Below are 57,671 nucleotides of genomic sequence, written 5' to 3' on the forward strand. Positions count from 1 at the left end.
CTGTGCCTGGTGGTCCCCAAAGGATCATAGAGTGAATGTGACCCGCCTCTAGCGCACGGCGCAGTGGCTTACCAGGGCCTAAAATGTGCTGCTGTCCAATATATTGCTCGATCGTTTCCGGTCTCATACGAGCAGCAAGGGGACGAAAATCTTCGTCCCCCGAGAAATCTAATGTGTAATTACTCACTACCAATTAATTCCTTTGGTCATCCACTTCCACACCTTTTGGAATTGTGAATGTGAATCTGTCTGCTTTTGGTTTACCCAGCTTCACGTTGTTAAAGGTGAACAAACCTTTTTGGCCGTCTTGCTCAACCACATTGAAGCCTTTCACCACACCTTTGGCATCAATATTAATCTGGAATTGACCTTGTGTGGAGTCTACTGCAGTAGGAATGAGAGTGAACTGGTCACCTTTTTGAGATATTTTGTAGTTATTCCAATCACTTGCTCGGTTACGCGTTAGCAAAACAAATGGCGTTTGCTCTGTTGCTTGCTCTTGCCAGTAGATGCTCACTTGCTCGATGAATGGGCTGTAGTACCACAATGTCTTACCGTCAGAGACCAATAGGTTCTCATCAGGGAATGTTGTACTCCAACGGAACAGGCTTGGACGGGCAATTTCAACCGTACCTTCTCCTTCCATCACCGTTTCGCCTTCAGGGCTGATAACCTGCTGAGAGAAATCTGCACTAAAGCCATCATTCATAGAAAGGCGTTTGTTTAATTCATCTTTAGGAGACGCTGCGTGTGCAGTAGAGAAGAGGGAAAAGCTTAAAACAAGCGCGGAGAAAAGTTTCGCTGAAAATAGTTTTTTCATTCAGATACCTATTATTAGAACCACTCACCTCAGTTGGACTGAGGTGAGTAACACAAGTTCATTAATCTTTTGGTGGCGCAGGTGCCAGTACTTCACGGTTACCGTTATGACCCGGAGCACTTACGATGCCCTGCGCTTCAAGCTGCTCTACAATACGGGCGGCACGGTTGTAACCTATCTTAAATCGGCGCTGAACACCGGAAACCGAACCTCGACGTGATTGAACCACGTGCTCAACAACTTGATCGAAGAGCGGGTCTACATCTTCATCCGCTTCCATTTGCTCACCTGGCAATAGACTTTCTGGAGTTTGATCTCCACTGATGATCTCTTCAATGTAGTTCGGTTTACCACGCGCTTTCCAGTTGTTTACAACAGCATGAACATCATCATCTGATGCAAATGCACCGTGAACACGAGTTGTATGACTTGACCCCGGCGGTAGATACAACATATCACCCATACCAAGTAGTGATTCTGCGCCGCCTTGATCTAGGATTGTACGAGAGTCCGTTTTAGTCGATACCGTAAACGCAACACGAGTTGGAATGTTCGCTTTAATTAGACCGGTAATAACATCAACCGATGGACGCTGAGTCGCAAGAATTAAGTGAATACCTGCCGCACGCGCTTTTTGCGCCAAGCGAGCAATCAGTTCTTCAACTTTCTTACCTACCACCATCATTAGGTCAGCAAATTCGTCAACAACAACGACGATGTAAGGCAGCTTTTCTAGCAATGGCGGTTCAGTATCCATGCTGTCGCCTTCTTGCCAGAACGGGTCATGAATTGGGTGGCCCGCTTCTGCTGCCATCTTCAATTTTTCGTTGAAGCCCTTCACATTACGTACACCTAATGCCGACATCAATTTGTAACGACGTTCCATCTCGCCCACACACCAACGTAGAGCATTTGATGCGTCTTTCATATCAGTCACAACTTCAGAAAGAAGATGAGGGATACCTTCATAAATAGAAAGCTCTAGCATTTTCGGGTCAATCATGATGAAGCGTACATCTTCTGGGCCTGCTTTATACAGCATGCTCAAAATCATCACGTTCACACCCACCGACTTACCAGAACCTGTTGTACCTGCTACTAACACGTGAGGCATCTTCGCAAGATCGGCCACCACAGCTTCGCCCGCAATGTCTTGGCCTAACACAACCGTTGTTGGTGACGTTGCTTGCTCAAACTGAGGGCTACTGATGACATCAGATAAATAGACCGTCTGACGACTCATGTTTGGCAGTTCCAAACCGATGTAAGGCTTGCCAGGGATTACTTCCACGACACGTACCGCCATCGCAGACAATGCACGCGCTAAGTCAGTTGAAAGACCAGAAATACGACTTACTTTCACCCCCGGCGCCAAATCAAGCTCAAAACGAGTGATCACTGGACCAGGATAAATACCAACCACATCGGCTTTGATTTTGTAGTCAGCGAGTTTGCTCTCTACCAATCGAGCGACCTGCTCTAACGCATCACGGTCGATAAAGTTTTCACGTTTTTCTGGATGATAAAGCAACTCGAGCGTTGGGAGTGGCTCTTCCGGAACTGGCAAGTTTTCTTCTTTCTGTACCAAAAATGGGTTCTGTGTTGCAGCGACTTTGGCTTGCGCATTGGAAACCATATCTTGGAATGCGGTAACGTCTTGGTCGTTGTCTTGGACCTCTTCTACCTCCACTTTTTGAGGTGCAGGTTCAAATGTTGTTGAAGGTGTTGCAACTTGCTGATGAGGCGTTGTTGGCTGTACTTGCTGCGCAGGCTGAGACTCCACTTCGTCTTCATCATCTAACACATCAAAGTCAGAGATAGTAGGCTCAATATGTTGGCTCGATTCTGTTTGCGCCGTGATGCTATCTAATACAGCAGAATCAATTGCTGGCTCTTCATGTACAGGATGCTCAATACTTGGCTGCTGTACTTGCTCTGCTTCAAATTGTTCGTACTCCGCATAATCTGGTTCAACACTGATCGGTTCTTCTGTAGCTGTATGTGGCTCTACATAGGAAGAGTAAGTGTCTGCAAATGATGGGGCTGCCTGTTCTTCAGTTCCCCAGTCATCTGCTTGTTGCGCCGCTGCTTCAAGCTCTTCTATCGTAACATTCAGTTGCTTGGTGCGTTCCAAGAGCGGATCAACGTTATCCGTGTTAACCGTATGGATAGGTTGTATTTGAGGCTCAGGTTCAGAATAAACTGGCGCAGCATTAACCGTAGCCTTGCGTTGTGGTGGCGTCGGTTCTACCATCGCCTGTTCCGCAGGCTTATCAGGTTTAGCTTGCGGCATATAAATAGGATACTCATGCGCTGGCGCCGGCTCTTTCGGTTCATCGACATCGTACGCCGTTAAATGAGGAAGCGGCTCATCATCAATTTCATGGTCTACATTATGTTTAGGCGTAGAGACTTTATCTTCTACAAACTCATCAAGCTGAGGTTCTAAAACTTCCTGCTCTGAACCTCTTGCCTTATTTGCAAGCGCGGCAATTAGTGCTAACGCACGATCACCAAGCCATTCCACGATGTTAAGCCATGAGATGCCAGTGAAGAGCGTAAAGCCCGCTCCCCACAAGAACAGCAGTACCAATGTGGTACCGAGTACATTCAATGTAGGTAAAGCGAGGCTAGACAATACATCCCCGACCACACCTCCGGATGAAAAATACCAAATGTCATCAAAATTAATATCGGCAAGACCGCAACTGGTCATAATAAGGACGACAAGACCGAGCAGCCTTGTACCCCATAGCATGAAATCAATGGGCTCATCTTCTCCTCGTTTACGGCAAATCACCCATGCAGCCGCCGCTAGCAAGAAAGGGATTGGGTAAGCGAGAGAGCCAAATGTGAAGAATAGAGTATCGGCTAGCCAAGCGCCGAAAAGGCCACCAGCATTATCGATATCCCCTCCCCATGCGGTTTGGGACCAAGAAGGATCGGCCGGACTGAAGGTAAATAGTGCAACCGCAAGCAATACCGAGCTAAGAACGCCAACGATAAAGCAGCACTCTTTTAAGCGTTGGAAGCCATTTAGGCGTGAAGACTGGGGCTCTTCACTGGTTTTGATAATGGTTTCGACTTTCTTTGCGTTCTCTTTGAACATAAATCAACTTGAATATGGAAATGAAATAGGAAATTGCAAAACATTCCGAGCGGCATCAAGCCGCTCGGTAAATTGATTTAACCATATCAAGGAGAAAAACCCAATTACTCTCTGGCGAAAGCGGAAGCATATACCGCTTTCTTTGCAAGAAATTAACGAGTTTTGATCACAAGCTGGTTAGATTGTTTCACTTCTTCCATAACAACGTATGTGCGAGTGTCATTTACGCCAGGTAGACGTAGTAACGTATCGCCCAATAGTCGGCGGTAAGCACCCATATCTGATACACGGGTTTTAAGAAGATAGTCAAAGTCACCTGAAACAAGATGACACTCTTGTATGTCGTCTAGCTTTTGAACAGCTGAGTTAAACTGCTCAAACACATCCGGCGCACCACGGTTTAGCGTAATCTCAACGAATACTAATAGTGATGCATCCAGGAACTGCGGATTCAATAATGCAGTATACCCTGTGATATAACCCTGACGCTCTAAGCGACGTACACGCTCCAAACATGGCGTTGGAGAAAGTCCCACACGTTTTGAAAGCTCAACGTTTGAAATACGACCGTCTTTCTGCAGCTCATTAAGAATGTTGCGGTCGATACGGTCTAGTTCCTTGGACGGCTTTTTATAGTTGTCTGCCATTTTTTATTCCACCTTATTACTTCCTTGCAAAAAAATATACTACAACTTTTTAATATTTGGTGCCAAATTTTACAAATCTATAACTATACTAGTTATTAATTCGACAATAACACCCTACTAACAGTTAATACAACCATTATAGAAAGAGGATACAGGATGATCATTGGCGTACCTAAGGAAATCAAGAATCACGAATATCGTGTTGGTATGATCCCAGCTAGCGTGAGAGAACTCATCTCACATGGTCACCAAGTTTTAGTTGAGACCAATGCAGGTGCCGGCATTGGTTTTTCAGACGATGATTACATCGCTGTCGGCGCATCCATTCTCCCTCATGCTGCTGACGTATTTGCGCAAGCAGACATGATTGTAAAAGTAAAAGAACCCCAAGCAGTAGAGAGAGCAATGCTCCGCGAAGGGCAAATTTTATTTACTTATTTACACCTAGCACCAGATTTTCCACAAACTGATGAGCTAATCAAGAGCAAAGCTGTCTGTATAGCCTATGAGACTGTAACAGATAATATGGGTCGTTTGCCACTGTTAGCACCAATGTCAGAAGTGGCAGGTCGGATGTCTATCCAAGCTGGCGCGCAAACGTTGGAAAAATCGCACGGCGGTCGTGGTCTACTCCTAGGCGGCGTACCTGGTGTTGAACCTGCAAAAGTCGTTATCGTTGGTGGTGGCGTTGTTGGTGCAAACGCTGCTCGTATGGCGGTTGGCCTTCGCGCTGACGTCACTATTCTAGACCGTAACGTAGACACACTTCGTAAGCTTGACGAAGAATTCCAAGGTCGCGCAAAAGTGGTTTATTCTACTGAAGACGCTATCGAGAAGCATGTTCTAGAAGCGGACCTTGTTATCGGTGCCGTTCTAATTCCTGGCGCAGCAGCACCTAAACTGGTCACTAAAGAGCACATTGCTAAGATGAAGCCTGGTGCAGCAGTGGTTGACGTGGCAATTGACCAAGGCGGTTGTTTCGAAACTTCACACGCGACAACTCACGCAGATCCAACTTACATCGTTGATGAAGTGGTTCACTACTGTGTAGCAAATATGCCTGGCGCAGTTGCTCGCACTTCAACATTTGCACTCAACAACGCTACACTTCCATACATCGTGAAGTTAGCAAATAAAGGCTACCGCGAAGCACTTCTAGAAGACAAAGGCTTCCTTGAAGGTCTAAACGTTATTCACGGAAAAGTAACGTGTAAAGAAGTAGCAGAAAGCTTTGACTTGGAATACGTTGAACCTACTCAAGCTATCGCTATGTTCAATTAATGACAAAATAAAACATAACTTGTCACGTTTTGTTTACAAAAGCCCACGCATAAGTGGGCTTTTTCATATAGAGCGTTTGGCTATAAAGAATAACTAAATCTTATATGCACAAATTAAAATATTTCTAGGCGTGACCGATTTAGGGCAAAACTCTGACAATCTAACACGGTAACCACGTTCTTCAAGATAAAGCACTTTATCTAATGCGAGCCAGATCTCCAACGGACGTTGAAAAACAAGTTGCACTAAGCTCATTCTCTCCATTTGCCAGAAGCGTTGTTCGCTTAACTTTTCAAAATGAGAGAAATCGATTTCTTGAGGAAGAACAATGCCTTTTGGCTCCGCTGCCCAGCGACAGAACGATTCAAAACCATCACTTAATTGCGACTTACGGATACTCGGCACAGGCTGATACTCTGCCATTCCCAAAGCTTGTCGCGTGATCAAATCAAACCCAAGACGAAACATCATTTCCTGCTGACGATGACGACGCACGCGCTCTCCTCCCGTCACCGTTTGTTGTAATGGGATACGCAGTTCTTGCTTAGACAATGAGAGAGAAGAAGCCCTGCCCGATTCCGACATCGGCTGGTATTGTTCCGACTGAATCAAGTGGTAACAACAAGGTGATATGGTCATCGCAGCAACCCCATTTTCACTGCCGTACTGCATTAGACGAACGTGAAGGTCACCGCATGCATGCAGTGCTACTGCGTGTTGCGTTGGCTTAAACACGGCTTTCGCTTTGCTATCAAACGCGTCGCCTTGAATAAACGTCATCTTCCAATGATGTTCATTGGCTGCTTGTTGCCCCGAATCGCACAGTGCTTGTTGGTATTCAAAGCTGGTTACAGGCTGATCGGTTTGCGTTGTCAGGATTCGCCCCAAGTAACCTTTACCTGAGCACCATTCTAGCCATTCTTCGCCACAGTGTTGTTGAATTGCAGCTTCACCCATCGAGCTAATTTGCTCCAACTTACGTCCCGGAATACCGTTATCTAAACCACGAGCGAGTTCCAAGCCGTTTAACGACAAAAGCTCTAAATGAGTCAGTTCTGCGAGTTGTTCAAGCTCAGGCAAAAACGGACTAAGTGCTTTTAACGCGAGTTCTGGTGCTGCTTTGTATTCTTCGATTTGAGAGGGAGTAAGAGACGCTAGCCATTGGCACAGTCGAGGATGTTGCTCCTGCCAAGGTAATGATGTGTGAATGCTGCTTTTAAAAGGCTCGAATCGCCACAAAGATTGGTTTTCGATTAAGCAGTCATTAATAAATTGAAATTGCGTTTTCATAGCTCCCCCTACAACGAGCGCATTGTAGAGGGAATCGAAACATCAATGAAGTGTTATCTCACCGGAAGCTCGATGTCTTTAAACATCTCTTCGATTTCTGCATTAGACTTCAACGAAATCGCCTGCTCAACCACTGGACGCGTTAAGTGCGGTGCAAAACGCTCCATAAAATCGAACATGTAAGAGCGTAAGAATGTACCACGGCGGAAGCCGATGCTCGTGGTGCTCGCGCCAAACAAATGGCTCGCATCTATTGCAACCAAGTCACCGTCCTGCTCTTCATCCACAGCCATGCTTGCAATCACACCCACACCAATACCCATACGAACGTAAGTTTTAATGACGTCTGCATCAGTTGCCGTGAACACCACTCGCGGGGTTAAACCTTCGCGGTTGAATGCTGTATCCAGCTCTGAACGGCCAGTAAAACCGAACACGTAAGTGACTAATGGGTAAGCGGCAAGATCACTGATCGTTACTTTGTCTTTCTTCGCTAGTGGGTGGTCTTTAGGCACAACTATTGAACGATTCCAGTGATAACAAGGCAGCATGATGGCATCTTGATATAAGTGAAGAGCTTCTGTCGCAATCGCAAAATTCGCTGTGCCTTTAGCTATCGCCTCAGACATTTGTGATGGTGTACCTTGGTGCATGTGTAACGACACTTTTGGATAACGAGAAGTAAAACCTTTGATGACATCTGGCAGTGCATAACGAGCCTGCGTATGTGTCGTGGTGATATTCAGCGTCCCCATTTCTGGATGGGTGTGCTCTCCAGCCACCGCTTTGATACTTTCTACACGAGCGAGAATTTCTTGAGAGATACGTACAATTTCTTCTCCAGCTGGCGTCACTTGCGTTAAGTGCTTACCGCTACGTTCAAAAATCTGAATGCCTAACTCGTCTTCCAGCAACCGAACCTGTTTACTGATACCTGGCTGAGAGGTATATAAGCTTTCCGCCGTTGCAGATACATTCAGATTATGGTTTACAACCTCAACAATATACTTCAGCTGCTGCAGTTTCATCGTAATCCCTTACTTATTCATGAGAGAGTTTATTGGCCACTCAAGCGAGCGATATAATAATTAGTTATAACGCGTTCAAATCGAAATGAACAGCAATTTCTAACTTATACCTCAATCACATACTAATAATCTTCAAGCAAGAAACAATATGCACAAAGTTGAGCCAATAAATGACCGAAGTTCTATGATGTGACTTCTATCAGTAACTAAAACGTGGGAGAGACAAAATAATCAAACAAATAAGGTGCCGAGTAAGATAAGATTCATGTATTCTTTAACGCTAGCCGCAGAAAAGTAAAGCAGACGCAAAGATATGAATATTGGTTTAATAATCGCTTTGGTAGCCATCCTACTGGTGTTAATCCTAGGCTATAACATTATGTTGCAATATAAGGTTAAAGTTGAAACCGCAAAAAGGCAGGAATCAGCGCGATATGTAGCCTTGATAGATGGTACTGAAGAGTTGATTGGTCATGCACACCATATCCCTTTTAGTAAAGAGCTGTTGCTGTGTCTAAACAATCGTATTCTTGACGCGCTAGAGAGCATGCATGAGCTGGACCCGAAGAACAAGCAACTTGCTCAACGTATCGAAAATATGAAGCAGCAGATTACGCAGCTAAAAGAGAATGGTCCTACTGGCGAGAGTACCACTTTCAAGATGCCGAGTAGTGATAAACAAGCTATCGTCATGCTTAAGCTGGTTAAACGACTTCGCGACACTATCCGTAACGAGCACAACAAAGGCCGATTGGATACCCAGACTTACGTCACTGAAAATGCGCGCTTGGAAACGATGCAAATTCGCATCAACATTGAAAATGTCATCAAAAGAGCAAACGACTCTATCGCTCGTGGCCAACCAGGCACCGCGCTTCAACTGCTGCGTAAAGGTATCGATGCTTTGAGCACTAAGAGCGATCCTTATTCTATTCAAGCGAAACAAAAGCTTGAAGAGATGTTGGGTGACTTAGATAAAAAGCGCCAAGATAAAAGCGATGCCGAAATGCAGCAGATTGCTGACAAAGAGCGTGACAATGACATGGAAGCACTCTTCGGCGAGAAGAAAAAGTGGTAACATTCACTTCAGGTCAAGAAAGGCTGCAATTGCAGCCTTTTTTCTATCCGTAAGACAACGGATATGCCCAATAAAAATGTGAAGTACTAAAACTAAAATGATGAATCTAGACGCCTATCAAGATCTTCTTGCTCCCATTAACCAATTTCTGCAATGCAGTACACCTGATGAATGGGTAGAGGAAGCAAAGAAACCAGAGAACCTTCAAACCATTTTGTTAGACCACCTACTGTGCGAACTAAAAGCTGGCCAATCTGCCATGTTTTTAATTCGTAAGTATGCCGTTGACCAATCCAGTTCACATGCTCTACTTGACTGGTTTAAGCCCTACGAAGATTTTGCTTACCGTAACGTAGGCTCATTGGAAACTTTAAAAGGCAAGAGCAATATTTCTAAGTCAATCATGGCTAAGTCCGACTCACCATACAGCCAAGATTTGATCGATAAGATGGTGCTTTTGATAAAAGAGGAGTTACACCACTTTTATCAAGTTTTAGAGATCATGGAAAGTCGTGGAATTGAGTATAAAAATATTCCAGCAAGTCGCTATGCTAAAGGACTGATTTCGCATATGAAGACTCATGAGCCGGAAACGCTGATCGATAAACTCATCATTGGTGCGTACATCGAAGCCCGATCTTGTGAGCGTTTTGCCAAACTAGCACCACATATGGATGACGATATCGCAAAGTTCTACATTTCTTTATTACGTTCAGAAGCACGCCATTACCAGGATTATCTTGTATTAGCGGAGCAAATCGCAGGCAAAGATATCAGCGAGCGCATCGCCTACTTTGGACGTATAGAGGCAGATTTAATTTCTACGCCAGATACAGATTTTAAGTTTCACAGTGGTATTCCAGCCTAGCGAGCATATTCTCCCAAGGTTGAGCATACTCTGAACTTATATAGACAGAGAATAAATAAGCCGGACATTTCGTCCGGCTTATTTATTGTAGCAATGAGGTTAGGAATAAAGCTGAAACACAACAACTAGAGCTGGAATGAACCCATTCGAGTTTTCAAGTTGTGCGCTAGGCTACTAATCTGCTGACAAGCCACAGCCGTTTGTGAAGCTCCCTCAGCCATCTCTGTTGAAGCACTATTAATATGCTCCACACTGCGATTCAGCTCTTCGGATACAGAATTCTGCTCACTGCACGCCGTTGCGATTTGTGTGCTCATTTGCGCTATGTTATCGACAGAATGTTCAATTTCTTTTATCTGGCTATCAGCATCATTAACTTGCTCAACACACTGAGAAATACCCTCCTGACAATCACGGCTTGAATGCCCTATTTTACTGCTGCTCTCTTGTAGCTGATTAACAATTTCCACAATTTGTGAAGTGGAGTCTTGAGTGCGTTGCGCCAGAGAACGAACCTCATCTGCCACAACAGCAAACCCACGTCCTTGTTCACCAGCCCGAGCGGCTTCAATTGCGGCGTTCAGTGCTAACAAGTTTGTTTGCTCGGCAATCCCGCGGATCACATCGACGACCACATTGATATTGTTTGAGCTCGATTCAAGCTCACGTGCCAGTTCATCTGATTCTTGGATCGTATGTGATACACGCTCAATTACTGCGATAGTTTGTTGTAACGTCGCCGTTCCTTGCTTTGCCACTTCCGCAGCCGAATAAGCAGAGGTTGCGCCAACTTCGGTATTTTGTGCCACTTCACTTACAGCAGCTTGCATCTCTGTCATCGCAGAAGCCACCGAGCTAAGTTCAATTTGTTGATTTTGCATACCAGAGGCGGTCTGAGAAGAAATAGCACTCACTTCCTCTACTGCTGCCGTTAGCTGAATCGTTGAGTCATTAATCTCAGAAACCAACGAATGTAAGTTTGTTTGCATACCGACAAGCTCTTTGAGCAGCGTTCCTAACTCGTCTTTGCTCAATTCGCTTTCGTCGATTTGATTATTCAATTGACCCTTGGCGATTTTGGAAGCGAATTCCAATGCTCGATCAACAGGCCCGCAGATGACTCGAGAAAGCAGCATGGCAGACATTACCATGACCAATGCGACGACAAGCGCACCAACAGCAGCGCTGTATTGTGTAAATGCCGCTTCACTTTGTACTTCTTCGCCAATCAAATTCACCAACTCATCGTTCAACGCGAGGGTATCATCCAAGCTGCTCAACGCTTTTGAGTAGGTATCGAAACTTGATAAAATTACATCATTTGCACTTTCAGCATCGCCTTGGCTTAGCAATACGTTGTAAGTCTTCGTTTCTTTGATGTATTGATTCCAAGTTTCTTTAAAAACACTAAAGGATTGCGTTTCACGCTTATTAAGGTCGAGCTTTTCGTATTCTGCAATACCAGCCTGCACATCAGAACGCCATTGGTCGAGGCCTTTTAACCACTCACCAATTTTGGGGTGATTTGCGTTTGGCAATAAAGAGAACTCATCTTTACGCACTTTAGTAATATCAACTTGGATACCTTTCAAAATCGCAACAGAAGGTAAACTTTTATCTGTTAACACTGAGATGTCTTTATTCAGTGTTAACAAACCTTGCACCAACATTACTGACACTAAACCAAACACGGCAAAAACGGTTAAATAACTAACCGATATTTTCTTTACGACACTTAAGTCTTTAATACGCATGCACTTTCTCCCCGCAGCCTTTCCAAACCTCTCACTTAAGTGAAAGCTTAACCTCTAAAACACACTGTTTTTTGCGCTCGATATCATTGAACGCTCTTATATACATCGGCTTGAGAGATCAAATCTTGACCAGTAATTGATAGTTTTATCACATGCTATTTTAGAGATAGGCTCGTATGCTCCTTATTGTGTCTACATCTTTTCATGAGCGCTTCTCGGCGCAGATCCAAGATCTCATCGATGAGCTTTTCTTTCGCGTTTATCCCAAAATGCTGGGCATAATTTTTTACTTTTGCTATCTCATTAGGCTGCAAGCGGTACACCTCTTTCTTTAAACGCGCTTCTGCTTCACTTCTAATCAGACCTTGCTCTTGTAACAATTTAATGATGGTTTCATCGGTTGGATTTACTGCTCTAGCCATGGTGCTCCATCTATCAATTTGAGTTCTAGCCATATGGCTAGATGAATGACGCCGCACAACTTATAGAGCAAAGATGACAGCTTGATTGCAGTGAATGCAATTCGTTGACTGTTGGTATTATTTTCCACCGCTTCAACGGCAACACACTCAATACCTCCACCCTCACCATTGAATAAAGATCACATTCTGATAACAATTTTCAGCACTGGCTTAGATGTCATCCATATTTAACGTGCAAGTAACATTTATAAACAAGAATGATTACTCTAGTTCAAATGATGGAAAAATAAGATGAAATTTTCGCAGTGGAGCCTTTTATTAAGTAGCTTGATAGCGTTACCCAGCATTGCAGATACCGACGTTTACCTAACGAATAACTCTGATAAACCGTTAACTATTCAAGTAAAACATGAAGGTAGTGATTTGCTTCAATACGGAGACGAGTGGCAACAACATGTGCAGGTACTTGGTCCGTGGGAAACTAAATCTGTATTAAGCTTCAACCGCTGGGAGGGCGTGAAATCAAATCAAACTTACCGTTTTGAAACTGTGGTTTCTAGCCCCGAAGGTGAAAGCATAACACTCAATCAAATAATGGAAGGCCATTGGTACAATTCGACCATTGAATACGGCTTATCCGCAGCCGATGTCGAGTTATCTCTCAAAGATGATCGTAACATTCATCGTGCCAACACTAACGCTTTTGGTACGAGAGAAACCGAACTGGCATTTAAGTCAGACAGTACCGCTCGATATGATGATCTTTACTACACCATCACGCCAAGCAAGGTAGCGGAGTCTGTCGACAACGAAGAACAAAACCTTAAGTTGATGACTTATAACATCTGGGCGTTGACGGCTATTGCATCGCACATTGGAGATCGTTACGAACTGATTCCTCAGCATGTAAAAGGTTACGATGTTTTGGCGCTGCAAGAGGTGTTTGCCAGCGGCCGTGAAGCATTCTTACGTGAGTTAGCCAAGGAATATCCTTACCAAACAAAGATGTTAGATAAAGAAGGCGTTAATATTCATGATGGTGGCGTAATCATAGTTAGTCGCTACCCTATCGTGAATGAAGCGCAATATGTCTTTCCCGATTGCTCTGGTACAGACTGCTTTGCCGATAAAGGCGTAAATTATGCGGAAATAATTAAAGGTGGTCAGGCTTACCATGTGTTTGCTACCCATACCGCATCTTTCGATACAGACACCGCCCGTGAGTATCGTCAGCGCCAGTTCAAACAAATCCGCGCACTCGCCCAATCTCTTAACATTCCTTCAAGCGAAACTGTAGTATACAGCGGCGACTTTAACGTCAACAAAAGAAAGTTCCCTGGTGACTACCAACAAATGATCGCTAACTTAAGCGCCATAGAGCCTCAGTACTCTGGTTACACGGAGTCAACCTTTGATCCCCGTATCAATAACTTCGCAGGTGAAGCGTTATCAGGTGGCGAAAACGTGGAATACCTTGACTATGTTATGGTGAGTAGTGAATACGGGGTGAAATCATTCAATGACAACCGTGTAGACGTGCCGCGCACAACCGCAGAGAGTTTATGGAAACACTACAACCTTTCTGACCATTTCCCAGTAAGCGCAACAATCAAGCCATGAAGAAAATCGCTTTGATAATCATGTCCGCCATTATGGCGGGCATGATATTTTTAACTTTCAGTCACGATGTTCAAAAAGAAGAGCTCGCTTCCTCTCCTTCCCCTAAGACAAAAAATCAGAGTGTCTCCAGTACATCACCACAAACAAGCAGCATCGTGCCCGATACGGATACTTCACCACAAACAGCTAAGCTCCCTTCCACAGTTCAAATAACGACTGAGCGATTAACTCAACTCAAAGGCAGGAAACTTGTCGCCGAACTTGAGACGTTTTGGCAAGAGTGTATGTTGAACCGTAGTTGTGAAGAGCAGGTCGCCTTGTTTGAGGCGCATTTATCTTCAGCTCGATTCCAGCTTTTGGCGAACTACCCTCAGCTCAGCAGCCAATGGCAAGAGAGTGTAGGAAATTTGTTATTTGATAAGCAACAATCACTGGCGTCGCGTATTGCACAGCTGAAGAGCGAAGCAAGAAGCATCTGGGGAGAATTGGCTGATGTTGTTTTCGCGGATGAGTTCGCGCTGTACGATTTCAACTTAGAAGCCCAAAAGCTGGACACTCAAAGCCCAGATAACTTTTTGCGAACTTTCGAACAACTCACCATTGACTGGCAAGAACATGCAGATGCTATCGGGCTAACAAGCGACCAGGAAAAATATGAGCGTGCGGTCACCCTGATTCCTAATAGTATGAGCCTACCAGATCGCTTGGCGATCATCGCAGAGCTTGAACGAACTTACTTAACGAAAGAAGAAAGTAAAAACATTCATGCTCGTCAGCAGCAAATTACAGAGCAAAAAAAACAAGTCAAAGATTACCAACAAGCATTACAACAACTTGAGTCCAAGCTAAGAACGCAAAGAGCTTCTAGCCATTCAAATTTGTCAGAACCGGAATGGCAAAGCTATTACCAACAAGAAGTCGCGGATTTTCGTCGTGAATTTTTTTCTTCTTAACAATGCGCTTTGACTGACTGGGAACTTAAAAAGGCACGTTGCTAACCAGCCGTCGTGCCTTATGTTCAACTCTCTACTTTTAATTCAGAACAAATTTAAACCAAATACATCTTTCACATCAAATAGCACTTTTTCGGTTTTCTCGCGAGAACGCTCACTACCTTGTTTTAAAATATCAATCAGCTGCGCTTTATCATTCAAATACATAGCGCGCTTCTCTCGAATAGGGCGAAGCATCTCTTGTAAGCATTCTTCTAACACTTTCTTGGTCAAACCATCACCTAACCCACCTCGTCGATAATGGTCTTTTAGCTGTTCGACATAATTTTTATCAGGATGAAAAGCATCGAGGTAGATGAATACAATATTCCCTTCGACTTGGCCAGGATCATCAATTTTCAGATGATTGGGATCGGTATACATAGATTTCACTGCCGCGGAAATCTCCTTTTCGGAGGCCCCTAAGTTGATTGCGTTCCCCATGCTTTTAGACATCTTATTTTTACCGTCAGTACTCGGCAAACGAGGTGCACCGCTAAGTAATGGACGGCATTCTCTAAGAACCTCTTTTCCACCCAGATGGTTTATTTTTCTCACGATTTCATTAGTTTGCTCTAACATCGGCAGTTGGTCATCACCCACTGGTACTAGCGTCGCATGAAACCCCGTAATATCAGCAGCTTGAGAAATTGGATACGTTAAAAAGCCTGCGGGAATAGAGCGTTCAAAGCCTTTACTTTGAATCTCATTTTTAACCGTGGGGTTTCGCTCTAATCGTGCGATAGAAACAAGATTACTGTAATACATTGTCAACTCGGCTAACGCTGGAATTTGAGACTGCAACGTGATCGTAGTTTGAGCGGGGTTGATACCAACAGCCAAATAATCTGCAACGACATTGAGAATATTAGAGGATACCTTTGATGGATTATGCGCGTTATCCGTCAACCCTTGCATGTCCGCGACCAAGATCGTTTGCTCGTGCTCCGTTTGCAATTTGACTCGTTGTTGCAATGAACCAATATAGTGCCCTAGGTGTAATGGACCTGTTGCTCGATCTCCGGTAAGTATAATTTCACGCTGAGATGTATTTTTATGGCTATTCATATTTGTCTCCAAGTATTTAATAGATCGCTACTGGAGATAAAAAGATCAAACACTCTTAGCTACCATCCAGCAGCTTAAGAATGTAAGTATTCCGCGCCGCTCTATTTAGAGCGCCACCAAGAGAAGGTTGTTAATGAAGGGCGAACGTGTATTTTCATGTTTTTTAAACTAACAGCACACACCGCAGAACTCAATCTGTTTTGTACTGAATTAGTGTGAGTGTTCCAACAGCCAATTAAGAGGATTACATTGGTAAAGACATCGCAATGACCAAAACCGCACCAAATACCGAACCAGAGACAAACGCACACAGTACAGTTTTGTTGTGTTTCCTTTTCATTGATGAACTCCTATCCATAACTACGATGACCAGCCCTCACATCTAATACGCATGTGGATGCATCACGACAACGAGTTAACCAACATATCGCTCGTAGGACCAGTACCGCTTTGTTAAATTGGGACCTCGTCCATAACTTGGAGTGTAAATGACTCCGGAACCTACAACAGAAGAAAATTTCATTACGTTACTGTCCTACCCTCCGGGTTTGTGGCTTAATAGGCAGCAGGAACACTTTTTTCTTTTGCTGCGGATACTTACATGGAAGCTGTTTTACATCAGTTGCAATTCTCTTTGTCGATAACCGGACCTATCTGTTTGATGTTGGTACTTGGCGTTCTTTTTAAGCGCTTTGGTCTAATCAACGATAATTTTATCGAAGTAGGCTCTAAGCTGGTGTTTCAAGTTACCTTGCCTGCGATGTTATTTGTCAGCATTGTGGCTTCAGAACACGACTTTTCCGCGGCAAGTGGATTCGTCAATTTCGGCGTCATCGCTAGTATTTCGTTTTTCATTTTCACCTACCTTTCCGTCAAACTTCTGTTCAAAGCATCGCCTGACCAAGGCGTTCTCATCCAAGGTGGGTTCCGAGCAAATACAGGTATTATTGGTATCGCTTACGTTGCCAATGCGTATGGTTCTCAAGGTGTGGCGCTAGCAGCGCTCTATGTCGCGGTCACCACATTTATTTATAACGTCCAAGCGGTAATTTGCTTATCGCCCAAGGGGGCAACGTCTGCCTCGCAAGCAGCAAAGATGATGGGCCGAACACTGACTAGGAATCCGCTCATAATCTCCATTGTTCTAGGAATGGCTTTTTATTTACTCGCTATTCCAGTACCGAATGTGGTTATTGACGCAGGAGACTACTTGTCCAAAATGACATTGCCTTTGGCGCTGTTGTGTACGGGTGGCTCACTTGACTTTAGCTTGATGAGAAAAGAGAAAGGTCCATCTTGGTTTGCGAGCAGTTACAAGCTCATCGTAGCGCCAGTCATCATCACCATGGGAGCTTACTTAGTAGGATTTCGAGGAATTGAGCTAGGTATTCTTTTCTTTATGAACGCCTCTCCAGTCGCTGCTGCCAGCTATGTCATGGCGCGTTCCATGGGAGGCAATGCCACGTTAGCTGCAAATATCATCGCACTCACTACGGTGCTTTCTACCGTGACCTGTACGTTGGGCATCCTATTTCTTAAGTTCTACAACTTAATATAATTGGCCAGCGATAAAATAAAGACGCTAGACGGCATTGATGTAAGTTACTGGTCGTGATTCGCAAAAGTGAGCTTTCTTACCAGACGAAAAAATTCAGTCGCTTCAGATTCCGACAAACAAGAAAAAAACTCTTTCTGTAAATTCGTCATGATTTGATGAACTTGCTTTAAAGCATTTGCCCCCTCTTTTGTCATGCTTAGCATTTTAAGGCGCTGATTCGATTTACTTTTAGAAACTTGAACAAACCCTCTCTTTTCCAGATTGTCCACCATCCGCTTTGCTACACTTCGCTCAGTTCGAACCGCATCAGCTAACGCTTGCTGGCTCATAGGTTGAAATTCTTCTAAAGCGGCCAGTGCACTTGCCATTTCTAGTGTCATCAAATTTTGCCGAGAGAGCTCGGCTTGGGCACGATTGCGGTACATGCGCTGCATCACACCGCAGACAAACATAGGGCTTTGATCCAAAACGGAAATTGGGGAAATTTTCTGATCTTTCATCGTCGTTTTTCTTCTTTAGGCTTTCATTCGGTCGAAAAGGCTGTGCTGATACTGCACACAACACGCCGTCTTTCAGGCTCGCGTCATAGACGGTAACCACCAAGTGAAAACATAAAATAAAGAGCGCCGAAGCGCCCTTTAATCGTGTTTATTATCACTAGTATAACTCAGTTAAAACAACCAAGTCCTACTCGCTTTGCTGACTGGGTTTAGTGCTGGTCTCAGACAACTCTGCCTCCGACTCTTTTCTCGCACGTCGATCAAACAATCGCTCAACCACTACAAAGAAGATTGGGACGAAGAATATACCCAATATCGTGGCACTGATCATGCCACCAAGTACGCCGGTACCCACTGCGTTTTGACCTGCCGATCCCACACCTGAGCTGATAGCAAGTGGTACCACACCCAAACCAAAAGCAAGCGATGTCATGATAATTGGGCGCAGACGAACGCGAACAGCATGTAAGGTTGCTTCGATAAGCCCAGCGCCTTTCTCATAGTAGTCCTTTGCAAACTCAACAATCAGAATGGCGTTTTTGGTTGCCAAGCCGACCGTCGTTAATAAGCTCACCTGGAAGAACACATCGTTATCCATACTGCGCGTCATTACCGCAAGCACAGCACCAAGCACACCAAGAGGAACAACTAACACCACGGCGAAAGGTACTGACCAACTTTCATACAAAGCGGCAAGAACTAAGAATACGACGAGGATAGATAGCGCATATAGCATTGGCGCTTGGTTTCCGGAAAGGCGCTCTTCATACGAAATACCATTCCAGTTCACCGTGAAGCCTTCCGGTAGCTTTTCTACCATTGCTTCAATTTCTTCCATGGCTTCACCAGTACTTACACCAGGAGCTGCACCGCCTTGAATATTCATTGCTGGCAAACCATCAAAGCGCTGCAAAAGAGGAGACCCATAGGTCCACTCGCCACTCGCAAAAGCAGAGAAAGGCACCATCTCTCCTTTAGCGTTGCGTACGTACCATGAATCGAAGTCTTTTGGCTGCATGCGGTATTCCGCATCACTTTGCACCATCACTTTCTTCACACGACCGCGGTCAATATAATCGTTAATGTAAGCCCCGCCCCATGCAGCTGACAGGATTTGGTTTACGTCATTGATACTGACATCCAAAGCACGAAGTTTGACGTGGTCAATGTTAACTTTGTACATTGGCGCATCTGCCTGACCGTTTGGACGAACACCGACAAGTTTCGGGTTTTGTGCTGCCATGCCCAGAAGTTGCCCTTGAGCCGCAACTAATGCATCGTGCCCTTTATTCAACGAGTCTTGGAGATAGAAATCGAAACCTGTCGAGTTACCTAGCTCTTGAATCGCTGGAGGGGCGAACGCAAACACCAAAGCTTCTTTAATGGTAGAGAAGTACCCCATCGCTCGACCAGTAATGGAAGCGGCATCGGCGCCAGGCGCTTCACGCTCAGACCAATCTTTCAGACCGATAAATGCCATCCCCATGTTTTGGCCTTGGCCTGCGAAACTAAATCCAGCAACGGAGAAGACAGACTTTACATTGTCTTTTTCGTCTACTAGGTAAAAGTCACGCATTTTCTCAAGTGTTTTTTCCGTCTGTTCTTGTGTTGAGTTAGGCGGCAAAATAGCCATTGAGAATACTGTGCCTTGGTCTTCATCTGGCAAAAATGACGTTGGAAGGTTCATAAATAACCAGCCAGCACCTGCACTCATTGCCAAAAATACAACCAACATGCGACCTGTGCGTTTTAGAAGTTTGGCAACGCCGGTTTCATAGCCTGCTGTCATCGCATCAAACTTGCGGTTAAACCATCCAAAGAAGCCTTTCTTCTCTAGAAGCTCAGCATCGCCTTTTTTCAGCAACGTAGCACACAATGCTGGAGTCAGAATTATCGCAACCAAAACGGAAAGCGTCATAGCCGCCACAATAGTTATTGAAAACTGACGGTAAATAACCCCTGTAGAGCCAGACATAAACGCCATAGGGACGAATACCGCAGAAAGCGTCAAACCGACACCAATCAGGGCACCAGTAATCTGTCCCATCGATTTTTTGGTCGCTTCTTTGGGCTCCAACCCATCTTCATGCATCACACGCTCGACGTTTTCCACCACAACGATGGCATCATCCACCAGCAAACCGATAGCCAGAACCATCGCGAACATGGTTAACGTGTTTACGCTAAATCCAGTCGCGTACAAAATAGCGAAGGTTCCGAGCAATACGACAGGCACTGCGATCGTTGGAATGATCGTCGCACGGAAGTTCTGCAAGAACAGGTACATGATTAAGAACACAAGAAGAATGGCTTCTAATAGCGTTTTAACCACTTCTTGAATCGAGGCTTTGACGAATGGCGTTGTTTCAAATGGGTAAGCAATCTGCAACCCTTCTGGGAACGTTGCACTCAGTTGCTCTAAGCGCTCTTTTACCGCATTGGCGGTCTCAAGCGCGTTTGCGCCAGTACCTAATGAAATACCTAACCCCGATGCTGGGAAGCCATTATATTGGCCTCGAATATCATAACTTTCTGCACCACGCTCAACGCGAGCTACATCTTTCAAATAAACATTCGAACCACTGGCGTCGGACTTAAGAATGATGTCTTGGAACTCTTCTACACTGCTCAAACGACTTGCAGAAGAAATCGTAGCATTCAACAACTGACCTTCCTGCGCAGGTGCCGCACCAAGTTGACCTGAAGAAACTTGCGCGTTCTGTTCACTGATTGCATTTGCTACGTCGATCGCGGTCAAGTTGAACTGCGTAAGCTTAAATGGATCTAGCCAAACTCGCATCGCATACTGCGCACCAAACGCCTGCACTTGTCCTACGCCAGTTACACGACTTATCGGGTCTTGAATATTCGTTACAACAAAGTCGCCGATATCGTTTTCTGTAAAGTCAGGATCTTCAGAATAAACTGCGACAACCATGAGAAATGCCGTATTGGATTTATTGACGACAATACCTTGGTTTTGTACCTCCATCGGCAATGAAGTCAATGCCAATTGCAGTTTGTTCTGCACCTGTACTTGCGCGATATCAGGATCAGCTTCGCTATCAAACGTCAGGGTAATTGTCGCATTACCAAATGCATCACTGCTCGATGATAGGTAGCGAAGGTAATCTAATCCTGTCATGTTTTGCTCGATAACCTGCGTTACCGAGTCTTCAACGGTTTTTGCTGATGCACCTGGATAGCGAGCACTGATGGTGATCGTCGTCGGTGAAATCGTTGGGTATTGCGAGACGGGTAAATTGAATAATGACATTACCCCCGCCAACATCGTTAGAATCGCGAGAACCCAAGCAAATACCGGACGATCGATAAAAAATCGTGCCATGATTACTCCTGTTCACCGTTTTGGATAGTTACCGAACTGCCTGGCCCTACCTTTTGTAAACCGGCGGTAATGACTTTATCACCCGCGTTCAAACCATCAATAATGCGCCATTGGCTATTGATCGCTTCGGCAGTCTTCACTGGTTTCGCTTCCACTTTGTTCTCGCCATTAACCGTCATCACTGTCGCTTTACCTGTCGCATCACGAGATACCGTATTTTGTGGTATTAGAATCGCATCAGGGTCGACACCAGTAATGACCGTCGCACGAACAAACATTCCAGGTAGCAACAAACCGTCAGGGTTTGGGAATTCGGCACGAAGCGTCACGCTGCCCGTACTTTCGTTCACATTGACCTCAGTAAATTTCATTGTGCCTTTGTGTTCGTAAGTGCTGCCATCTTCAAGCATCAATGTAACTTGCGCAGAGTCATCTTCTTGCATATGGCCTTGGGAGAGTGATGCTTTCAAACGCAGCAGTTGCGCGGATGATTGCACAATATCAACATTGATAGGGTCAAGCTGCTGAATGGTCGCTAATTTGGCAGCTTGGTTAGCCGTAACCAACGCACCCGCTGTCACACTCGATTTACCGATCACCCCGCTAATCGGAGCTTTGACTTGCGTATAATCTAAGTTGATTTTTGCTGTGTTGATCTTGGCTTTTGCGACTAGGACCTGCGCTTTCGCTTCTTTGTATGCCGCTTCTGCTTCATCCAAGTCTTGTTGGCTGATGGATTTTTTGGTGATCAAGGTTCTGTAACGCTTCACCGTGGCATAGGTCGACTCTGCCGCAGCTTGCGCACGGATTAATTCCGCTTCAGCGCTCAGCAAATCCGCCTGAAATGACGAATCATCAATTTGATATAGCGACTGTCCTTGTTCAACAAATCCACCTTCAACAAAATTTCGTTCCGAAATAATGCCAGTAACTTGCGGACGAACTTCTGCTTCTTTGAATGCTCGGCTACGACCCGGCAGCTCTACTGTCAATGCTTGGCGCGTTGGCTGCACTGTTAACACTTCTACTTCGGTTGCGGGCGCAGGACCACCACCTTGGCTCGATCCTTCTTCGCTAGGTTGACATCCAACCACAAAAAGACTCGACGCAATCAGCAGAGATAGCGTGGTTTTACGTCTCATGAATTTTTCTCTCTTATCTACCGACAAGCCTTCAAGATTCCTTATTAAAAGCTTCTAGAATGACTTAATAATGACTAACGGATGTATATCCAGAACAAATTAATTAGGATGATAAATACCCAGTGTTGTACATACAACAAAATTTACAGTTCTATACGCTTACGAAAAACGTTTATGGTAAAGGTGTTATGAAGTTCTCAAATTTGAAGATTTTGGGTTGGAAATCACATTTTCCTGTGTGCAATTGCAATGGTTAAAAAGCAGCAAAAGTGATGATAAAAGCATCATCACGCTGTACAGAGTTTGTTACCGCTGTCTAGGGTTATTTGCCCACTCTGGTATACGAACTAAAGTGAGAAAGGAATGTAAATATAGTCGAAATTTCACAAGTCAGGTTCGCCACTTATCTAAAAAATAACCCGCTAAGAAGCGGGTTATTTCGTCAGTGAGATTGCTGTTCTCAAGCTTATACTTTGAACTGACTGACCTGATGATCTAAACGTTGAGTTTGCTCTGACAACATGGCTAAAGAAGCTTGCGCTTGGTTTACGATTTCCACAATTGAAGTGCTACTGTCTGCAATGCCTTGTACGTTGCTATTTACTTCGTCACTTACTGTACTTTGCTGGCTCGCAGCCGTTGCAATGTGTGTATTCATCTCGTTCATACGTGAAATCGCGTTCAAGATTTCAGAAAGGGATTCACTCGCTCGGCCAGCGGACTTGATCGTTTCATCACTGCTATTTTGGCTACCGCGCATCACTTCTACAGCTTGTCCTGCACCAGATTGTAGCTTTTCAATCATGGTTTGGATTTCTCCCGTACTCTGTTGCGTACGACTGGCTAAAGAACGAACCTCGTCCGCTACCACAGCAAAGCCTCGCCCTTGCTCTCCAGCGCGAGCCGCTTCAATGGCTGCGTTAAGCGCTAATAAGTTTGTTTGCTCGGCAATACCACGAATTACATCCAGTACGGACGCAATGTTACTCACATCATGATCCAATGTGTTAATGACGTGGCTTGCGCTTTCGATTTCACTTGCGAGGCTACGAATTGAGCTAACCGTTTGATCCAAAATAACATTGGTATTGGTAAGTTCATCATTCGCTGTTTGGCTCGCAACCGCAGCTTCGTTAGCGCTATCGCTTACATTTCTGCTGGTGACTTGCATTTCATGCACTGCCGCCGCTACCGCCTCGCTATCTTTTTGCTGAGAAACGGTCGAATTCGCGATGGTCGTGGTCAACGAGCTAAGATTTGCCATTTCGTTACGTAAGGTATTTGAGCTTTCAATTACCTGAGCGACTGTCATTTGAATTTTGGACACAAACTGGTTAAATGCGTCTGCTAAATTGCCAATTTCGTCTTGTGTTTTTACATCGATTCGCTGACTTAGATCACCTTCACCGGACGCAATTTCTGTCATCGCATTTTTAATATCATTGATAGGCTTCACAACCGTTTGTAACAACAAAAAAGCCATCGCGATAGCGGCAAAAATAACAATCACAATGCCAGCCTCAAGAATGAGTTCTGCTCTTGTTGCAGCCGCTGATATCTCGTCCTTCAATTGGTTTTGCTTTTCTTCTATTGCATCTTTTACAACGTTAAGCTGCGCTCTAACCTCGATAAATTGGTCTTCAAAGGTATGTTTGTGCTCATTATAGTAACCACGCCATTGAGATTGAGGTAAACGTAGCATCGCTTCATAACTTACTAACCATTTTTCACCCAAAGAGACAAGCGTTCGAACTTCATTACCATGTGTAGAAGGCATCACACCGGCTTGTGATAGCTCAATCATTTGTTCCATACGTGGCAGTGCTTTGTAGGCGTTGTCTTTGTATTCACCGATGTGATGATCAATATCGTTTTGAGTATCAGAAAGTGCAACACCTTGGATTGCAGATGTTGCTTGGTAAAGATCGCGATAAGCATCCTCAATCGTTAATAAGTTCGGCACGATCTGTTCGTTGAGTGTCTCACTCAATTCAGATTGCTTCCAACTTGTCATAACGTTTAATACAGAGCTCACAATAAACAATCCAATAATCAATGACAGCGGAATCACTATCTTCTGCTTGATCGTTAAGTTCTGGAACATGAATAGACTCTCTTTATTTATGGTATACAAACTGCCGAAAATTATATCAAACAAATAGAGTATACTATTAGGTAAAATAGACTATTCAACATGAAATCTAATGACTTTTTGACAAGGGTTCTAATTTCAACAATTAGTTGATTTTATAGAAAATTTAACAAATAGATCTTTTCAAAATATGCAAATTAAAATGCTCTTTCAAAACGAAAAATATGTAACAGAAAGTGAATTAAAAGGGACTACATTTTGAAGAATAGATCGAATCAATGATTTACTGAGAACACATACAAAACACAGTTCTTGGATTGAGCACAACCGCGGAATATGCAAAGGTCCGAACATTTCTGCTAAAGCTCAAAAAAACCATTGTTTATCTGACGTATTTAGGGTTACTCCGTGAGGATATTAGTCGTGATGTTGGCAGACAGGATGCTTACAAGTTTTCGAAGTTAACCAGTAGCACAGTGAACGATTCAGATTTTCTTGAGCGCCAAGGCAATAAAAAAGTTTGCTATTTTGCTTTCAAGAGACGCATTCAAGAAAATAATGCAACCTAGCCACAAAGTCTTGCTACATCTTCAGAAAAGAATGATGTTGCTAAACAAATCTGGTGCAGCATACACATAGAAGCTAAACTCGTTTAAGGAACTTTTTCATATCAATATGAGAAAACATAGATTTCTCAAAGTTACACAGACCATTCAACGATTAAACTAATGTTAGCGTACCGATACGTCCGAAAACTCCATGCATGAACCATTTAAAAGAGCCAAAATGTTCCAACCCAACTTCGCCTCAGTGGAGTGGCGAGTCGTTTCGCTCGCTCTCCTACTCTCTCTACCTCATACTGCTCATGCGGATCCACTAGATAAGGAAATTAGCAACCTTCTTCAACAACGTTTTTCTATCGCGGTGTTGCTGTCCGATACTGACGCAATTGCGTTTGGTATTGGCGACTTTGATCCGAATGCATTATTTGATACCGCCAACCCAGAGTTCGGGACTGACGAGTCAATCAATGAACGTCGAAGCAAATCCGTATATGTTCTCCCTTACACGACTAACTTTGACATAGAGGGCAGCGAGGATTTACATGAGCTGTCGTTTAAGGCATTTACGATACAAACAGAGAATGATCTCAAACTATTCGGCACAAGTAAGGATCTTCTCAAGGAAAGGACATACGGTGCATCGATTGGTTATGGGTATCGATACAAAGCAAGTGAAAACGTCACCCTTAGCACCAGAACGACGACTCACCTTATGCGTTATGAAAACTCATTCTCTACCGATAATAAACTTTCCTCCATCATTGGAAGAATCCTAGACGGCCGTGCCGTTAACGTTTCAGCATGGGCGGCAATAGTTCAACCATCCATCAAAGCCAAATACACGTCTCCCACAAGTTGGGGGAAATGGCATGCCAGTTCGACATTGAATTCATTCATTGGGCACAGCTGGGGAAGCGCAAATAACGGCAATATAGGCAACCCTAAAGGTTGGTACCTATCTAATGAAATCACCGGTTACTACAATATTTATCACGGTGAGCAAGCTTTATTTACTGGGATTAAAAGAGTCGACCTTTCGCATGATTTAAGCGACGAACTTGGAAGTCCGCATTACTACGAAGCTTCTATAGGATGGCTATTTTATGCACCAAAGCCCTTTGATTGGTTGGACAATTTCGGCATAGGCGTTAACTTCAACTACGGCTCGACTCTCAGAGGTGGCAGCATTCAACTTTACTACAACAAACAATAAAGCCGTCAGTACAGGAACCTGTTGGTAGCATATATAACAAGAAGAACTAGAAGACACAAAAGGAATGGCAGAGTTAGCGTCTTCGCAAACTTTTTCATGAGACTTGGGTTATCAAACACCACACCTTCCGCTTCTCTTACCCTTCGCTCTTCGTCAAAATGCCATTTAATGGCTAAGTAGGCTCCTATCCCTAATACAATAAGCTTAAAAGCTCCAGCAAAGTAAGGAAAGAAATTAGCCCAACTGTCGTTCATTATCCATCTCCATCAAATTCAATATCAGCTTTGCGGTGGCAGAATCCAAGATTCATGTAGAATGCCCCCCTCAAAGTCAGACTCTCTGGCTAGCGTCAGTCTACTGCTCGAGATAGCTGTCCACAACTCTCTTTACCATATCGGCATTTATTAATTATTTAATAAATAACAAGAAAGACACTAGCACACTTGCTGAAAAGTAAGTGTCAGTTTGGATTGAAACTCATCAGGAATCGAAAATGGTCCGCAGTCGACTTGCTGATCTAGTGAAAGCCGAATTACCTAGCTTTAAATCGTTCGCTAGTATAAAAATGTAGCCTATCGCACTTCTGGTCGAGTCCTAACAAACTTATGATGCATATGTCATTAGCGGTGCAATTTTAAGTTTATCAATTAGCTAAAGTTTCCCACCTTAACTGTCAGTAAGCTTGCTGTGTTTGAGATGATCTCGACATGACTAGTGTATAAATAGTATGGAGGTTCAAAGTGAAGGCAAGGCAAATTTCCTTACTAAAAATATTGTTTCTGTAATTTTATTTCAGGATTATCGAAACCATCATAAGGATAATTCGAACTAATCTTAATCCATGCTCCTTCAGTTACATTTGCTTTCTTTTACTCACTTCTCGCGACTATTAGTGGCATTTTGAGACAATTTCCTACACTCCTTTCTTTGTCTTAGTTGATATAAATCATGGTTAGAAGAAAACAGAATCACCTGTATTTCTCGATACATGAATCCAAACTGCCCGACTTTTCGTAACTAAATTACAGATAGACACGATTTTTAGTATGGCACGTTTTTGAGGAACCAAGATGTTAGATACCCTCATGCTGTCGCGGATCCAGTTCGCGGCCAATATCAGCTTTCACATTCTCTTCCCGACCATCACCATTGCGTTGGCATGGATGTTGGTGTTTTTCAAGTGGCGATATAACCGCACACAAGCCCCCGTATGGCTCGATGTTTATTACTTCTGGGTCAAGATATTCGCTCTCACTTTCGCCTTGGGTGTGGTATCCGGCATTACGATGAGTTTCCAGTTTGGTACCAACTGGCCAGGCTTTATGGAACGAGTCGGAAACGTAGCTGGACCATTGCTCGGATACGAAGTGATGACCGCCTTCTTTATGGAAGCCACCTTCCTGGGTGTAATGCTTTTTGGACGAGGACGAGTACCGGAATGGGTTCATACTCTCGCCACCGTTCTGGTTGCTGTTGGGACAAGTATGTCCGCATTTTGGATTCTGGTGCTTAACAGCTGGATGCACACACCAAGTGGCTATGAAGTGATTGACGGCATTGTTCATGTGACCAGTTGGAAAGAAGTCATTTTCAATCCTTCTTTACCGTACCGTCTTCTACACACGCTATTAGCATCGGCGCTGACTGCCAGCTTCTTGATTGCAGGTATCTCGGCTTATCAAATAATGAAAAAGCCAGATCATCGCTCAGCCAAACTTGGCCTAAAAGTCGCGTTGTTCGCGGCGGCTGGGTTCATCCCGGTACAAATCTTTGTCGGTGACCTTCACGGGTTAAACACGCTTGAACATCAACCTGCAAAAATTGCAGCGATGGAAGGTGTGTGGGAGACCGAGCAAGGCGCACCTCTTCTACTATTTGCGATGCCAAATGAAGAAACTCGCAGCAATGATTTTGAAGTGGGCATCCCTAAGTTGGCGAGTTTGATTCTTACGCATGACTTAGACGGGGAAATCCAGGGACTTAACGAGTTTGCGCCTGACCACCCGCCAGTGAAGCCCTTGTTCTTTGGTTTCCGCGTGATGGTTGGTGTAGGTGTCCTTATGCTGCTGGTTAGCTGGTATGGCGCGGTGAAGCTAGCACGCAAAAAAGCGCTACCTAAACCTTACCTGTACACAGTATTAGCCATGACGTTCTCTGGTTGGATAGCCACACTGGCGGGTTGGTATGTTACTGAGATTGGTCGACAACCTTGGTTGGTCAGCGGTGTATTGCGAACATCCGAAGCCGTCACCACGGTTACGAGCAGTAGCGTGATGACTTCGCTCATTATGTACTTAGCCATTTATGCTGCATTGCTGGTTGCGTACATCCATACCCTATTCTATTTGGCGCGCAAAGACGTTGCTGCCCATGAAGTCCCACTGACACAACAAGAGGCCTAATCATGCTCGACTATCTACCAGAAATTTATCTTCTGCTGCTTGGATTCTCAGTCTTTATGTATGCCGTGCTCGACGGCTACGACCTTGGTGTCGGTATCCTATTGCCAAGTGATAATGAAGCGCAACGTGATCGAATGATAGCGTCTATCGGCCCTTTCTGGGATGCGAATGAAACGTGGTTGGTGTTGGCCGTCGGTATTTTGTTGATTGCCTTTCCTACTGCTCATAGCTTGATCTTGACGGAGCTTTATATGCCTACTGCCATAATGCTTATCGCACTGATCATGCGTGGCGTAGCGTTCGACTTCCGAGCCAAAGCCAACTCGGATCATAAACCTCATTGGGATTGGTGCTTCCGAATTGGCTCACTAATCACCGCACTAACTCAGGGTTACATGGTGGGTCGTTACATCATGGGATTTGAACAATCAACCGAAGCATTTGGCTTTGCTTGGTTAAGCGCACTTTGTGTAGCGGCGGCGTACGTTTACATCGGTGGCGCATGGTTAGTACTAAAAACGGAAGGTGATTTGCAAATACGCTCGGCCCGTTGGTCTCGCCGTGCTGGTTGGTTAGCGGCCTTAGGAATTTTGGTGGTTAGCGTTGTAAACCCGATTGTAAATCAACAAGTTGCCTTGCGTTGGTTCAGCTTCCCAGAAATCTTGTTGCTTGCCCCAGTTCCGTTAATTGTATTGGCAACCATCTTCCTAGTTGATCGCTATTTGCGTCAGGTTCCAATGGTGAATGATCTGGGTGTGCGCTGGCCTTTCTTTGGTGTCACTGTCATTTTCGCGTTGAGCTTTCTCGGGCTTGCGTATAGCTTCTTCCCAGAAGTTGTGCCGGGATTAATGACCGCACAAGAAGCCGCCTCCTCGCCTGCGACGTTAATAATCGTGGGCTACGGTGTGATGATTGTTATGCCGGTGATATTGCTTTACACCTTTGTGGTATACCGGATCTTCAAAGGCAAAGCGACAGAACTTAGCTACAAGTAGGAAAGGGAATTCCTCAACAAAGCGCCGCTGCTCATGCGGCGTTTTTTTTGCAGTACTCAACGACTAAAGTATCTACCCAAGGCGACTGAGTGGGAACGCTGAGAGAATGTAGCGGCAGCCAGTAGTTTGTTCCTAACTAGAACGAGATAACCGTTTCTCAACTATAGCGATACAGGCACAAAAACAGAAAGAATATTTGATGTTACAGAAGGTAGACCGCCACTTTAAAACGCTTTGAGTATTTTTTGCGCTCAATGAGGTGCAAGTATACTTATGCTTTTTATGACTTGTGAACACTCAATTGCATGTTATGTTGCTGTTGAAATCGTACATGAAATAAGGACAAGAACATGAAGATAAGATGCAAAACGACGCAAAGCATTGAAAAATTTAACCCTGATGACCTCAATCCAAACACAGATCTCTTTGGTATGATTGCTGTTGTATTCGTGTTCATGGCTGTTTTGCTTAGCATCTAGTAGTGCTACGTTCATTCTTATGGCCGTATTCATACCTCATGTGATATGGGTGCTAAATTCTAGATTAAAGCGGATAGGCTAACCCGCACCAATCAGATTATGGCTGCCTCTGTATAGCATCTTCAATTTTGGCGTTGTATCGAGGTGAGATGTGAATAGTTGGCTTGTAGATAGAATGGCGCTTGCACCTTGAGCACTCTTGTGTACTTTCAATGACGCATTACTTTAGTGTAGATACGAAAAAAGGCCTGATAAATCAGACCTTTTAGAATGTGGCGGTGAGTGAGAGATTCGAACTCTCGATTGCAAGCTGCCAAGTATAAATCTTTTAATATCAATGATTTAAATATAATACATCTTTATGTTTTGTACCAGTTCTTTGTACTTCAAGGCAGCTCCAAAAACACTATGCAACATATTGAGCGGTAAACACTAAAATGGCACTATAGTCAGGTTCTCTGATCACGAGGTACTGTCTTTAATGAATAAGATTATTGCCTATGCCGATGAAAGCGGCATTACCAAAGGGTGCCCTTGCTACACAATTGGTATACTTACTATCCCTCAAAACTTTTTAAATGAGTTCAATACTCATATGGACAAGCTAATAGCAAGTAGTGGAATAAGGGGAGAATTGAAGTGGCAAAAGATACGGAAGAGTGCAGGAAAACTAAACTTATGTATAGATATTGCCAAGCTAGTTCTATCTGCACCCTGCTCATTTCATTGCATTGTAGTTAGAAAAGACCTTTATAGAAAATGGCATCAAAATGAAGAAGAGGCTTTTTTCACTACTTATGATTTTTTATTAGCCAACTCCCTAAAAAACAGAAAAAGTTTAGCCACTGTAAGAATGGATCAAAAAAGTACCTCTTACGCTAAGCAAGATGAAGTCGTTAAAATTATTAGTAACCACCTAATCAAAAAGCAAACCGGCACAACAGTAATAGAAGAGCTGAGTATGGAAGATTCCAAGCAGCACTTGGCGCTACAAGCTGTTGATATACTTACTGGAGCTGTAAATACTGGGCATTGGCTTTACATAGACAGTAACGCACAAATAGACCTTGCAAAGAAAATTGCCTGTAAAAGAATAGCTATGACACTTGGATGGGAAAAGCTTGTCCATGACACTATGCCAAACGACGAGTTCAACATTTGGCACTTTCCACAAGAATACAGAAACACTCCTTCAACACAAAAAGTAGCAATAGACCTTGATGTCCCCTCAGTTTCTCGTGAGCAATTTGAGCGGTGGACTGAGTTATATGGTTAGGAATACACGTTTTACCAGCTTTACAACACATTACGTACACCCTTAGCATAAATATCAATACACAAAACCAAGTAGGTCACCACCAAAGTATCAATTACTTATTGAGACAAAGTGTGTGCATACTGGAGCAACACTTAATGCCAAGAATAGAACCAACAAAAGAACAACTTAACGAGCACTTAATTACCCCACTAAAGAACTTCCAGTCCATAGATACTGAAGCTAGACGGGGTTTCATTTCAGAACTGTCAAAATCCATGGTTAAAACAGTATTCAGGGATAGTCCATTAGAAGACCTACACGCAGGTTTTTCAATTGATGAAGCAGAAACAGAGCAAGATGTCTCTAAGATAACTGACGATGAAATGAAGCATCTAATGATTTACACAACCAATCGTTTAGCAAAACTATTAGAAGACATCCTGAACGACCCTGAAAGCCTATACTTATTCCTTCTCAGTTACACCAACGAAAAATCCTTAAGCAATAAGAGTAAGGAAGAGCAGAGACAATTAGTTGACAAGGTTTTGAGATATGGAATAAAGCTAGCTCCTAGCTACTGGAACGACCCAGACTGGGAACTTATAGACGCGAAGAGACAAGAAGAAAACAAAAGAATACAAGAAATCATGACCATTGCGGATAACATGTCTCAAAAAGGATAGAGGTATTCTTAACAAACCGAAACAAATACCGCACCCATTAGGTATACCCAAACGACTACGGTCAAACCTTGATCAAACAGTACCCAATAGGGTTGAATTTGAATTGTGACCACAATAAAATTTCTAACATCTTAGAGTTAAACGGGTACACCTAATGGCACACATAGCTTATCTACGTGTTTCGACCACAAACCAAAATACAGACCGTCAACTTACAGATTCTGGTATCACCTTTGATAAGAGCTTTACAGATAAATGCAGTGGTGGCTCAACTAAACGACCAGCATTAGAAGCTCTTAAAGACTACGTTCGAGAAGGAGATACAATCCACGTTCATAGCATCGACCGCCTAGCGCGTAATTTGGTTGATTTAAAGCAGCTAATAAACGACTGGACTAACCAAGGTGTTAGCGTGAGATTCCACAAGGAAAACCTAAGCTTTAATGCTGGTGGAAGCGATCATATGTCTGAGCTCATGCTGAACATGCTAGGAGCTGTAGCTCAATTCGAGTTAGCAATGATTCAGGAAAGACGTCAGGAAGGCATTGAGAAAGCTAAAGCAGCAGGGAAATATAAAGGTAGACCAACTAACACAACTAACCACCAGCGTATCGCTGAGCTACGTTCACAAGGAATGTCTTTAAGGAAAATAGCAGCTCAAGTAGGAGTCTCTCTTTCAACAGTACAAAGAGCTCTATCAACAAACCTCAAGTAAGTAAAAATCAAAAAACCAAGCGCACATATTGTGTAAAAATAGCTGGGCAGTGCAATCGTGATGGATTCGCATTACCCCGAACCCTCCCCCCTCCTAGGGTTCTAATCAAACCAAAAAGAGAAACATTAATAATCAGTCATAGACCTACAGGTACATAACACACTATGAATCAATTCATGGCAGATAGCAGATTTGCGTATTTAGACCCTCGAACTCTCATACTCGATCCCGCGATGCAAGCCCGTGACGTTGAACTCATAAAAGACAAACGAGTACGTTCAGCGCAAGAGATTAAGCAAGAGAGTCAAAGCAAGGAGATTCTTGAAGACCTTCGTAATGGACAGCCTATAAGGCAGCCTATCACTGTTTTTGTGGTTGATGATAAGTATTACGTAGTGGATGGTTTCCACCGCACTGGAGCTTGTTTGAAGTACCTTGAAGAAAACCCCGATGCTGAATTGATGATTAACTCGTTGATCATAGAAAACCGTACTTACGCTGAGGCATTCTCAGCAGCCCAAGATGTCAATCAAGCGCATGGGGTTGGAGTTACTAAAGATGAAGTAATGCAAGCTCAGTTTCGCAAGCTAATTGTTAACCGAGAGTTTGACCTAAGCGTCTCTCAAGTATGTGAGCTTGTTGGATGTAGTCGTGGTCAGGCTGCACACATTGCTAACGGCTTAAAAGCTTGTAAAGAAGCATTAGGGACTGACATCGAGATGAACGACTTAGAGAGCTTTGTTGAAGGCCTCCAGTTTGGCTTGGAGTCACGTTATTACCTACCCCAAAGCTGCTGGGACTCTAAGGGGTTTCCGAAGATTAGACGCCTCTCAGATGCTTTTAAGGGCAAAGATAATATATCTGACAAAGATGATGAGCAGTGGGAGCAAAAGCAAATTAAAGACGTCTCAAATAGCATCAGCCGCCTCATTGAGTTCTTTGGAGAGGATATCTTCAGGGAAGGTTTAAGAAAGGTCACTAGGGGATCTCAATTAGGTATCTCGATATCTCAACGGAGTAAGTGGCTGGAACAAGCTGGGACTATCGAAGGGAGTATTCAAGATAAAAATAGTGGAAATAAAGCCCCTAACGTAACCGAAAACTACGACTTTTAGAAATAACATCGCGAGCTCGTAAGCCTTATACCACAAGGCCTACGGGCTATTTAAGACCAAAGTGTACACGTGTGAACAGTGGGGAGACTTTAGGTGTGCACAACAGTGTAAATACATTAACTAAAAGCTACCAAAGACGTGGGACAGCCAACCTAGGCAAACAGTCTATTGCTTTCTTCTTAGCCTTCATATCAACCGTACCGTATGCTGCACCGATATTAGCCGGAGCGTGACCAGTGATAGCATCACTAACAGAATCAACCACTCCTAGACCACGCAAAACTGTTCTCAAAGAGTGCCTAAACGAGTGTGATGGCTGCTTGGTTATGCCTACCGTCTTGACCTGTTTACTCCACCACTTACCAATAGCACCAGACCTTTTACCGTGTTTGTTTGGCTTGTGCTCAGGGAATAGAAACTCTCCACAGGACGCCACATAATCCAAAAAGCCTAAATCAATGAGGTGCTCATGAATCGGTACTTGTCGAACAGACTTAACGTTTTTTACGTTCTGCTCTTCACCCTCACGAACATAAATAAAGTGAATATCTTCGTCTGATCGTTGTATATCTGAACTTCTGAGTTGAACCATTTCTTCAATCCGAGAACCCGTATACCTGCATAGAAGAGGCACCCAATAACAAGCCATGCCATAAGGCTTACTAGCAGTGACATCAGTGAATATATCTAGCTTAAATAACTGATTGATCTCACTAGGAGTAAAACCTTTAGCTTCCGCTACCGCAGACTTATTCTGTACTTTAGGAAGTGTTACGCCTTTGTACGGGTTGACGTCTATCAGACCAAGCTCAACAGCATAGCCAAATACAGGAGAAGTCTTTCTGAGAATAGTCTTAACGGTTGAAGGAGATATTGTCTCAAGCCCTTTTGTTTTAACAAGCTCAAGCTGCTCAGGTACTGATTTGTTTCTAATCTCTTTAGCTTTAGACTTAGGCAATTGTAACAGGGTATCTTTGTATTTTGAGATATGACCTCTCGTTACATCAGCAACATCTAGATCCCCTATTATCTCTATAAGACGCTCTATCTGAGACTCAACCTCTGCCAAGGATTGAGAAGCTTTGCCATTAATAGATGCAGACTCAAGGTAACGCTTCAATAGGCTCGAAATGGAGTTCTGAGATGGTTTCAAAGCCCTAGACGGTATCTTATCAGGCTTAGACACTGAAAGGGACTCACTAGCGATTGGAGTGGTCACTGGCTCATACCCAAAGTCTCGCTTGTGACGAGCCAAACAGAGAGACTCAACTCGACGGGCGTAATCGTAAAAAGCGTAAACCAAACGTCTATATGAAGCGCTTGTCTCACATACAACTAAACCTTCTATGTTTAGCTGTTCTTCAATGAAATCTTTCAAGCCTTCCAAAAGCTCTTGATATTCCTCTTCAGTAGCTTTTGACGCATCTAGACCACTAAACTCAAATGTGTCAGATAAGCCGAATACGTGGAGACGCTTATCGCCCTCAACGCCATACCATTCATATCGAAGATAGCAATCATAGTTACCATTACCATCAACCTCATCTTTGACACGCAGATACCAACGCTCGGCAATGATCGCGCAATCACGGACATTAAGCTCAATATCAGATGAATTAGATAGCTTTAAATTAGCGAAGTCGATTTGCTTGAGCGCATCATCAAGATGCTGAGGAAATCGCTGCTTTGCTTCAGAAAGGTTTTTCGTTTGAAGAGATTTCTTGAAGACTGTCTTACCGATTATAGGAACCAGCTTTTTTGGGACAGCCATTCTAAAGTAGTAAACACCAGTCTGAGGATGCTTATAAGGACTTGCCATGATGTTCGACATTGTACCTACTCTTTGTACCAGTAGGCAGCTTACATTAAAGCACCAAACCCCTGTATTATAAGAAGTTCTTACACTACAAGGGCTTATAGAATGTGGCGGTGAGTGAGAGATTCGAACTCTCGATACGTTGCCGTATACACACTTTCCAGGCGTGCTCCTTCAGCCACTCGGACAACTCACCGAATCAAATTTTGGTTAGCATCATTGGCTAACGAGGCGCTAATTTAATGATTATGTGCCTGATGGTCAAGGCTAAACATAAAAAAAAGCGCCCTTTTCGAATCGATTGCTCACTAAGTAACTAAATTGAGCAAAACTGGGGCATTTACATGCTTTGAGAATAACCGGGAACACGGAACCAACGGCGGCACATGTCCAAGAAGTACCCATACAACACACCCATGCCACAAGAAATAACAGCGTTACTTGCCACTGCGGTCACAATTTGATCTGTAGACGCGCCAACTGCGAATAAAATACCCGCATAAACTGGAGATTGAAATAGTACATAAGCGACCAGATCAGAGATGTTCTTCATAAAGGAAGACGGTGACACCTTACTACCTTGATGCAGCACCCAATCACGAAAAACCCCATACGGCCAAGCAATGGCGATATTCACTGGAATCGATAGCGTACGCGATGCTAGAGATTGCTCAAATGTCATCCCTGAAATCAAAATCTCGACAATCATCCCTGTGATAAAGCAAAAAACAACCATAGCAAAGGTATCCGCTGCGGCGTGACGAATACAAAATGGTCCACGAGACTTCATTTACAAAACCCTTAAAATCAAACACTGCAATTAATAAAAATAATAAAACTATTAACCACTAAAAAGACATCAAGCCAGTTAATGATGCAATTAGAACACACACAAACTAGCTTATGGTTCTGTATTTAAAATTAAGTTGTAAATTTATAACCAACTTTTAAAGTAAAAGTAGTTTTTTTCACCAATGGCGAGTAAAAACGCCTAAAATCACGTAAAAATGGTACAAAAACACGGATTTCACTTACATAAAAAGGGGTTACGATAATTATTTTGACGTAAAGTTAGAACAAAACTCGGACTGTAAACAGTCACTCCTATAGCTTATGCTACCAAGCTGCGAAAATTCAGAGTATTACCAATATAGTCACAGTAGAAGGTCTTGCTGTTTTACTCGTAAAAGTAAAACTGCAAGCCTGTTCATTGCGGGTTAGAAGAGTTTGTGACGAAGCTGGATGACGTATGAATAGTAAGAACAATTCACAGTTGCGCCATATTGATTCAGTTATGGTGAGGCCAGCAAAATCGTTAATGTATCGATATCATCTTGGTCTGGGGATTGCTGACGCTTTAAGTTACTTCTTATCCGTTCAGCGACTGAAGAAACGTCGTCACTGAGTTCAAGGGGAGCCTCCGCAATGATCGCTGAAATAGCCTCAAGTGCTTCATTAAGATGTCCATTATCTAGAGCGACATAGAAGTTGAGTAACCACTTTTCAGCATTAAAGCTATCTGCTGCATTTCCATCAAAGTCCGATTGGTACTGATATAACTGTGTCGCATGAAGATACAGTGCATCATTTAATTCAGACTCCACTATTGGTTTCGCTATTATGTGGTCTGCTCCTACATTAATCATACGTTCTTGTGTTTCTTTGAACACATCCGCTGTACAGCCAAAAATCAGTACCGACTTAGCAGGTGAACTCATTGCTCGAATGGCTGATATGGCCCCAACGCCATCTAGAACAGGCATATGATTATCCATCAGTATCAAATCAAATGGTTTGATCGCAACCTCATCGACTGCAAGCTGACCATTTTCGACACTTGTGCACTCAAAGCCCTTGGCTCGGAGGAAAGTTTCCATAATGATCGCATTTGTTCGGTTGTCTTCAACAATGAGTGCTTTCAACCCTTTACAGTTCAATTTATGTGTATTGATTGACTCTACTTTACCTGGCTTGCAAGGTGTAAGGGCAATTTCGACAGTAAAAGTCGTTCCAGCGTCCTCCTGACTCTCTACAACCACTTGCCCACCCATATGTTCCGCGATTTCTTTGACTATTGCTAAACCAAGCCCTGTACCACCAAACCGCCTAGTCGTTGATGACTCCGCTTGCTCAAAAGGACGAAAAATGCGTTTTTGTGCCTCTTTTGAAATACCAATTCCTGTATCTTTTACCTTTAGTATCAGCTTGGTGCCTGCCTTACTCGATTTCTCGGCTAGCTCTACCTCTACGATGCCACGATCGGTGAACTTAACAGCGTTATTGAGTAGATTGAACAGTACTTGACGCAAACGGGCTTTGTCATTGTTGTACCAACGACCCGTTGGTAAATGCGAGACGACTCTAAAGCGAAGACCTTTTTCTGCACATAGAGTTTGATAAACACTCTTGATACTGCCGATAATCGACTCAATTGGGAAAGGCTTATTTTCAAACTCAACATGCCCTTGTTCAATTTTTGAGTAATCTAAAATCTCATTGAGTAATGTCATCATGTGATCACCTGAATCATAAAGTGTTCTCAGGTGCTTACGCTGCTCATCGGTAAGTGGTGTTTTTAACAGTATCTGGGCAGTTCCTAGTACACCGTTCATTGGTGTGCGAATCTCGTGGGACAATGTGGCTAAGAATGCCGTTTTAGCGTTTGTCGAAGCCTGAGCTTTTATTCTCTCCTGCTCTAAATAGATCGTCTTTTCATTGAACTTCTCGATAAGCTGTCCGATTTCGTCATCGCTATCGTAGTCAATATCTATGATCCCACCAGTTTTCGAGTCATCAATCTTAGCGGCAATGCGAACAATTGGTTCAACAATATAGCGATTCAGTAAGTAGTAACCGACCAAGACACACAAGAGCAAAAATGGAATGATCCTCCCCTCAACGCTCATCACTTGTTCAAACACTTGATCGGCGACTTTAGCTTTTGCGTTGACAACTTCCATGCGCCAATCGAACTCTCCGAAATCAAGCTCGCTGACATAAATTTCGTCCGTCAGTTGAAAGTTGTGCTCAATAATCACGTTTGAGTCAGCATCGCGAACCACTACCCCCAAAGAATGCTGGTTCGTGTGCTCTCGAATAAACTGAAAAAGTGCATCAAGTGATAGGTCTACCGTTACAACTCCAGCGAATCGACCGTTTTGGTAGTACGGAGAAGACGCGGTAATCATCTGGACCTGAGTAAAGGTATCGATGTAAACCGTAGACCAACTAACAGAACCTACCGGAGCATCGGCGGCAGCGACATACCAGGGTTCATTATCATAACCGCCAGATTCGGGGTTATTGTAGGAGTGAATTTGGTCAATACCACTATCACTGTTTTTATTGAAGAATAGACTTTTATATCTCCATTGTTCTGCTTTGAGTTCGGGTTTAGGCCATACGCCACCACTAACAAGCATCTTGTCACTCAATTGAAGTATATGTGGAATTATTGTGTTGAGAGATTGAATATTTTCAGTCCCTTGGGCTAGCCCTACTAAGCTGCTCAATACACCTGTAGAACTGAGGAGGGGCTCTTTTATCTCAAGAGCCAGGAGTTGGGTACGTAACTCTAGGTTTTGCTCTAGCTTTTGTCTAACCGGTGGCTCAACAACCAAATAGGCGACAGAACCGATAGTGGCGATAAAGAAGCACAGGTAAAGTGTTAGGGCGAGAATGCTTTTTTTTCTAAGTGATGAGCGAATTTCCATAGATGTGTGAATCATTCCCTAATATCGATTTATCACTAATTGATTGGTAAGATGAGCGCAATCAACCAGCCCATTAACAAATGGTATTCTATTTTGAAACTACAAGACATCCTTTCTCTCCCAGAACTTGACGGTAAACTACTAAACCTAGCAAAAACTCAAGGCTTTGTAACAGCGATGGCTGCAGCGCCAAACGTATTAATGCCTCAAGAGTGGTTGCCATTCTTATGGGGTGGAGAAGAAACAGCGCCATTTACTGACGGTGAGCAACTAGAGCAATACATTGACGAGATTGTACAAATGTGGAACCAAACTCGTCCCGCTCTCCTAGAAGGCACTTGGCAGTGGCCTGCAGGGTGCGCGCTAGATGAGCAAGACATTGTAACAAGTCAGGCTCGCGATTTCTGTGAAGGTGTATTACAAGGCTGGCAACTTGCGCGTGATGACTGGGAAACGTTGATGCCTGAGGATAGCGAAGATAATGCCCTACTCGGTGGTGTTTTACTTTCTCTTACTATGCTTTACGACCCAGAAACGACCATTGAAACATTGGCCGAACAAGGTATGGAAGGCTTAGAGCAGTTTGAGGAAATCTTCAATGCAATGCCAGTGATGTTATGCGGTCTTACCCAGCGCGGTGTTGCATTAGCTGAAGAACAATAGACGCAACGCTGTCGACCATCAAGATTGAACGGCTGAATAGACAAAAAGCTCTCCAAATGGAGAGCTTTTTTGATCATGTTAAAATTACATGTGGAATATACCGCGCCATATCTTGAGTCACTAAGCTACTGTCTTCCCTAATCGAAATACCGGCAGCTCTATCATTGACCAACCAACTGCCAATTAACGTATGGTTTTGCCCAAACTTAGGTAGTGGATGGTATTGCTGGACGATATTGAATTGAGATTCATAAGGCCCTGACGTTTTAACAAAACGTTTTCCATCGATGACGATCTCGATGTTCGCGCCCTCTCGAGAAAATAGTGGCTTGATGACATAATCTCTCATAGTGTTCGCTTTTGAATCGTTAGCAAAATAAGCGAGCAAAAGGTTCGGGTGGTTAGGAAAGCGCTCCCACAATAACGGTAAAAGTGCTTTATTGGATAGAATCGACTTCCACATCGGTTCTAACCAGTTTACGTTCGCAGTCGCTAAGTACTTCGCATATTCCTCTTCAAACATAAACTCCCAAGGGTAAAGCTTAAACATCCAACGAATCGCTCTGTCGTCAGCATCCACAAACAGACCATCTTCCGTCACTCCAATATCTTCGACATGCACGAATGCCGTTGCTAACCCTGCCTCTCGCGCGCAATCCTCTAAATACTGGACAGTCCCTTTATCTTCTTCAGTGTACTTGCAGCAGCTAAAGTGAAGTGTTTGTCCTGGTTGGTATTTTGCTATTTCGGCAAAGCGCTCGATCAAAAAGTCTTGAAGAATATTGAATTGATCCGCGCTCTGGTGAACTCGACCTTTATTTACAACATCTTCTAGCCACACCCACTGCCAAAAGCCAGTTTCAAACAAGCTGGTTGGCGTATCCGCATTGTTTTCCAGTAATTTTGCTGGCGAGGTCCCGTTGTACGCGAAATCCAGCCGCGAATAAAGCGAAGGTTCGCTTCGTCTCCATGAAGAAGCGACCTGCTCCCACATAGATTCAGGGATCGCACATTGCGTCAGCAACCGCTCACTCCGAACGACTTCATCCACAATAGCCAGGCACATCTGATGCAGCTCTTCAGTGGGCGCTTCTATATCGCGCTCAATTTGCTCCAGCGTGAATTGATAGTAAGCACTCTCATCCCAATACGGTTGGTCATACATGGTATGGAAACCAAAACCAAACTGGCGTGCTAATTCACGCCAGTTTTCGCGCTCTTGTATTTCTCGTCGAAACATAGTGCTTTTTAACCGCCTCGACTGACCGACACCGCTTTACCAAACCCGCCTCGAGACATCGCCCTGCCAATGGTGCCGCCACCACGTTTGTTAAGGCTATTCGTCGCGACTTTGGTCGGCTGATTTCGGTAGGAGCCAAAGAATTGTCCTGCTCCATTATAGAATTTGGATTTATAACGGTACATCGGCTCTGAGTAATAGCTCTTGTTATAACCTTTCAACCCGCTTAATGAGCGACTGTAAAAAAAACCGCCAAAGTTAGGTACATAAGCTCGGGAACTGGAACTGTAGTAACAATCATCCTCGTAGAAATCATTCTCGCATTCGAACTCGCTGCGGTAGCGAGGGGCATTTTGTTCGGCACGAGCTAAAGCTTCTTGGTATGCAATGTCACACTGTTCACTAAACTCAGGCGAGTTAGATTTACACTCATCGGCATCAGAAAAAATGTACCCTTCTGTTTTTGACTCGTACGTAGCAAAGAAGAAAATACCACCAAAGGCAGCAAAGGGAAGAATTTTCCCAAGCTTTAAGCTTTTGTCCATGGAAGAACGTTTAACGTTAGAACTCCGCTTCATCGTTCCTCCTAGTAAGTCATGCAAGCGGCATTCAATACGCCGACCGAAACAGAAACTGCTGCTAATACGATACCGGCTGGCAGTTCATCTTTTTCGATACGCTCTGCCACTTTCGGAAGTAAAATAAAGCGTACAATTGCAAATGCGATAATTTGAGCAAGCATTGCGACAACGCCCCAAACCATAAAATCGACGATATTGACTGAGTTTTTTGCCGCCCCCGAAATCGCGAGACAGTAACCAAGGAAAGCCCCACTTAGCGCAATCGCTGCTGCTGTATTTTGTTTTTCTTTAATCAGATGCCACTCATCGTATGGCGTCAACTTGACGTAGATGAACTTAAACGCCAATACAAAAATAATAGAAACAGAGAAATAGAGTAAAAAGTTTGGGAAGCCTGCTAACAGGCCGGCAATCATGTGCATTATTGTTCCTTGTTCATTTCTTTCCAGGCAAAATCTTCAATACGTTCATCTGCAATGTAAAACAGCTTGGTACTCGCGGGTACTTCAGCATCTAAATCTGGGTTGAGTTGAATACCATCGCCAATATCAAAAGCAATCAGCGTGGCATGATGGCGTCTTTTGAGAAAAACGAAGAGATTCTCAATAGTGGTGGCAGACTGCCCCTCAGGATAAATAACTGAGTATTGCGTCATACCTCGTGTTGAAGCCAAAAGCTCCTGATGAAGCGCACTTGAGCCCGGGTCAACCGCCGCTTTTGCCAACATTTCTGCGCCAACAGCAGGTATGCATTCCGCTTTCGGGCAATGCTGACTTAGAAGTCGGCCTAGCGCTTCATCTTTAAAGTAAGCGACCAAATGAGCGGAAGGGTTTACAGATGCGCAGTATAGAGCGGCTGACAAGGTAATGTCGTCCGAGAGATTATCCACAATAATGCAAGCGGCTTCGGCAATATTGGCGTTTTTCATCTCTTGCGAATCGGTATAACTGGTCACTTTGATAAAACTGATTTCGCCAGGTAACGGGTTCTCTATTTCTGAACGGCTGCATAAAACAATCGGGCGCTTTCCCTCTTCTTCATGTTGTAACATGCGAATAAGGTGCATCGTTCTCGATCCATTCCAGCCCAACAATACAATATGGTTTTCCACTCTTACTCTCCGTTTTCCTAAAATACCCGCTCGCCAATAGTCCATCGCTGCTCCAGCGACACGCCCCAATAATGCGGCGAATAAGCTCAAACCGCCGGGGATTACAAATAGTACGACAACCCATTTACCCATATCTGTTACTGGAGAATGGTCGCCATAACCCACCGTACTCGCCGTAACCATGAGGTAATAGATAAAGTTAGCGAAACTGTCTGTTAATGCTGTTTCACCAGCGAGAACCAGCAGCCACCATGAAAGGCTCACATATAAGCCACTAAAGATGAGAAGGCTTCGGTTGCTCAATTTAAAAAGGTGGGAACTAAGCCACTTTTTAACTACTAACCACACCGCCATAAATTTATGACCTCGATATTCATTGATTGCATCAATAGTAACTCATTGATAGTAAGACACAAAAAAACCAGCCATATTCGGCTGGTTTTTGAGATTTACTTTCAGTTACGCCTACTTTTTAAGCATTACCTTTCACTTGCATATTTAGCTGCTCAGCAAAATCTAGCATGCGGTTAAGCGGTATAAGGGATTTAACACGCAGTTCTTCGTTAACAAAAATCTCGTGCTCTTCACCACCTTCACTAAGCGCTTTCTCAATTGCTTTCAAACCGTTCATTGCCATCCAAGGACAGTGTGCACAGCTGCGACATGTTGCGCCTGCACCTGCGGTTGGCGCTTCGATAAGTTCTTTCTCTGGCACAAGTTGCTGCATTTTAAAGAAAATACCTTTATCTGTCGCAACGATCATTTGTTTGTGAGGAAGCTCTTTCGCTGCTTTGATCAGTTGACTAGTTGATCCAACAGCATCGGCAAGTTCTACGACGCTTGCTGGTGACTCAGGGTGAACCAAAATAGCCGCATCTGGATACACGCTCTTCATTTTTCGTAGCGCATCAGCAGAGAACTCATCATGAACCACACACTCACCCTGCCAAAGCAGCATATCTGCGCCAGTTTTGTTAGCGATGTACGATCCTAGGTGACGGTCTGGTCCCCAAATAATTGGCTTATCTTCAGCGTCTAAGTGTTCCACGATTTCAAGCGCAATACTCGATGTAACGACCCAGTCGGCACGGGCTTTAACCGCTGCTGAGGTGTTTGCGTAAACTACAACCGTATGATCAGGGTGAGCATCACAAAACTCGCTGAACTTATCCGCTGGACAGCCAAGGTCGAGCGAACATTCCGCTTCCAACGTTGGCATTAGAATGCGCTTTTCTGGTGTCAGAATTTTGGCCGACTCGCCCATAAAGCGAACACCACCAATAATCAATGTACTTGCAGGGTGACGATTACCAAACTTCGCCATTTCCAACGAGTCACCAACAAACCCGCCAGTGTCTTCTGCTAGGGCTTGAATCTCAGGGTCGGTATAGTAGTGCGCGATAAGTACCGCATCTTTTTCTTTGAGTAACTTTTTAATACGCTCAATGTAAGATGCTTTTTCTTCTTCGCTTAATGGAACTGGTTTCGGTGGGAATGGGTAAACAGTGTCGATTTTATCTAATATATGGCTCATTGCTCTTGCTCTACGCAACTTCCTTTAATCCGAGTATTGTAACCTCGTTAATTTTCAAAAACCAACTTGTCGCGGGGATTTCTAGCGGTCTAGCCGTATATCTTTGTTACAGGTAGCATTTCCGAGTAGCGAAATTCGGTGCAACATAAGGTCAGAGGCTCTGCATCATTGCTATCAACTTAGCCGTTCTGCACCAACAGAAAATGGAAAAGAAAAAGGAAGCCGAGGCTTCCTTTTCAAAACATAACGTCTTACAGCTTAGAGCTGGCAAGTTTTGCAGATGCACTACCTGGGTATTCATCAACCACTTGTTGGTAGTACTTTTTCGCTTGAGCTGCATTGTTATTACGCTCAGCGATTTCGCCTAACTTAAGCAACGCATCGGCTCGCTTGTTGGAGTCTTTATAAGACACAACAGCGGCAAAACTTTTCACTGCATCCTCATCCTGCTTTTTAGCGAAGTACAACTGACCTAACCAGTAGTGAGAATTCGCTGAATATGTAGAATCAGGATAATCTTTCTGGAACTGCTGGAACGCTGTAATTGCGCCAGTGTAATCACGCTTTTTGAGAATGAGGTCAACTGCATTCTGATATGCCGTTTGCTCATCAACATTTGGAGTGTACTGGCCACCTGTTTTCACAGGTTGTGCTTCTTGTGCAGGTGTGGATTTTATCTCTCCACGAACACGATCCAGCTCGACAAACAACTCTCGTTGACGTTGCAACATTTGCTTCATTTCGTAGCTATTTCGCTCTAATTGACCACGTAATTCACTGATCTCTTGTGACATTTGGTCAATTTGCTGTTGCATTTGGAGCTGAACGCGATTGCGGTTTTGTAGCAAGCGCTCTAGACGCTCTACTTCCGTTTCAGATGAACGGCTCTTAGAGACGGATGATGTGCTGTTGAGATCGGATACTGGAGCTGGTGCAGCGAACGCAAAGTTCGCTGCACTTGCCAGTAACGTAAGCGCAACAGCGCGCTTAGTGTTACTGAACATGAGGATTACCTCGAATTAGTATACTAGAACCGCGCGACGGTTCTTAGCGTAAACTTCATCTGATTGACCTAGAAGAAGTGGCTTCTCTTCACCGTAGCTAACGATTGAGATTTGGTCAGCTTGAACACCTAGTGCTTGTAGGTAGTTCGCTACTGCTTGTGCACGACGCTCACCTAGAGCGATGTTGTACTCAGGAGTACCACGCTCATCAGCGTGACCTTCGATAGTTACGTTAAGTGCTGGGTTCTTGCTTAGGTAAGAAGCGTGAGCCGCTAGCATCTCTTCGTAATCTGCTGCAATTGTTGAGTTGTCAAAAGCAAAGTAGATTGTTTGAGTTTCACGTAGCGCTTGCTCTTTTAGCTCTTGCTCTGTCAACTGACCGCTTTGATCAATTGGCGTAGCTACTGTTGTTTCCACTGCGCCATTGTTGTTTGTTGCTGCACCAGTGTTAGAAGCAGCGTCGTCGCTTGAACTACACGCTGTAACAGCCATTACAGGAAGCGCGATTAGTAGCCCTTTTAGAACCTTGTTCAGTTGCATCTTATTTTCCTTTATTAATCAAACTTATTACTACAAAAACGGTGACCATGCAGGCGCTCGAACACGCCCATTTGTTGCCGGTAATCTAGCTTTGAATCGACCATCAATTGACACCATCGATAGTACGTTTTTCTTGTTGTAAATCGAGCTATACACAACCATGCCACCGTTTGGGGCAATACTAGGAGACTCATCAAGCAAGGTCTTAGTTAAGACTTGAAGAGCACCAGTTTCCAAATCTTGTTTCGCCAAATTAAATCCTGCGTTGCTGCGGTTCACCATAACTAGGAATCGCCCATCAGGAGTAATCTGACCACCCAAATTTTGGCTGCCTTGCCAAGTCAAACGGTCAATAGAACCGCTGCCCAAATTTACTTGATAAATCTGTGGTTTACCACCCCTATCCGATGTGAAAATCAACGATTTTCCATCCGGATGCCAGAACGGTTCCGTATTATTTGATCTGCCACGCGTAATTTGCGTCAGCTTACGAGTGTTAAGGTCAAACGTATAAACATGAAGCGAGCCTGTTTTAGAAAGAACAATCGCTAACTTATTGCCATCTGGCGAAAATCTTGGCGCACCATTGTGACGTGGGTATGAAGTAATTTTCTCACGTTCACCGGTGTAGATGTTCATGATGAAGATTTCTGCTTGGCCATTTTGGAAGCTAACATATGCAAGCTTTTTACCATCGGGTGACCACGCTGGTGACATTAATGGTTGCTTAGAGCGTAAAACCAGACGCTCATTGTAGCCATCGTAATCAGCGACTCGAAGTTGGTAAGGGAAACGGTCTTTATCGTTCACTACCACATATGCGATACGAGTCATGAAAGCGCCACGGTCGCCAGTTAACTGCTCATACACCAAATCAGAGATACGGTGAGCGTACTCACGCATACGAGGCCCTTGAACAGTGGCTACTTTATTGAACAGCACATGATCTTTTGACAGGACTAATTCACCGTCACTACCAAGCGCCTTACTCTTCCCACCTGTTAACTGACCACGCACAATATCAACAAGTTGATAGTTGATAACGTAGTCACCTTGGTCGTTTTGCTTGATTGAACCAGTCAATAGCGCATCCACACCTAAATTGGTCCAAGCATCAAAATTAACTTCTGATTCACTGAACGGTGTTTGTGGCATTTTGCTCGTTGGAACTGGGCTGAATTTACCACTACGTTGTAAATCCGAGGCGATAACAGCAGAAACATCCGTTGGAAGCGCTTGTGTGCCCTCCCACTTAAACGGAACAACAGCAATTGGTCGTGCTGAATCAATACCATCGGTAATGACCAACTCTAATGCGGCATTCGCCACATTTGTCATACTGCTAAACAGTACAAACATTCCTAGTAAAAGGCGTCTAATCACGTCTTATTCCTTATTCTAGTATTCAACGGTTAAGTTGATATCTCTAACTTTATCAATAACATCTCTATCTTTAGGCATCGGAAAGTTGCCAACTTGGGCTACTGCACTTTTGGCTGCACTACAAAGACGAGAGTCACCGTTTAACACAGTAACATTACTCACAATACCATCAGTCCCAGTTGGAACTAGCTTCACATTAAGCCTACACGACTTTCCCACAAGATAATCGTCCTTAATGATACGACTCTCTATCAATTGTTTGTAAATTGCACCATAGCGGTCAACTTCAGATTGCACATGTTGATTTTTCGCTTGCTGATTCTGTTCTGACTCACTCTCGAGACCCGCAAAAATATCATCTAACGCGGCTTCTTGAGCTTTACGCTCACGCTCGGCACGCTCAGCTGCTTCTCTCGCTTTACGCTCTCGCTCCGCTGCCTCTTTTGCCGCTTTCTCTTTTGCAATGCGCTCTTGTTCAGCTTTTTCAGCAGCTTCACGCTCACGACGTGCTTTTTCTTCCGCTTCTTTTGCTGCTTTTTCACGAGCTAAACGTTCTTGCTCAGCTTTTGCTATAGCCGCTTCTTTTGCTAAACGCTCCTGCTCAGCTTTACGCACGGCTTCTTCTTTTGCCTTGCGCTCTTTTTCTAGCTTAGCAGCTCGCTCTTTTTCTTTGCGAACACGTTCTTCTTCCTGCTTGCGCTCTTGCTCTTTTTTCTTACGTGCAGCTTCTGCTTCTCGTGCCGCTTGAGCATCTTTCGCTTGCTGCTCTTTCAACTTGCGAATTTGCTCTTCTTCAGCTTTGCGGTTTTTTTCTAGCTGCTCTGCTTCGCGTCTCAGTTTATCAAGACGCTCTTGTTCTTTTTTCGCTGCCTTTTCGCGTTGCTGGCGAATTTCTTTCGCTTGTTGCTGCACAAGTTTTGGATCGATGACAACAGCTTGAACCATTTGCCCTGTAGGCTCTGGTTTAGACATGTTGAAGTCCGTCCCCCAAAGCAGGGCTGCAACTAGAATTGCATGCAAACCAACCGATATTGCTATCGGTTTGGCGTATTGGTTGGGTTTCTTCTTGTGATCTTTCATAGATAATTGATGTCTATTCCCTGATATCGGTCATTAGACCTACCTTAGGGATACCAGCTCGACTTAGTTCATCTAGCAATAGAACAACATCGGCATATGGTGTTGCCGCGTCGCCACCTACCGCAACTGGTGAATCCGGCTTAACCTCTCGCTCCGCTTTCACTCGCACAATAACATCTTGCAACGACAAACCTCGCTGAACTTCTTCATCATTTACGCTTAGGCCTAAATTACCCTCGCTATCAATTTCGATGATAATAAAGCTACTGTCAGTCTCGCCAGCAAGGTCTTGCATAGATTCTGCGGTCGATGTTTTCGGAAGATCAACGTCGACGCCTTGAGTCACAAATGGAGCGGTCGCCATAAAAATGATCAACAGTACGAGCATTACGTCGATATACGGAACAACGTTGATCTCCGCTGTCATTTTTCGCTTTTTAGGTTGATAACCCGCCATGCTTTATTCCTTATCCGCGCTGTCTCGGCCAGCCATCGCTTGACGATGAAGGATGCTGTGGAATTCTTCAGAAAATGTTGCGTAAGTGTGCTCTAGTTTACTCACTTTATTGCTTAGGCGGTTGTACGCCATTACTGCCGGAATAGCCGCAAATAGCCCCATCGCTGTCGCGATAAGTGCCTCGGCGATACCCGGTGCAACCATAGACAACGTAGCTTGCTTTACTTCACCCAGCGCAATAAAGGCGTGCATGATGCCCCAAACGGTACCAAATAGGCCGATATAAGGGCTTATAGAACCGACTGTTGCCAAAAACGGTAAGCTTGTTTCTAGCTCATCTACTTCACGAGAAACAGCAACGCGCATTGCGCGGCCAGTGCCTTCCATGATGTAAGCTGGTGAATTTGCGTTGCTCTTACGTAGGCGAGCAAACTCTGTAAAACCTGCGTAGAAGATTTCTTCTGTGCCTTCAATTTCGTCTTTACGCGCTTTTACTTTTTGGTAAAGCTGAGAAAGATCAGTACCCGACCAAAATTTGTCTTCAAACTGCTCTGCATTTTTTGATGCTTGAGAAAGCACTTTGCTGCGCTTGATGATCATTGCCCATGACACAATTGACATTCCAAGCAACGTCAGCATCACAAGCTTTACCAACAGACTGGCCTGAAGAAAGAGATCTAAAATGGAAATATCAGCAGTCACTATTTGTTAGCTCCGAATTTATAAAGGTTGGAATAGCTATTGGTTTCATTTTCTTATTATCGATACATGCTACCTTAACCGAGGCCTTGCACAATATCTTGCCTTGATCATTGACCAACTCTTGACAGAATTGCAGAGAAGCACGTTTTATTTCTGACACTCGGGTTACGACTGTCAGATGCTCGTCCAGCCTAGCCCCTTGGTTGAAATCGATATCCATGTGTCGGACAACAAAGCCGATATTTTGTTCCAGTAACACATGTTGAGAAATGCCTTTAGCACGTAACATCTCTGTCCGTGCGCGCTCAAAGAATTTTAGATAATTAGAATGATATACAACACCGCCCGCATCAGTGTCTTCATAGTACACGGTGATCGGCCAGTGAAAGAGATTTGATGTGCCTTGCAAGGGAGTACCAATATATTCAATTCTTTAAAGTAATTACTATAACTGAAGCGACAGCAATTGGTACCGAGCTAAGGAAATATTTTTGAAATTTGTAGAAAAAATAAAAGCTAGGCGAGATACCTAGCTTTTATTCGATGATTTAGTAACCGACTTTATTACAGCATATTTCAGCCTAAATGAAATAAAGTGCCGTTAGATAAATTAAGATAGCTAACGAGAAATAAGGACTAAACAAAACTTGCCAGTACCAGTTTCTTGGCTTGAAGCCCACCCCATACACCATGCTTGAACATACAGACCAAATCAGTGCTGGTGCGATGATTGAGTTAAAACCACCAATTGCTTGATGGTAAGCTTCAGGGTCCCACATCACCAATCCTACGTGCATAAAGCCAAGGATGAGAGATAAGACTCGTAGCAGAGTCTTATCCATTGGTGCGTGAAGTTTCGCTACCTTATCAGCGAGGTTACTCACTGTCTTTATCCATCATTTCTGAGTGCTCTAGCCAAAGAGCGTTGATGATACCGAATGCACAAGCAAGTAGTACACCTAGAATCCATGCGAAATACCACATAGTAAATGCTCCTTAGTAAAGTGAGTTTTTGTTGTCTTCAATGTACTGGTCATCAAGGCGACCAAACATCTTGTAGTAAGTCCAAGATGTGTAGCCAAGGATGATTGGCACCATAACAAACGCAACGCCTGTCATTAGGTTCAGAGTCAGCTCAGATGACGTTGCATCCCACATTGTTAAGCTGTGGCTTGGCATTAAGTCTGAAGGCATGATGAATGGGAACATCGCAAAACCTGCAGTAAAGATAACACCAGCAACACCCAAGCTTGAAGTAATGAACGAAATCGCACATTTTTCAAGACGAGATGCCAATACAGCGAGAAGCGGCATTGCAACACCTAATACAGGAGCAGCCCATAGTAGTGGGTAGTTTTCAAAGTTCTTCATCCACGCACCAGCTTCACGGATAACCTCTTTGTTTAGAGGGTTAGAAGCAGCGTTAGTGTCGATACCGCCAACAATGACGTAACCATCGATATTTTGGATCCAGAAACCAGCCGCTACAAACGCAGCAACCGTCAGTAAACCAGCCAACTGAGCAACGTTGCGCGCACGCACATGCACTTCGCCTGTTGTTTTCATTTGTAGCCAAGTAGAACCTTGCATCAAAATCATGAACAAGCTTACTAGACCACACAACAGTGCAAATGGGTTTAGTAGACCAAAGAATGAGCCATGGTATGTTGGCATCAAGAACTCACTCAATTGGAATGGTACACCTTGTAGAAGGTTGCCAAACGCTACACCAAAGATGATTGGCGGAACAAAACCACTGATTGAGATACAGATATCCCAGGTATTGCGCCATTTTGGATCTTCGATTTTAGAGCGGTAGTCTAGGCCCAGAGGACGAAGCCATAGCGCTGCTAGTGTCAAAATCATCGCTAAGTAGAAGCCTGAAAATGACGTTGCGTAAACCAAAGGCCAAGCTGCGAACAGTGCACCACCAGCAGTGATAAGCCAAACTTGGTTACCATCCCAGTGAGGAGCAATTGAGTTAATCATGACACGGCGTTGCGTGTCGTTTTTACCGATGATAGGTACAAGCGCGCCTACACCCATATCGAAGCCGTCTGTTACTGCAAAACCAACTAGTAGAACACCGATTAGTACCCACCAGATGAGTCGCAAGATTTCGTAATCAAACATCTTGTTATCTCCTTACCTTACGCTTCTACTTGGCGACTAACTTTGTCTTCAACAGAGTCAGCATTTTGCTCGAAGTGGTAGCGACCCGTTTTCAGGCTACTTGGGCCTTTACGAGCGAATTTCAACATTAGGTAAACTTCTGCAATCAGGAATACCGTGTATAGCGCCAGAATTGCGAAGAGTGAAGTCCAGATTTCACCTGCAGTTAGTGCAGAAGCTGCAACATGCACTGGTAAAATTTCACCTACAGCCCAAGGTTGACGGCCGTACTCAGCGACGAACCAACCCGCTTCAATTGCAATCCAAGGTAGTGGAATGCTAAATAGTGCAGCTTTTAGAATCCATTGTTTCTGTTCAATCTTCTGACGACACGTTTGGATAAACGCCGCACCAAAGACAAACAACATGATGAAGCCACAAGCAACCATGATACGGAATGACCAGAATAGCGGCCATACTGTTGGGATTGAGTCGTCCGCAGCAGCTTGGATTTGCTCTTCTGTTGCATCAACAACATTGTCTGTGTAGCGTTTTAGAAGTAGACCGTAACCTAGGTCACCTTTCACTTCATCAAACGCAGTCATGTTTTCTTCTGACTTGTCGCCCGCACGAAGCTTCTCTAGAAGTTCATAAGCGTACATGCCGTCACGAATACGATCGACGTGTTCATCACGTAAATCACGAAGACCTGTTACTTGCTCATCAAAAGAGCGTGTCGCGATAATACCCATTACGTAAGGGATCTTAATTGCGTAATCGGTATGCATCGTTTCCTGGTTAGGAACACCAAATAACGTAAATGCGGCAGGTGCAGGTTCAGTGTGCCACTCTGCTTCAATTGCAGCGAGTTTCACTTTTTGAACTTCACCAAGCTCGTAGCCAGATTCGTCACCAAGAACGATGGTAGATAAGATAGCTGCAATACCGAAAGAAGCAGCAATAGCAAACGAACGACGAGCAAACGCAATGTCACGACCTTTTAATAGGTAGTATGAACTGATGCCTAGAATAAACATTGCGCCACAAGTGTAACCAGAAGCAACCGTATGCACGAACTTAACCTGAGCAACTGGGTTTAGTACAACCTCAGAGAAGCTCACCATTTCCATTCGCATGGTTTCGAAGTTGAAATCTGCGCCTACTGGGTTTTGCATCCAGCCGTTTGCGATAAGAATCCAAAGAGCAGAGAAGTTAGAGCCTAGTGCCACAAGCCAGGTAACCGCTAAGTGTTGGCGTTTAGATAGACGATCCCACCCGAAGAAGAATAGACCAACAAAAGTTGACTCCAGGAAGAATGCGACAAGTGCTTCGATCGCTAGCGGTGCACCGAAGATATCACCTACATAGTGGGAGTAGTAAGACCAGTTCGTACCAAACTGGAACTCCATGGTAAGGCCTGTCGCCACACCAAGTGCAAAGTTAATACCGAATAGCTTACCCCAGAACTTGGTCATGTCCTTATAGATTTGCTTGTTCGTCATTACGTACATCGATTCCATAATGGCCAGAAGGAAGGCCATACCAAGGGTCAATGGTACGAATAGGAAGTGATACATCGCTGTCAGTGCAAACTGCAACCGCGATAGATCAACTACGTCAATCATGGTAACTCCTATGTGTCGGCTGAATGACACTCTCTACATATTGCAATCCATATTCAGGTGTTATTTACACTTGAAAAATGTTGAATTATCACAACTCATTGTTGCAAAAATGTGCTTCATTGGTTAGTTAATTGTTAAGCATCAGCTAATATAGCTGGGGCTAATATTACTTGTAAAAACAGATTGTTTCAAAAGGTTTATAGCCGTAACGCGCTTTGATATACATCAATGTTTATGCGCGGAATTTGCACAAAAATCCATCACATTGATCTAGATCAACCAGTATTGGATACGGATGTTAAGAGAGAGTAATCAGGAGAGAAATTAACCAGTTGCAAGCAAACATCGAGTTAACAATCAATGCTTTTTACTTACTAAACCAGTATGAGAAAAAATTCAAAAAATGTGAGTTTGGTCAACTTTAATGAGGCGCTGGGCAACAAAGGCCCAGCGAGGGAATCTTATTTTTCAATTCCGAAATGCAAATACGCACGATCTGTCGCGATTCTTCCACGCGGAGTGCGTTGTAAATAACCTTGCTGAATAAGATAAGGCTCAAGAACGTCTTCAATAGTGTCCTTTTCTTCACCTATCGCCGCTGCCATGTTGTCGAGCCCGACCGGACCACCACCAAATTTTTCCATAATCGCGAGTAGTAGCTTACGGTCCATGTAATCGAAGCCTTCGGCGTCCACATCAAGCATATTCAACGCCTTATCGGCAACATCGGCACAAATGTGACCATTGCCTTTTACTTCCGCATAATCACGAACACGGCGTAGCAAACGGTTAGCAATACGTGGTGTGCCACGCGCACGTCTTGCCACTTCCAATGCACCTTCAGGTTCCATTGATAAACCTAAACAATCCGCGCTTCGCTGCACGATATCTTGGAGGTCTTTTATCTTATAAAACTCAAGGCGCTGAGTAATACCAAAGCGGTCGCGCAATGGTGACGTTAAAGAGCCCGCTCGGGTCGTCGCACCAATTAACGTAAACGGTGGTAAATCGATCTTAATAGAACGAGCGGCCGGACCTTCACCGATCATAATATCCAGTTGATAATCTTCCATCGCCGGATACAGCACCTCTTCAACCATCGGACTCAAGCGGTGAATCTCATCGATGAACAACACATCGTTTTCTTCAAGGTTGGTTAACAGCGCGGCCAAATCGCCTGCTTTCTCAAGTACAGGGCCTGAAGTAGTGCGAATGTTCACTTCCATTTCATTGGCAACGATATTCGCAAGTGTGGTTTTACCCAAACCTGGGGGACCAAAAATCAAAAGGTGATCAAGTGCTTCGCTACGTAACTGAGCAGCTTTAATGAAGATCTCCATTTGGTCACGGACATGGTCCTGACCTTGGTAATCCGCTAATTTTTTTGGCCGAATAGCACGATCAATGACATCTTCATCACGAAAGGCAGGGTTTTCTGGCGCGATTAAACGATCGGCTTCAATCATCTTTTTACCTTGAAAAATGGTTACCTGAGAGAATAATGCCGCTCGTTTAACAGCAAGTGGCATATTTCTATATCTCGTCATCCTGTACAGCGACGAAGGAGCGTGATACAGGATCTTCTATCCGAGCGATTTATGGTCAAATTGTTTCATCAACCGCTCAGCGTGCTGCTATTAGATTCCCAGTCTCGCCAGGCTCGCTGAAATGACACAAAAAAACATCGTTAAGCGATTGGCATTAACCTTAGAGAATGAGTTATCTTGAACAAATGTTCACTGTGCAACCAGCGTTACACCATTGATTTTAGAGCTTCACGGATCATTTGCTCACTGCTCATGTCCGGTTTAGCGATCTGAGATACCACTTTCGACGCTTGAGTCGGCTTGTAACCTAGAGCTAGAAGCGCACTGATTGCCTCTTCTTCCGCGTTGTTGGATGTCGCACTAGAATCCGCAGGAGCAGCATCCGTAAATGGTGTAAATAGATCGCCTGCGCCCCACCCTTTCAAGCGGTCTTTCATTTCAACAACCAATCGCTCTGCGGTTTTCTTGCCAACGCCTGGAAGCTTAACCAGCGTAGAAACGTCTTCATGTTCCACACAAGTAACAAATTGCGTTGCTGTCATACCAGAGAGAATACCAAGACCGAGTTTAGGACCAACGCCATTGGCTTTGATCACTTCACGGAAAAGTGCTCGTTCTTTTACCGTGTTGAAACCATATAGCAATTGCGCATCTTCACGGACAACAAAGTGAGTATAAATAATGGCTTCTTCGCCAACATTTGGCAGTTCGTAAAAACAGCTCATTGGCATCTGGACTTCATAGCCAATGCCATTAACTTCAATTAATACTTCAGGTGGTTGCTTTTCAATCAGTATGCCACGAAGACGTCCAATCACTATAAATACTCTTTGGAAATGAATTTGCGACAGGATAATAAAGAACTGGATAGACATCCAGTTAATTTTATCGATAGCGCCCTTTTCTGGCACTGGTTGCTTTGCCCGCTAAGGCAACGAGAGTCTTGTTAGTATTGGCATGACAAATCGCCACACCTAAAGCATCGGCCGCATCCGCTTGAGGCTTGGCGGGCAATTTAAGCATCTGCTGAACCATATGCTGAACTTGCGCTTTGTCCGCGCCACCAGTGCCTACGACAGCTTGCTTAATAAGACGAGCCGCGTATTCAAATACCGGCAACTCCGCATTCACCGCAGCAACAATTGCACTGCCACGAGCTTGGCCAAGTTTTAGCGCTGAATCCGCGTTTTTGGCCATAAACACTTGCTCGATCGCGAAAACGTCCGGTTGAAACTGGGTAATGATTTCCGTGACGCCTGCATAAATCTGTTTAAGCCGACCCGGAAGTTCTTTTTCTGAAGTACGAATGCAGCCACTACCAAGGTATTGCAAGTGGCGTCCATTTTGACGAATGACCCCATAGCCGGTAATGCGCGAACCTGGGTCAATGCCCAAAATAATTGACATGAATGTTCCTAAAAATGAGGCCTAATTCGGCCTCAGTCTTTTTATTATTACTTGCTAACTTCGGAGCAAATACCGCTCCCGACACCTTGAGTTTAATCTAGCGTAGCCGCAACGTCGTCAGAGATATCACCATTGTGATAAACCTCTTGAACGTCGTCCAGATCTTCCAAAGCGTCAATCAAACGAAGTAGTTTTGGCGCAGTATCCGCGTCCAAATCTGCTTTCGTAGATGGGATCAGCGACACCTCCGCGTTCTCTGCCTCAAACCCTGCGGCATCAAGAGCATCTTTTACGAGTCCAAAATCGCCTGGGGCCGTGTAGACATCAATCGAGCCATCTTCTGCCGTTTCAATGTCATCAGCACCACTTTCTAATGCTACTTCCATTACCGCATCCTCATCTAAACCTGGGCCATATGAAATCACGCCTTTCTTGTCGAAAAGATAGTTGACGCTACCATCCGTCCCCAGATTACCGCCTGACTTTGAGAATGCATGGCGCACGCCAGATACCGTACGATTTCGGTTATCCGTCATACATTCGACCATGACCGCCGTACCACCTGGACCATAACCTTCATAGATCACGGTTTCCATGTTGTCGTCGCCTTCACCACCAGCACCTCGGCTGACAGCGCGGTTGACAGTGTCACGTGTCATGTTGTTAGACAGTGCTTTATCAATTGCTGCTCGCAAACGTGGGTTATTTTCTGGCTCACCGCCCCCCTCTTTTGCCGCAACAACGATTTCACGAATTAATTTAGTAAAGATTTTGCCGCGCTTCGCATCTTGCGCTGCTTTACGGTGACGAATATTCGCCCATTTACTATGACCAGCCATAATTCACCTTTTAATGTATTTTGACGCTTAATAACAAAAACATGTTCTAAAAAGCGTTGCTTGGGAAATTGCTTTGGAAGTTTCTTGGGTTTATTTAAACAAAAACTCCCGCAGTTGCGGGAGTTTTCTTCAAATGTTGTGCTCTTATTCTGCGTCTTTTTCTTTCGCTGCAGTTACTGCGATTGCTAGTTCTTCTAGCGCTGCTGGGTTCGCAATACTTGGTGCGTCTGTTAGTAGACACGCCGCTGCTGTTGTTTTAGGGAACGCGATAACATC

Annotated in this window: 53 protein-coding genes and 1 tRNA gene (2 of these 54 running past the window's edge); 15 read left to right on the plus strand and 39 right to left on the minus strand. The window is 44.1% G+C overall.

Annotated features, from left to right (window positions below):
* The 4 genes from R7P74_RS02590 to lrp form a co-directional block, all read right to left on the minus strand.
* On the minus strand, nucleotides 1-193 hold the 5' end (the start) of the coding sequence (locus R7P74_RS02590; RefSeq protein ID WP_242531367.1) for a replication-associated recombination protein A. The gene continues 1,163 nt to the left of window position 1, outside the view; 193 of the gene's 1,356 nt are visible here — the first part of the coding sequence; the start codon lies at nucleotides 191-193; the stop codon falls past the left edge of the window.
* Nucleotides 194-820, minus strand: coding sequence for an outer membrane lipoprotein chaperone LolA (gene lolA, locus R7P74_RS02595; protein WP_005388103.1), 627 nt, complete (start codon nucleotides 818-820; stop codon nucleotides 194-196).
* Between the two features lie 61 nt (nucleotides 821-881).
* Nucleotides 882-3,929, minus strand: coding sequence for a DNA translocase FtsK 4TM domain-containing protein (locus R7P74_RS02600; protein WP_054575123.1), 3,048 nt, complete (start codon nucleotides 3,927-3,929; stop codon nucleotides 882-884).
* Between the two features lie 152 nt (nucleotides 3,930-4,081).
* Nucleotides 4,082-4,576, minus strand: coding sequence for a leucine-responsive transcriptional regulator Lrp (gene lrp / locus R7P74_RS02605; protein ID WP_005378234.1), 495 nt, complete (start codon nucleotides 4,574-4,576; stop codon nucleotides 4,082-4,084).
* Nucleotides 4,577-4,732: 156 nt separating this feature from the next.
* Here lrp and ald point away from each other — a divergent pair, with 156 nt between their 5' ends.
* Nucleotides 4,733-5,857: an alanine dehydrogenase gene (gene ald / locus R7P74_RS02610; protein ID WP_005378241.1), complete on the plus strand. Its 1,125-nt coding sequence runs from the start codon at nucleotides 4,733-4,735 to the stop codon at nucleotides 5,855-5,857.
* Nucleotides 5,858-5,950: 93 nt separating this feature from the next.
* Here ald and R7P74_RS02615 read toward each other — a convergent pair whose 3' ends face one another.
* Together R7P74_RS02615 and cysB are read right to left on the minus strand one after the other, a co-directional pair.
* Entirely contained in the window at nucleotides 5,951-7,147 is a 1,197-nt protein-coding gene (locus R7P74_RS02615; protein WP_318122655.1) for a methyltransferase, read from the minus strand.
* A gap of 53 nt (nucleotides 7,148-7,200) precedes the next feature.
* The gene (gene cysB / locus R7P74_RS02620) at nucleotides 7,201-8,175 is read right to left on the minus strand and encodes an HTH-type transcriptional regulator CysB (protein ID WP_005388967.1); all 975 of its coding nucleotides are present in this window, start codon (nucleotides 8,173-8,175) and stop codon (nucleotides 7,201-7,203) included.
* Between the two features lie 313 nt (nucleotides 8,176-8,488).
* Between cysB and R7P74_RS02625 the strand changes: the two genes are divergently transcribed.
* Nucleotides 8,489-9,253: a hypothetical protein gene (locus R7P74_RS02625; protein WP_005378247.1), complete on the plus strand. Its 765-nt coding sequence runs from the start codon at nucleotides 8,489-8,491 to the stop codon at nucleotides 9,251-9,253.
* Between the two features lie 97 nt (nucleotides 9,254-9,350).
* Nucleotides 9,351-10,121, plus strand: a complete 771-nt coding sequence (gene miaE / locus R7P74_RS02630) for a tRNA isopentenyl-2-thiomethyl-A-37 hydroxylase MiaE (RefSeq protein ID WP_005388968.1) — start codon at nucleotides 9,351-9,353, stop codon at nucleotides 10,119-10,121.
* A gap of 125 nt (nucleotides 10,122-10,246) precedes the next feature.
* Here the strand turns inward: miaE and R7P74_RS02635 are convergent, their stop codons facing one another.
* Both R7P74_RS02635 and R7P74_RS02640 read right to left on the minus strand, forming a co-directional pair.
* Entirely contained in the window at nucleotides 10,247-11,875 is a 1,629-nt protein-coding gene (locus R7P74_RS02635; protein WP_033905071.1) for a methyl-accepting chemotaxis protein, read from the minus strand.
* 155 nt (nucleotides 11,876-12,030) lie between these two features.
* Nucleotides 12,031-12,297, minus strand: coding sequence for a hypothetical protein (locus R7P74_RS02640; RefSeq protein ID WP_025766895.1), 267 nt, complete (start codon nucleotides 12,295-12,297; stop codon nucleotides 12,031-12,033).
* A gap of 291 nt (nucleotides 12,298-12,588) precedes the next feature.
* Here R7P74_RS02640 and R7P74_RS02645 point away from each other — a divergent pair, with 291 nt between their 5' ends.
* Both R7P74_RS02645 and R7P74_RS02650 read left to right on the plus strand, forming a co-directional pair.
* The gene (locus R7P74_RS02645) at nucleotides 12,589-13,917 is read left to right on the plus strand and encodes a sphingomyelin phosphodiesterase (protein ID WP_318122657.1); all 1,329 of its coding nucleotides are present in this window, start codon (nucleotides 12,589-12,591) and stop codon (nucleotides 13,915-13,917) included.
* Nucleotides 13,914-14,870: an ATP-dependent dsDNA exonuclease gene (locus tag R7P74_RS02650; protein WP_167415115.1), complete on the plus strand. Its 957-nt coding sequence runs from the start codon at nucleotides 13,914-13,916 to the stop codon at nucleotides 14,868-14,870. The genes R7P74_RS02645 and R7P74_RS02650 overlap by 4 nt, the downstream gene beginning before the upstream one ends.
* Nucleotides 14,871-14,954: 84 nt before the next feature.
* On the opposite strand, the gene trpS is transcribed toward R7P74_RS02650, so the two are convergent.
* Nucleotides 14,955-15,977 carry a tryptophan--tRNA ligase gene (gene trpS / locus R7P74_RS02655; RefSeq protein ID WP_318122660.1) on the minus strand — a complete coding sequence of 341 codons (1,023 nt, stop codon included), beginning with the start codon at nucleotides 15,975-15,977 and terminating at the stop codon, nucleotides 14,955-14,957.
* Between the two features lie 601 nt (nucleotides 15,978-16,578).
* On the opposite strand from trpS, the gene R7P74_RS02660 reads away from it, so the two are divergent.
* Nucleotides 16,579-17,535: an AEC family transporter gene (locus R7P74_RS02660; protein ID WP_005388415.1), complete on the plus strand. Its 957-nt coding sequence runs from the start codon at nucleotides 16,579-16,581 to the stop codon at nucleotides 17,533-17,535.
* Nucleotides 17,536-17,579: 44 nt separating this feature from the next.
* Here the strand turns inward: R7P74_RS02660 and R7P74_RS02665 are convergent, their stop codons facing one another.
* The 4 genes from R7P74_RS02665 to R7P74_RS02680 all read right to left on the minus strand — a co-directional run bounded on the left by R7P74_RS02665 (nucleotide 17,580) and on the right by R7P74_RS02680 (nucleotide 24,630).
* A complete protein-coding gene (locus R7P74_RS02665) occupies nucleotides 17,580-18,035 on the minus strand; it encodes a MarR family winged helix-turn-helix transcriptional regulator (protein WP_115385858.1) in 456 nt (151 codons plus the stop codon).
* 187 nt (nucleotides 18,036-18,222) lie between these two features.
* Nucleotides 18,223-21,384 (minus strand): efflux RND transporter permease subunit, encoded by a 3,162-nt coding sequence (locus tag R7P74_RS02670; RefSeq protein ID WP_054577971.1) that lies wholly within the window; start codon nucleotides 21,382-21,384, stop codon nucleotides 18,223-18,225.
* Nucleotides 21,385-21,386: 2 nt separating this feature from the next.
* Nucleotides 21,387-22,526 carry an efflux RND transporter periplasmic adaptor subunit gene (locus tag R7P74_RS02675; protein WP_053349487.1) on the minus strand — a complete coding sequence of 380 codons (1,140 nt, stop codon included), beginning with the start codon at nucleotides 22,524-22,526 and terminating at the stop codon, nucleotides 21,387-21,389.
* Nucleotides 22,527-22,992: 466 nt separating this feature from the next.
* Nucleotides 22,993-24,630, minus strand: coding sequence for a methyl-accepting chemotaxis protein (locus R7P74_RS02680; RefSeq protein WP_262641014.1), 1,638 nt, complete (start codon nucleotides 24,628-24,630; stop codon nucleotides 22,993-22,995).
* A 774-nt stretch (nucleotides 24,631-25,404) separates the two neighbouring features.
* On the opposite strand from R7P74_RS02680, the gene R7P74_RS02685 reads away from it, so the two are divergent.
* Nucleotides 25,405-26,394: a Solitary outer membrane autotransporter beta-barrel domain gene (locus tag R7P74_RS02685; protein WP_262634205.1), complete on the plus strand. Its 990-nt coding sequence runs from the start codon at nucleotides 25,405-25,407 to the stop codon at nucleotides 26,392-26,394.
* A gap of 5 nt (nucleotides 26,395-26,399) precedes the next feature.
* Here the strand turns inward: R7P74_RS02685 and R7P74_RS02690 are convergent, their stop codons facing one another.
* Nucleotides 26,400-26,648 (minus strand): hypothetical protein, encoded by a 249-nt coding sequence (locus R7P74_RS02690; RefSeq protein ID WP_033905060.1) that lies wholly within the window; start codon nucleotides 26,646-26,648, stop codon nucleotides 26,400-26,402.
* Nucleotides 26,649-27,464: 816 nt separating this feature from the next.
* Between R7P74_RS02690 and R7P74_RS02695 the strand changes: the two genes are divergently transcribed.
* The 7 genes from R7P74_RS02695 to R7P74_RS02725 all read left to right on the plus strand — a co-directional run bounded on the left by R7P74_RS02695 (nucleotide 27,465) and on the right by R7P74_RS02725 (nucleotide 34,041).
* Nucleotides 27,465-28,796: a cytochrome ubiquinol oxidase subunit I gene (locus tag R7P74_RS02695; protein ID WP_215810634.1), complete on the plus strand. Its 1,332-nt coding sequence runs from the start codon at nucleotides 27,465-27,467 to the stop codon at nucleotides 28,794-28,796.
* 2 nt (nucleotides 28,797-28,798) lie between these two features.
* Entirely contained in the window at nucleotides 28,799-29,791 is a 993-nt protein-coding gene (locus R7P74_RS02700; RefSeq protein WP_053307466.1) for a cytochrome d ubiquinol oxidase subunit II, read from the plus strand.
* A 350-nt stretch (nucleotides 29,792-30,141) separates the two neighbouring features.
* Nucleotides 30,142-30,270: a hypothetical protein gene (locus R7P74_RS02705; RefSeq protein WP_017635045.1), complete on the plus strand. Its 129-nt coding sequence runs from the start codon at nucleotides 30,142-30,144 to the stop codon at nucleotides 30,268-30,270.
* Nucleotides 30,271-30,751: 481 nt separating this feature from the next.
* Nucleotides 30,752-31,546, plus strand: a complete 795-nt coding sequence (locus R7P74_RS02710) for a DUF3800 domain-containing protein (RefSeq protein ID WP_140317414.1) — start codon at nucleotides 30,752-30,754, stop codon at nucleotides 31,544-31,546.
* Nucleotides 31,547-31,683: 137 nt separating this feature from the next.
* Nucleotides 31,684-32,211, plus strand: coding sequence for a hypothetical protein (locus R7P74_RS02715; protein WP_140317415.1), 528 nt, complete (start codon nucleotides 31,684-31,686; stop codon nucleotides 32,209-32,211).
* A 154-nt stretch (nucleotides 32,212-32,365) separates the two neighbouring features.
* Nucleotides 32,366-32,926 (plus strand): recombinase family protein, encoded by a 561-nt coding sequence (locus R7P74_RS02720; RefSeq protein ID WP_025789109.1) that lies wholly within the window; start codon nucleotides 32,366-32,368, stop codon nucleotides 32,924-32,926.
* Between the two features lie 176 nt (nucleotides 32,927-33,102).
* Complete coding sequence (locus R7P74_RS02725; protein WP_224723833.1) at nucleotides 33,103-34,041, plus strand: hypothetical protein; 939 nt, start codon at nucleotides 33,103-33,105, stop codon at nucleotides 34,039-34,041.
* A gap of 127 nt (nucleotides 34,042-34,168) precedes the next feature.
* Here the strand turns inward: R7P74_RS02725 and R7P74_RS02730 are convergent, their stop codons facing one another.
* From R7P74_RS02730 to R7P74_RS02745, 4 genes are all read right to left on the minus strand, one after another.
* Complete coding sequence (locus R7P74_RS02730) at nucleotides 34,169-35,872, minus strand: site-specific integrase (protein WP_025789108.1); 1,704 nt, start codon at nucleotides 35,870-35,872, stop codon at nucleotides 34,169-34,171.
* A gap of 93 nt (nucleotides 35,873-35,965) precedes the next feature.
* A tRNA-Ser gene (locus R7P74_RS02735) sits at nucleotides 35,966-36,053 on the minus strand.
* A gap of 144 nt (nucleotides 36,054-36,197) precedes the next feature.
* Nucleotides 36,198-36,647: an L-alanine exporter AlaE gene (locus R7P74_RS02740; protein WP_005378276.1), complete on the minus strand. Its 450-nt coding sequence runs from the start codon at nucleotides 36,645-36,647 to the stop codon at nucleotides 36,198-36,200.
* Between the two features lie 502 nt (nucleotides 36,648-37,149).
* On the minus strand, nucleotides 37,150-39,570 hold the full coding sequence (locus R7P74_RS02745; protein WP_033905057.1) for a hybrid sensor histidine kinase/response regulator: 2,421 nt from the start codon (nucleotides 39,568-39,570) through the stop codon (nucleotides 37,150-37,152).
* A 51-nt stretch (nucleotides 39,571-39,621) separates the two neighbouring features.
* Between R7P74_RS02745 and R7P74_RS02750 the strand changes: the two genes are divergently transcribed.
* Entirely contained in the window at nucleotides 39,622-40,233 is a 612-nt protein-coding gene (locus tag R7P74_RS02750; RefSeq protein WP_005378278.1) for a YecA/YgfB family protein, read from the plus strand.
* A gap of 73 nt (nucleotides 40,234-40,306) precedes the next feature.
* Here the strand turns inward: R7P74_RS02750 and R7P74_RS02755 are convergent, their stop codons facing one another.
* The 21 genes from R7P74_RS02755 to aspS all read right to left on the minus strand — a co-directional run.
* Nucleotides 40,307-41,473 (minus strand): glutathionylspermidine synthase family protein, encoded by a 1,167-nt coding sequence (locus tag R7P74_RS02755; RefSeq protein WP_318122667.1) that lies wholly within the window; start codon nucleotides 41,471-41,473, stop codon nucleotides 40,307-40,309.
* 8 nt (nucleotides 41,474-41,481) lie between these two features.
* Nucleotides 41,482-42,051 carry a DUF1190 domain-containing protein gene (locus tag R7P74_RS02760; RefSeq protein ID WP_025766906.1) on the minus strand — a complete coding sequence of 190 codons (570 nt, stop codon included), beginning with the start codon at nucleotides 42,049-42,051 and terminating at the stop codon, nucleotides 41,482-41,484.
* 8 nt (nucleotides 42,052-42,059) lie between these two features.
* Nucleotides 42,060-42,476 (minus strand): DUF350 domain-containing protein, encoded by a 417-nt coding sequence (locus tag R7P74_RS02765; protein WP_005378281.1) that lies wholly within the window; start codon nucleotides 42,474-42,476, stop codon nucleotides 42,060-42,062.
* Nucleotides 42,476-43,519, minus strand: a complete 1,044-nt coding sequence (locus tag R7P74_RS02770) for a potassium channel protein (RefSeq protein WP_017820047.1) — start codon at nucleotides 43,517-43,519, stop codon at nucleotides 42,476-42,478. Before R7P74_RS02770 ends, R7P74_RS02765 begins: the two co-directional genes overlap by 1 nt.
* Nucleotides 43,520-43,637: 118 nt before the next feature.
* On the minus strand, nucleotides 43,638-44,699 hold the full coding sequence (gene nadA, locus R7P74_RS02775; protein WP_042522106.1) for a quinolinate synthase NadA: 1,062 nt from the start codon (nucleotides 44,697-44,699) through the stop codon (nucleotides 43,638-43,640).
* Between the two features lie 251 nt (nucleotides 44,700-44,950).
* Nucleotides 44,951-45,703, minus strand: a complete 753-nt coding sequence (gene ybgF, locus R7P74_RS02780) for a tol-pal system protein YbgF (protein WP_318122669.1) — start codon at nucleotides 45,701-45,703, stop codon at nucleotides 44,951-44,953.
* Between the two features lie 15 nt (nucleotides 45,704-45,718).
* Nucleotides 45,719-46,243: a peptidoglycan-associated lipoprotein Pal gene (pal, locus tag R7P74_RS02785; protein ID WP_005378293.1), complete on the minus strand. Its 525-nt coding sequence runs from the start codon at nucleotides 46,241-46,243 to the stop codon at nucleotides 45,719-45,721.
* Nucleotides 46,244-46,273: 30 nt separating this feature from the next.
* Nucleotides 46,274-47,626, minus strand: coding sequence for a Tol-Pal system beta propeller repeat protein TolB (gene tolB, locus R7P74_RS02790; protein ID WP_005387925.1), 1,353 nt, complete (start codon nucleotides 47,624-47,626; stop codon nucleotides 46,274-46,276).
* 15 nt (nucleotides 47,627-47,641) lie between these two features.
* Nucleotides 47,642-48,706, minus strand: a complete 1,065-nt coding sequence (tolA, locus tag R7P74_RS02795) for a cell envelope integrity protein TolA (protein WP_053303231.1) — start codon at nucleotides 48,704-48,706, stop codon at nucleotides 47,642-47,644.
* 13 nt (nucleotides 48,707-48,719) lie between these two features.
* Entirely contained in the window at nucleotides 48,720-49,163 is a 444-nt protein-coding gene (locus R7P74_RS02800; protein ID WP_005378298.1) for an ExbD/TolR family protein, read from the minus strand.
* 3 nt (nucleotides 49,164-49,166) lie between these two features.
* Nucleotides 49,167-49,865, minus strand: coding sequence for a protein TolQ (gene tolQ, locus R7P74_RS02805; protein ID WP_005378301.1), 699 nt, complete (start codon nucleotides 49,863-49,865; stop codon nucleotides 49,167-49,169).
* Complete coding sequence (gene ybgC, locus R7P74_RS02810) at nucleotides 49,855-50,274, minus strand: tol-pal system-associated acyl-CoA thioesterase (RefSeq protein ID WP_017820044.1); 420 nt, start codon at nucleotides 50,272-50,274, stop codon at nucleotides 49,855-49,857. The genes tolQ and ybgC overlap by 11 nt, the downstream gene beginning before the upstream one ends.
* Nucleotides 50,275-50,446: 172 nt before the next feature.
* Nucleotides 50,447-50,749, minus strand: coding sequence for a cyd operon protein YbgE (ybgE, locus tag R7P74_RS02815; protein ID WP_005378304.1), 303 nt, complete (start codon nucleotides 50,747-50,749; stop codon nucleotides 50,447-50,449).
* Nucleotides 50,742-50,849, minus strand: a complete 108-nt coding sequence (gene cydX / locus R7P74_RS02820) for a cytochrome bd-I oxidase subunit CydX (protein ID WP_000270284.1) — start codon at nucleotides 50,847-50,849, stop codon at nucleotides 50,742-50,744. Before cydX ends, ybgE begins: the two co-directional genes overlap by 8 nt.
* Nucleotides 50,850-50,861: 12 nt before the next feature.
* Nucleotides 50,862-51,998, minus strand: a complete 1,137-nt coding sequence (cydB, locus tag R7P74_RS02825) for a cytochrome d ubiquinol oxidase subunit II (RefSeq protein WP_006742909.1) — start codon at nucleotides 51,996-51,998, stop codon at nucleotides 50,862-50,864.
* A 17-nt stretch (nucleotides 51,999-52,015) separates the two neighbouring features.
* Nucleotides 52,016-53,602, minus strand: a complete 1,587-nt coding sequence (cydA, locus tag R7P74_RS02830) for a cytochrome ubiquinol oxidase subunit I (RefSeq protein ID WP_005378311.1) — start codon at nucleotides 53,600-53,602, stop codon at nucleotides 52,016-52,018.
* 461 nt (nucleotides 53,603-54,063) lie between these two features.
* Complete coding sequence (gene ruvB / locus R7P74_RS02835) at nucleotides 54,064-55,068, minus strand: Holliday junction branch migration DNA helicase RuvB (RefSeq protein ID WP_005378312.1); 1,005 nt, start codon at nucleotides 55,066-55,068, stop codon at nucleotides 54,064-54,066.
* Nucleotides 55,069-55,355: 287 nt separating this feature from the next.
* Nucleotides 55,356-55,967: a Holliday junction branch migration protein RuvA gene (gene ruvA / locus R7P74_RS02840; RefSeq protein WP_017820041.1), complete on the minus strand. Its 612-nt coding sequence runs from the start codon at nucleotides 55,965-55,967 to the stop codon at nucleotides 55,356-55,358.
* A gap of 67 nt (nucleotides 55,968-56,034) precedes the next feature.
* Nucleotides 56,035-56,556, minus strand: coding sequence for a crossover junction endodeoxyribonuclease RuvC (gene ruvC, locus R7P74_RS02845; protein WP_005387909.1), 522 nt, complete (start codon nucleotides 56,554-56,556; stop codon nucleotides 56,035-56,037).
* A 92-nt stretch (nucleotides 56,557-56,648) separates the two neighbouring features.
* On the minus strand, nucleotides 56,649-57,395 hold the full coding sequence (locus tag R7P74_RS02850; protein WP_005378402.1) for a YebC/PmpR family DNA-binding transcriptional regulator: 747 nt from the start codon (nucleotides 57,393-57,395) through the stop codon (nucleotides 56,649-56,651).
* A 144-nt stretch (nucleotides 57,396-57,539) separates the two neighbouring features.
* Nucleotides 57,540-57,671: the 3' end of an aspartate--tRNA ligase gene (gene aspS / locus R7P74_RS02855; RefSeq protein ID WP_005378401.1), read on the minus strand. The gene runs 1,647 nt beyond the window's last position; the window shows 132 of its 1,779 coding nt (coding positions 1,648-1,779); its start codon lies beyond the right edge, outside the window; its stop codon occupies nucleotides 57,540-57,542.

This window comes from Vibrio sp. 2033 (genome assembly GCF_033339735.1).

What these genes read in the sequence shown, in the direction of transcription:
- ruvC (WP_005387909.1), bottom strand. Translation starts at nt 56,556, where the DNA reads ATGTCAATTATTTTGGGCATTGACCCAGGTTCGCGCATTACCGGCTAT.
- R7P74_RS02850 (WP_005378402.1), bottom strand. Translation starts at nt 57,395, where the DNA reads ATGGCTGGTCATAGTAAATGGGCGAATATTCGTCACCGTAAAGCAGCG.
- R7P74_RS02730 (WP_025789108.1), bottom strand. Translation starts at nt 35,872, where the DNA reads ATGTCGAACATCATGGCAAGTCCTTATAAGCATCCTCAGACTGGTGTT.
- ald (WP_005378241.1), top strand. Translation starts at nt 4,733, where the DNA reads ATGATCATTGGCGTACCTAAGGAAATCAAGAATCACGAATATCGTGTT.
- R7P74_RS02710 (WP_140317414.1), top strand. Translation starts at nt 30,752, where the DNA reads ATGAATAAGATTATTGCCTATGCCGATGAAAGCGGCATTACCAAAGGG.
- R7P74_RS02725 (WP_224723833.1), top strand. Translation starts at nt 33,103, where the DNA reads ATGGCAGATAGCAGATTTGCGTATTTAGACCCTCGAACTCTCATACTC.
- cysB (WP_005388967.1), bottom strand. Translation starts at nt 8,175, where the DNA reads ATGAAACTGCAGCAGCTGAAGTATATTGTTGAGGTTGTAAACCATAAT.
- cydX (WP_000270284.1), bottom strand. Translation starts at nt 50,849, where the DNA reads ATGTGGTATTTCGCATGGATTCTAGGTGTACTACTTGCTTGTGCATTC.
- cydA (WP_005378311.1), bottom strand. Translation starts at nt 53,602, where the DNA reads ATGATTGACGTAGTTGATCTATCGCGGTTGCAGTTTGCACTGACAGCG.
- R7P74_RS02745 (WP_033905057.1), bottom strand. Translation starts at nt 39,570, where the DNA reads ATGGAAATTCGCTCATCACTTAGAAAAAAAAGCATTCTCGCCCTAACA.
- pal (WP_005378293.1), bottom strand. Translation starts at nt 46,243, where the DNA reads ATGCAACTGAACAAGGTTCTAAAAGGGCTACTAATCGCGCTTCCTGTA.
- R7P74_RS02765 (WP_005378281.1), bottom strand. Translation starts at nt 42,476, where the DNA reads ATGCACATGATTGCCGGCCTGTTAGCAGGCTTCCCAAACTTTTTACTC.
- R7P74_RS02685 (WP_262634205.1), top strand. Translation starts at nt 25,405, where the DNA reads ATGTTCCAACCCAACTTCGCCTCAGTGGAGTGGCGAGTCGTTTCGCTC.
- R7P74_RS02670 (WP_054577971.1), bottom strand. Translation starts at nt 21,384, where the DNA reads ATGGCACGATTTTTTATCGATCGTCCGGTATTTGCTTGGGTTCTCGCG.
- R7P74_RS02675 (WP_053349487.1), bottom strand. Translation starts at nt 22,526, where the DNA reads ATGAGACGTAAAACCACGCTATCTCTGCTGATTGCGTCGAGTCTTTTT.
- R7P74_RS02800 (WP_005378298.1), bottom strand. Translation starts at nt 49,163, where the DNA reads ATGGCGGGTTATCAACCTAAAAAGCGAAAAATGACAGCGGAGATCAAC.
- R7P74_RS02750 (WP_005378278.1), top strand. Translation starts at nt 39,622, where the DNA reads ATGAGCGCAATCAACCAGCCCATTAACAAATGGTATTCTATTTTGAAA.
- R7P74_RS02755 (WP_318122667.1), bottom strand. Translation starts at nt 41,473, where the DNA reads ATGTTTCGACGAGAAATACAAGAGCGCGAAAACTGGCGTGAATTAGCA.
- cydB (WP_006742909.1), bottom strand. Translation starts at nt 51,998, where the DNA reads ATGTTTGATTACGAAATCTTGCGACTCATCTGGTGGGTACTAATCGGT.
- R7P74_RS02690 (WP_033905060.1), bottom strand. Translation starts at nt 26,648, where the DNA reads ATGAACGACAGTTGGGCTAATTTCTTTCCTTACTTTGCTGGAGCTTTT.
- R7P74_RS02705 (WP_017635045.1), top strand. Translation starts at nt 30,142, where the DNA reads ATGAAGATAAGATGCAAAACGACGCAAAGCATTGAAAAATTTAACCCT.
- R7P74_RS02665 (WP_115385858.1), bottom strand. Translation starts at nt 18,035, where the DNA reads ATGAAAGATCAGAAAATTTCCCCAATTTCCGTTTTGGATCAAAGCCCT.
- R7P74_RS02680 (WP_262641014.1), bottom strand. Translation starts at nt 24,630, where the DNA reads ATGTTCCAGAACTTAACGATCAAGCAGAAGATAGTGATTCCGCTGTCA.
- R7P74_RS02740 (WP_005378276.1), bottom strand. Translation starts at nt 36,647, where the DNA reads ATGAAGTCTCGTGGACCATTTTGTATTCGTCACGCCGCAGCGGATACC.
- R7P74_RS02650 (WP_167415115.1), top strand. Translation starts at nt 13,914, where the DNA reads ATGAAGAAAATCGCTTTGATAATCATGTCCGCCATTATGGCGGGCATG.
- R7P74_RS02760 (WP_025766906.1), bottom strand. Translation starts at nt 42,051, where the DNA reads ATGAAGCGGAGTTCTAACGTTAAACGTTCTTCCATGGACAAAAGCTTA.
- R7P74_RS02615 (WP_318122655.1), bottom strand. Translation starts at nt 7,147, where the DNA reads ATGAAAACGCAATTTCAATTTATTAATGACTGCTTAATCGAAAACCAA.
- R7P74_RS02720 (WP_025789109.1), top strand. Translation starts at nt 32,366, where the DNA reads ATGGCACACATAGCTTATCTACGTGTTTCGACCACAAACCAAAATACA.
- lolA (WP_005388103.1), bottom strand. Translation starts at nt 820, where the DNA reads ATGAAAAAACTATTTTCAGCGAAACTTTTCTCCGCGCTTGTTTTAAGC.
- R7P74_RS02600 (WP_054575123.1), bottom strand. Translation starts at nt 3,929, where the DNA reads ATGTTCAAAGAGAACGCAAAGAAAGTCGAAACCATTATCAAAACCAGT.
- R7P74_RS02715 (WP_140317415.1), top strand. Translation starts at nt 31,684, where the DNA reads ATGCCAAGAATAGAACCAACAAAAGAACAACTTAACGAGCACTTAATT.
- R7P74_RS02695 (WP_215810634.1), top strand. Translation starts at nt 27,465, where the DNA reads ATGTTAGATACCCTCATGCTGTCGCGGATCCAGTTCGCGGCCAATATC.
- R7P74_RS02645 (WP_318122657.1), top strand. Translation starts at nt 12,589, where the DNA reads ATGAAATTTTCGCAGTGGAGCCTTTTATTAAGTAGCTTGATAGCGTTA.
- ruvB (WP_005378312.1), bottom strand. Translation starts at nt 55,068, where the DNA reads ATGATTGAAGCCGATCGTTTAATCGCGCCAGAAAACCCTGCCTTTCGT.
- ybgF (WP_318122669.1), bottom strand. Translation starts at nt 45,703, where the DNA reads ATGTTCAGTAACACTAAGCGCGCTGTTGCGCTTACGTTACTGGCAAGT.
- lrp (WP_005378234.1), bottom strand. Translation starts at nt 4,576, where the DNA reads ATGGCAGACAACTATAAAAAGCCGTCCAAGGAACTAGACCGTATCGAC.
- R7P74_RS02660 (WP_005388415.1), top strand. Translation starts at nt 16,579, where the DNA reads ATGGAAGCTGTTTTACATCAGTTGCAATTCTCTTTGTCGATAACCGGA.
- R7P74_RS02700 (WP_053307466.1), top strand. Translation starts at nt 28,799, where the DNA reads ATGCTCGACTATCTACCAGAAATTTATCTTCTGCTGCTTGGATTCTCA.
- R7P74_RS02770 (WP_017820047.1), bottom strand. Translation starts at nt 43,519, where the DNA reads ATGGCGGTGTGGTTAGTAGTTAAAAAGTGGCTTAGTTCCCACCTTTTT.
- tolA (WP_053303231.1), bottom strand. Translation starts at nt 48,706, where the DNA reads ATGAAAGATCACAAGAAGAAACCCAACCAATACGCCAAACCGATAGCA.
- miaE (WP_005388968.1), top strand. Translation starts at nt 9,351, where the DNA reads ATGATGAATCTAGACGCCTATCAAGATCTTCTTGCTCCCATTAACCAA.
- trpS (WP_318122660.1), bottom strand. Translation starts at nt 15,977, where the DNA reads ATGAATAGCCATAAAAATACATCTCAGCGTGAAATTATACTTACCGGA.
- R7P74_RS02625 (WP_005378247.1), top strand. Translation starts at nt 8,489, where the DNA reads ATGAATATTGGTTTAATAATCGCTTTGGTAGCCATCCTACTGGTGTTA.
- nadA (WP_042522106.1), bottom strand. Translation starts at nt 44,699, where the DNA reads ATGAGCCATATATTAGATAAAATCGACACTGTTTACCCATTCCCACCG.
- R7P74_RS02635 (WP_033905071.1), bottom strand. Translation starts at nt 11,875, where the DNA reads ATGCGTATTAAAGACTTAAGTGTCGTAAAGAAAATATCGGTTAGTTAT.
- R7P74_RS02640 (WP_025766895.1), bottom strand. Translation starts at nt 12,297, where the DNA reads ATGGCTAGAGCAGTAAATCCAACCGATGAAACCATCATTAAATTGTTA.